The sequence below is a fragment of the Mycobacterium sp. WMMD1722 genome (assembly GCF_049315205.1).
GTDB lineage: Bacteria > Actinomycetota > Actinomycetes > Mycobacteriales > Mycobacteriaceae > Mycobacterium.
Genome location: NZ_CP186056.1, coordinates 631,818 through 689,488, shown reverse-complemented (window position 1 = coordinate 689,488; position 57,671 = coordinate 631,818). Strand labels below are relative to the sequence as shown.

The 57,671-nt window shown below is 69.4% G+C and carries 52 protein-coding genes (2 of these 52 cut by a window edge); 21 read left to right on the top strand and 31 right to left on the bottom strand.

The window, feature by feature from the left end; genetic code table 11:
* Positions 1–268 carry the beginning of a DNA-3-methyladenine glycosylase gene (locus ACN27E_RS03190; RefSeq protein ID WP_422746566.1) on the bottom strand. The gene continues 344 nt to the left of window position 1, outside the view, so only the first 268 of its 612 coding nucleotides appear in the window; its start codon is at positions 266–268; its stop codon lies beyond the left edge, outside the window.
* Positions 268–1,320 (bottom strand): alpha/beta hydrolase, encoded by a 1,053-nt coding sequence (locus tag ACN27E_RS03185; protein ID WP_422746565.1) that lies wholly within the window; start codon positions 1,318–1,320, stop codon positions 268–270. The genes ACN27E_RS03190 and ACN27E_RS03185 overlap by 1 nt, the downstream gene beginning before the upstream one ends.
* A gap of 56 nt (positions 1,321–1,376) precedes the next feature.
* Here ACN27E_RS03185 and ACN27E_RS03180 point away from each other — a divergent pair, with 56 nt between their 5' ends.
* The 3 genes from ACN27E_RS03180 to ACN27E_RS03170 are packed head-to-tail and all read left to right on the top strand — an operon-like array spanning position 1,377 to position 3,529.
* Complete coding sequence (locus ACN27E_RS03180) at positions 1,377–2,123, top strand: ABC transporter ATP-binding protein (RefSeq protein WP_422746564.1); 747 nt, start codon at positions 1,377–1,379, stop codon at positions 2,121–2,123.
* Positions 2,066–2,890, top strand: coding sequence for an ABC transporter permease (locus ACN27E_RS03175; protein ID WP_422746563.1), 825 nt, complete (start codon positions 2,066–2,068; stop codon positions 2,888–2,890). Before ACN27E_RS03180 ends, ACN27E_RS03175 begins: the two co-directional genes overlap by 58 nt.
* Positions 2,891–2,914: 24 nt before the next feature.
* On the top strand, positions 2,915–3,529 hold the full coding sequence (locus ACN27E_RS03170; protein ID WP_422746562.1) for a TetR family transcriptional regulator: 615 nt from the start codon (positions 2,915–2,917) through the stop codon (positions 3,527–3,529).
* On the opposite strand, the gene ACN27E_RS03165 is transcribed toward ACN27E_RS03170, so the two are convergent.
* The 3 genes from ACN27E_RS03165 to ACN27E_RS03155 form a co-directional block, all read right to left on the bottom strand.
* Positions 3,526–3,732, bottom strand: coding sequence for a Trm112 family protein (locus ACN27E_RS03165; protein WP_422746561.1), 207 nt, complete (start codon positions 3,730–3,732; stop codon positions 3,526–3,528). The genes ACN27E_RS03170 and ACN27E_RS03165 overlap by 4 nt on opposite strands.
* 4 nt (positions 3,733–3,736) lie before the next feature.
* Positions 3,737–4,180 carry a hypothetical protein gene (locus tag ACN27E_RS03160; protein WP_422746560.1) on the bottom strand — a complete coding sequence of 148 codons (444 nt, stop codon included), beginning with the start codon at positions 4,178–4,180 and terminating at the stop codon, positions 3,737–3,739.
* A gap of 64 nt (positions 4,181–4,244) precedes the next feature.
* Positions 4,245–7,274: an acyl-CoA synthetase gene (locus ACN27E_RS03155; protein ID WP_422749571.1), complete on the bottom strand. Its 3,030-nt coding sequence runs from the start codon at positions 7,272–7,274 to the stop codon at positions 4,245–4,247.
* Positions 7,275–7,378: 104 nt separating this feature from the next.
* Between ACN27E_RS03155 and ACN27E_RS03150 the strand changes: the two genes are divergently transcribed.
* Both ACN27E_RS03150 and ACN27E_RS03145 read left to right on the top strand, forming a co-directional pair.
* Positions 7,379–9,166, top strand: a complete 1,788-nt coding sequence (locus tag ACN27E_RS03150; RefSeq protein ID WP_422746559.1) for an ABC-F family ATP-binding cassette domain-containing protein — start codon at positions 7,379–7,381, stop codon at positions 9,164–9,166.
* Between the two features lie 102 nt (positions 9,167–9,268).
* Positions 9,269–10,384 carry a transporter substrate-binding domain-containing protein gene (locus tag ACN27E_RS03145; protein ID WP_422746558.1) on the top strand — a complete coding sequence of 372 codons (1,116 nt, stop codon included), beginning with the start codon at positions 9,269–9,271 and terminating at the stop codon, positions 10,382–10,384.
* A gap of 3 nt (positions 10,385–10,387) precedes the next feature.
* On the opposite strand, the gene argH is transcribed toward ACN27E_RS03145, so the two are convergent.
* From argH to ACN27E_RS03090, 11 genes are all read right to left on the bottom strand, one after another.
* On the bottom strand, positions 10,388–11,818 hold the full coding sequence (gene argH, locus ACN27E_RS03140) for an argininosuccinate lyase (RefSeq protein ID WP_422746557.1): 1,431 nt from the start codon (positions 11,816–11,818) through the stop codon (positions 10,388–10,390).
* Positions 11,815–13,032, bottom strand: coding sequence for an argininosuccinate synthase (locus ACN27E_RS03135; protein ID WP_422746556.1), 1,218 nt, complete (start codon positions 13,030–13,032; stop codon positions 11,815–11,817). The genes argH and ACN27E_RS03135 overlap by 4 nt, the downstream gene beginning before the upstream one ends.
* A 14-nt stretch (positions 13,033–13,046) precedes the next feature.
* Positions 13,047–13,556, bottom strand: coding sequence for an arginine repressor (locus tag ACN27E_RS03130; RefSeq protein WP_422746555.1), 510 nt, complete (start codon positions 13,554–13,556; stop codon positions 13,047–13,049).
* Entirely contained in the window at positions 13,523–14,455 is a 933-nt protein-coding gene (argF, locus tag ACN27E_RS03125) for an ornithine carbamoyltransferase (RefSeq protein WP_422746554.1), read from the bottom strand. Before argF ends, ACN27E_RS03130 begins: the two co-directional genes overlap by 34 nt.
* Positions 14,452–15,636 carry an acetylornithine transaminase gene (locus ACN27E_RS03120; RefSeq protein WP_422746553.1) on the bottom strand — a complete coding sequence of 395 codons (1,185 nt, stop codon included), beginning with the start codon at positions 15,634–15,636 and terminating at the stop codon, positions 14,452–14,454. The genes argF and ACN27E_RS03120 overlap by 4 nt, the downstream gene beginning before the upstream one ends.
* Positions 15,633–16,505, bottom strand: coding sequence for an acetylglutamate kinase (argB, locus tag ACN27E_RS03115; protein WP_422746552.1), 873 nt, complete (start codon positions 16,503–16,505; stop codon positions 15,633–15,635). Before argB ends, ACN27E_RS03120 begins: the two co-directional genes overlap by 4 nt.
* Positions 16,502–17,707: a bifunctional glutamate N-acetyltransferase/amino-acid acetyltransferase ArgJ gene (gene argJ / locus ACN27E_RS03110; RefSeq protein WP_422746551.1), complete on the bottom strand. Its 1,206-nt coding sequence runs from the start codon at positions 17,705–17,707 to the stop codon at positions 16,502–16,504. The genes argB and argJ overlap by 4 nt, the downstream gene beginning before the upstream one ends.
* Entirely contained in the window at positions 17,704–18,738 is a 1,035-nt protein-coding gene (argC, locus tag ACN27E_RS03105; RefSeq protein WP_422746550.1) for an N-acetyl-gamma-glutamyl-phosphate reductase, read from the bottom strand. The genes argJ and argC overlap by 4 nt, the downstream gene beginning before the upstream one ends.
* A gap of 66 nt (positions 18,739–18,804) precedes the next feature.
* Complete coding sequence (pheT, locus tag ACN27E_RS03100; RefSeq protein ID WP_422746549.1) at positions 18,805–21,303, bottom strand: phenylalanine--tRNA ligase subunit beta; 2,499 nt, start codon at positions 21,301–21,303, stop codon at positions 18,805–18,807.
* Positions 21,303–22,346 (bottom strand): phenylalanine--tRNA ligase subunit alpha, encoded by a 1,044-nt coding sequence (pheS, locus tag ACN27E_RS03095; protein WP_422746548.1) that lies wholly within the window; start codon positions 22,344–22,346, stop codon positions 21,303–21,305. The genes pheT and pheS overlap by 1 nt, the downstream gene beginning before the upstream one ends.
* A gap of 52 nt (positions 22,347–22,398) precedes the next feature.
* Positions 22,399–23,292 (bottom strand): adenylate/guanylate cyclase domain-containing protein, encoded by an 894-nt coding sequence (locus tag ACN27E_RS03090; protein WP_422746547.1) that lies wholly within the window; start codon positions 23,290–23,292, stop codon positions 22,399–22,401.
* 147 nt (positions 23,293–23,439) lie between these two features.
* On the opposite strand from ACN27E_RS03090, the gene ACN27E_RS03085 reads away from it, so the two are divergent.
* Positions 23,440–24,504: an oxygenase MpaB family protein gene (locus ACN27E_RS03085; protein WP_422746546.1), complete on the top strand. Its 1,065-nt coding sequence runs from the start codon at positions 23,440–23,442 to the stop codon at positions 24,502–24,504.
* Positions 24,505–24,509: 5 nt separating this feature from the next.
* Positions 24,510–25,757: an acyl-CoA dehydrogenase family protein gene (locus tag ACN27E_RS03080; protein ID WP_422746545.1), complete on the top strand. Its 1,248-nt coding sequence runs from the start codon at positions 24,510–24,512 to the stop codon at positions 25,755–25,757.
* Positions 25,758–25,760: 3 nt separating this feature from the next.
* Here ACN27E_RS03080 and ACN27E_RS03075 read toward each other — a convergent pair whose 3' ends face one another.
* From ACN27E_RS03075 to infC, 4 genes are read right to left on the bottom strand one after another with little or no spacing between them, the layout of a single operon-like run.
* Positions 25,761–26,507: a TrmH family RNA methyltransferase gene (locus ACN27E_RS03075; RefSeq protein ID WP_422746544.1), complete on the bottom strand. Its 747-nt coding sequence runs from the start codon at positions 26,505–26,507 to the stop codon at positions 25,761–25,763.
* Between the two features lie 25 nt (positions 26,508–26,532).
* Positions 26,533–26,922 (bottom strand): 50S ribosomal protein L20, encoded by a 390-nt coding sequence (gene rplT, locus ACN27E_RS03070; RefSeq protein WP_422746543.1) that lies wholly within the window; start codon positions 26,920–26,922, stop codon positions 26,533–26,535.
* Between the two features lie 44 nt (positions 26,923–26,966).
* Positions 26,967–27,161, bottom strand: coding sequence for a 50S ribosomal protein L35 (gene rpmI / locus ACN27E_RS03065; protein ID WP_422746542.1), 195 nt, complete (start codon positions 27,159–27,161; stop codon positions 26,967–26,969).
* Between the two features lie 35 nt (positions 27,162–27,196).
* Positions 27,197–27,778: a translation initiation factor IF-3 gene (gene infC / locus ACN27E_RS03060; protein WP_422749570.1), complete on the bottom strand. Its 582-nt coding sequence runs from the start codon at positions 27,776–27,778 to the stop codon at positions 27,197–27,199.
* A gap of 248 nt (positions 27,779–28,026) precedes the next feature.
* Here infC and ACN27E_RS03055 point away from each other — a divergent pair, with 248 nt between their 5' ends.
* The 6 genes from ACN27E_RS03055 (at position 28,027) to ACN27E_RS03030 (ending at position 36,349) form a co-directional block, all read left to right on the top strand.
* Positions 28,027–28,470, top strand: a complete 444-nt coding sequence (locus ACN27E_RS03055; protein WP_422746541.1) for a DUF1844 domain-containing protein — start codon at positions 28,027–28,029, stop codon at positions 28,468–28,470.
* A 45-nt stretch (positions 28,471–28,515) separates the two neighbouring features.
* A complete protein-coding gene (gene lysX / locus ACN27E_RS03050) occupies positions 28,516–31,830 on the top strand; it encodes a bifunctional lysylphosphatidylglycerol synthetase/lysine--tRNA ligase LysX (RefSeq protein WP_422746540.1) in 3,315 nt (1,104 codons plus the stop codon).
* Between the two features lie 88 nt (positions 31,831–31,918).
* Positions 31,919–33,259 carry an alpha/beta hydrolase-fold protein gene (locus ACN27E_RS03045; protein WP_422746539.1) on the top strand — a complete coding sequence of 447 codons (1,341 nt, stop codon included), beginning with the start codon at positions 31,919–31,921 and terminating at the stop codon, positions 33,257–33,259.
* 114 nt (positions 33,260–33,373) lie between these two features.
* Positions 33,374–33,673 carry a hypothetical protein gene (locus tag ACN27E_RS03040; RefSeq protein ID WP_422746538.1) on the top strand — a complete coding sequence of 100 codons (300 nt, stop codon included), beginning with the start codon at positions 33,374–33,376 and terminating at the stop codon, positions 33,671–33,673.
* A 3-nt stretch (positions 33,674–33,676) separates the two neighbouring features.
* Complete coding sequence (locus tag ACN27E_RS03035) at positions 33,677–34,852, top strand: winged helix DNA-binding domain-containing protein (protein WP_422746537.1); 1,176 nt, start codon at positions 33,677–33,679, stop codon at positions 34,850–34,852.
* Between the two features lie 39 nt (positions 34,853–34,891).
* Entirely contained in the window at positions 34,892–36,349 is a 1,458-nt protein-coding gene (locus ACN27E_RS03030; RefSeq protein ID WP_422746536.1) for a flavin-containing monooxygenase, read from the top strand.
* Here the strand turns inward: ACN27E_RS03030 and uvrA are convergent, their stop codons facing one another.
* The gene (gene uvrA / locus ACN27E_RS03025; RefSeq protein WP_422746535.1) at positions 36,350–39,244 is read right to left on the bottom strand and encodes an excinuclease ABC subunit UvrA; all 2,895 of its coding nucleotides are present in this window, start codon (positions 39,242–39,244) and stop codon (positions 36,350–36,352) included.
* Positions 39,245–39,343: 99 nt separating this feature from the next.
* On the opposite strand from uvrA, the gene ACN27E_RS03020 reads away from it, so the two are divergent.
* Positions 39,344–40,021, top strand: a complete 678-nt coding sequence (locus tag ACN27E_RS03020) for an MBL fold metallo-hydrolase (protein WP_422746534.1) — start codon at positions 39,344–39,346, stop codon at positions 40,019–40,021.
* A complete protein-coding gene (locus tag ACN27E_RS03015) occupies positions 40,011–40,526 on the top strand; it encodes a DUF427 domain-containing protein (protein WP_422746533.1) in 516 nt (171 codons plus the stop codon). Before ACN27E_RS03020 ends, ACN27E_RS03015 begins: the two co-directional genes overlap by 11 nt.
* A gap of 4 nt (positions 40,527–40,530) precedes the next feature.
* On the opposite strand, the gene ACN27E_RS03010 is transcribed toward ACN27E_RS03015, so the two are convergent.
* Both ACN27E_RS03010 and ACN27E_RS03005 read right to left on the bottom strand, forming a co-directional pair.
* Complete coding sequence (locus ACN27E_RS03010; RefSeq protein WP_422746532.1) at positions 40,531–41,832, bottom strand: cytochrome P450; 1,302 nt, start codon at positions 41,830–41,832, stop codon at positions 40,531–40,533.
* An 81-nt stretch (positions 41,833–41,913) separates the two neighbouring features.
* Complete coding sequence (locus ACN27E_RS03005; protein ID WP_422746531.1) at positions 41,914–42,360, bottom strand: universal stress protein; 447 nt, start codon at positions 42,358–42,360, stop codon at positions 41,914–41,916.
* Positions 42,361–42,618: 258 nt separating this feature from the next.
* On the opposite strand from ACN27E_RS03005, the gene ACN27E_RS03000 reads away from it, so the two are divergent.
* Together ACN27E_RS03000 and ACN27E_RS02995 are read left to right on the top strand one after the other, a co-directional pair.
* The gene (locus tag ACN27E_RS03000; RefSeq protein ID WP_422746530.1) at positions 42,619–44,208 is read left to right on the top strand and encodes a glycosyltransferase family 39 protein; all 1,590 of its coding nucleotides are present in this window, start codon (positions 42,619–42,621) and stop codon (positions 44,206–44,208) included.
* Positions 44,209–44,248: 40 nt separating this feature from the next.
* On the top strand, positions 44,249–44,914 hold the full coding sequence (locus ACN27E_RS02995) for a UdgX family uracil-DNA binding protein (protein WP_422746529.1): 666 nt from the start codon (positions 44,249–44,251) through the stop codon (positions 44,912–44,914).
* Between the two features lie 2 nt (positions 44,915–44,916).
* Here the strand turns inward: ACN27E_RS02995 and ACN27E_RS02990 are convergent, their stop codons facing one another.
* Positions 44,917–45,774, bottom strand: coding sequence for an acyl-CoA thioesterase (locus ACN27E_RS02990; RefSeq protein WP_422746528.1), 858 nt, complete (start codon positions 45,772–45,774; stop codon positions 44,917–44,919).
* 157 nt (positions 45,775–45,931) lie between these two features.
* Between ACN27E_RS02990 and ACN27E_RS02985 the strand changes: the two genes are divergently transcribed.
* Complete coding sequence (locus ACN27E_RS02985) at positions 45,932–47,248, top strand: sensor histidine kinase (RefSeq protein WP_422749568.1); 1,317 nt, start codon at positions 45,932–45,934, stop codon at positions 47,246–47,248.
* Positions 47,249–47,307: 59 nt separating this feature from the next.
* Here ACN27E_RS02985 and ACN27E_RS02980 read toward each other — a convergent pair whose 3' ends face one another.
* From ACN27E_RS02980 to ACN27E_RS02970, 3 genes are all read right to left on the bottom strand, one after another.
* Entirely contained in the window at positions 47,308–47,670 is a 363-nt protein-coding gene (locus ACN27E_RS02980; protein WP_422746527.1) for a hypothetical protein, read from the bottom strand.
* 53 nt (positions 47,671–47,723) lie between these two features.
* Positions 47,724–48,362: a hypothetical protein gene (locus ACN27E_RS02975; RefSeq protein ID WP_422746526.1), complete on the bottom strand. Its 639-nt coding sequence runs from the start codon at positions 48,360–48,362 to the stop codon at positions 47,724–47,726.
* A 675-nt stretch (positions 48,363–49,037) separates the two neighbouring features.
* A complete protein-coding gene (locus ACN27E_RS02970; RefSeq protein WP_422746525.1) occupies positions 49,038–49,580 on the bottom strand; it encodes a hypothetical protein in 543 nt (180 codons plus the stop codon).
* A 1,086-nt stretch (positions 49,581–50,666) separates the two neighbouring features.
* Between ACN27E_RS02970 and ACN27E_RS02965 the strand changes: the two genes are divergently transcribed.
* Complete coding sequence (locus ACN27E_RS02965) at positions 50,667–51,404, top strand: MgtC/SapB family protein (protein WP_422746524.1); 738 nt, start codon at positions 50,667–50,669, stop codon at positions 51,402–51,404.
* Here the strand turns inward: ACN27E_RS02965 and ACN27E_RS02960 are convergent.
* On the bottom strand, positions 51,401–52,801 hold the full coding sequence (locus tag ACN27E_RS02960; RefSeq protein WP_422749566.1) for an MFS transporter: 1,401 nt from the start codon (positions 52,799–52,801) through the stop codon (positions 51,401–51,403). The genes ACN27E_RS02965 and ACN27E_RS02960 overlap by 4 nt on opposite strands.
* A gap of 48 nt (positions 52,802–52,849) precedes the next feature.
* Positions 52,850–55,009: an excinuclease ABC subunit UvrB gene (gene uvrB, locus ACN27E_RS02955; protein WP_422746523.1), complete on the bottom strand. Its 2,160-nt coding sequence runs from the start codon at positions 55,007–55,009 to the stop codon at positions 52,850–52,852.
* Positions 55,010–55,136: 127 nt separating this feature from the next.
* On the opposite strand from uvrB, the gene ACN27E_RS02950 reads away from it, so the two are divergent.
* Positions 55,137–55,577, top strand: a complete 441-nt coding sequence (locus tag ACN27E_RS02950; RefSeq protein WP_422749564.1) for a DUF402 domain-containing protein — start codon at positions 55,137–55,139, stop codon at positions 55,575–55,577.
* A gap of 11 nt (positions 55,578–55,588) precedes the next feature.
* Positions 55,589–56,143, top strand: a complete 555-nt coding sequence (locus tag ACN27E_RS02945; protein WP_422746522.1) for a hypothetical protein — start codon at positions 55,589–55,591, stop codon at positions 56,141–56,143.
* Positions 56,144–56,151: 8 nt separating this feature from the next.
* On the opposite strand, the gene coaE is transcribed toward ACN27E_RS02945, so the two are convergent.
* Both coaE and rpsA read right to left on the bottom strand, forming a co-directional pair.
* On the bottom strand, positions 56,152–57,315 hold the full coding sequence (coaE, locus tag ACN27E_RS02940) for a dephospho-CoA kinase (protein ID WP_422746521.1): 1,164 nt from the start codon (positions 57,313–57,315) through the stop codon (positions 56,152–56,154).
* Between the two features lie 77 nt (positions 57,316–57,392).
* Positions 57,393–57,671 carry the final stretch of a 30S ribosomal protein S1 gene (rpsA, locus tag ACN27E_RS02935; protein ID WP_422746520.1) on the bottom strand. The gene runs 1,176 nt beyond the window's last position, so 279 of the gene's 1,455 nt are visible here — the last part of the coding sequence; its start codon lies beyond the right edge, outside the window; its stop codon occupies positions 57,393–57,395.

The window sequence follows — 57,671 nt, the reverse complement described above, 5'->3', positions numbered from 1 at the left end:
CGTCGTAGGCACACACCACGTTGGCACAGACGTGGATGCCGTGACTGCGGTAGGTGTAGAGCCGGCCGGCGGGGCCGAACATCACCGCGTTCCGGATTCCCGGCCCGCGATAGGAGTGGGCCGCGGCATCCGGCCACGGTCCGTATTCCGGTCCGCCGTAAGCCTCGGTTTCGACGATCACCGCACTCACTCCACGGCATACGATCACCGCACCGAGGAGCCGGCGGGCGGCGGTGAGGGGATCGACGGCGAGGCTGTCGGCGGTCATCAGCGGGATGCAAAGCGATCAGCGAGCGCTGCGGCCACCACCTCATAGGCCACCTGTTCCTCCGGGTGGACACCCGGGAAAAAGTAGAAGCCGTGCGGCATCCCCTCGGGGAAGTAGTCGACGGTCCGGCCGCCGGCCGCTCTGATCCGTTCGGCGAACGCCCGGGCCGAGTCGACGATCGGATCGTGCGTGCCGGCGATCACGACGGTCAACGGATAGCCGGTCAGGTCGCCTTCGATCGGACTGACCCAGGGATGGTCCCAGGGGGCGGTGGCCACGTACGCCCCGCGGATGAACCCGGCGAAGGCCATGTCGTACACGATGCCTCGCGGCGCGTGTCGCAGAAAGGACGGCCACCGCTCGAACTGGAAATCCGCGAACGCGCCCAGCATCACCACAGCGTCGGGCAGCCGGACACCCTCGTCGCGGGCCCGCAGCGGTAGGGCCGCCGCGAAGTTCGAGCCCGCCGAATCGCCCGCCACGGCCACTGTGCTGACATCCCCGCCGATCTCCCCCGCGTGGTCGACGATCCAGCGGTACACGTCGAAGGCGTCGTCGAGCGGGACCGGGAAGGCGAATTCGGGCGCCGAGCGGTAGTTGGCCGACACCACCAGCGCGGTGTTGGTCACCGCGAGCTTGCGGGCCAGGAAGTCGCAGTCCTCGGACGATCCGACGGTGAAGCCACCACCGTGGTAGTACACGATCACCGGCAGCGGACCGTCCGGAATCCGGGAAGGGCGGTAGAGCTGACAACGCGCGACCCCATCGCGCACCGGTAGGTAGACCGGCGTGACGTCGACGTCGGGGACCGCCTCAGCGCCGGTGGGCGGCACCAGCGCCGGATCCGGTTGGCTGCCGTCACCGATGTAGCCCGAACGCACCGGCGCGATCATCAGATCGCGGAGGGCGACCGGCCTGCGGTTGTTGGCGATCACCCGGTACATCGGCATCGCCGGATCGTCGGCCGCGATATAGCTCAGCCCGTCGATTGTCACCGGTGCGGTGACGTCGGACAGGCCGTCGGGTATCTCGCGCAGCGATTTTCTGACCACCGGCCGATCCTACGAAGGTCTTGACGCGACGCCGTCGACGGCGCATTATTCATCACATGATGACTTCATCATCCGATGAATTAGGCGCTGTTCCCGCCGTCGACATCGAAGACCTTCGGGTCGTGCGCGGCGGCCGCACGGCACTCGACGGTGTCACCGTCGGCATCCCCCGCGGCGCCATCACCGGGATCCTCGGACCGTCCGGGTGCGGCAAGACCACCCTGATCCGGTCGATCGTCGGTACCCAGATCGTGACGGCCGGCCGTGTCACCGTGCTCGGCCGTCCGGCCGGTTCGGCCGAACTGCGCCACCGCGTGGGATACGTCACTCAGGACGCCACCATCTACCCGGACCTGCGAGTCATCGACAACGTGCGCTACTTCGCCGCCCTCTACGGCTCGGACGCCCAGTCCGCGGACGACGCGGTCGAGGCGGTCGGACTCGGCGACCACCGCCGCGCACCGGCCGCCGATCTCTCCGGGGGCCAACGCACCCGGGCATCGCTGGCCTGCGCCCTGGTCGCCCAGCCCGACCTGCTGGTCCTCGACGAACCCACGGTCGGACTCGACCCGCTGTTGCGGGTCGACCTGTGGCGCCGGTTCGCCGACCTCACCCGCGGCGGAACCACCCTGCTCGTGTCGAGCCACGTGATGGACGAGGCCGACCACTGCAACGAGCTGCTGCTCATGCGCGAGGGGCGGCTGCTGACCCATTCCACACCCGACCAATTGAGGGAGGACACCGGATGCACGTCACTGGAGGACGCGTTTCTGTCCGTCATCCGGCACAGCACCGCAGCCTGAATCCGCGCCGGCCCGGCGCCCGGCCCTATGCCGCCACCACCGGCCGGATCCTGCGGCAGCTCGCCGCGGACCACCGCAGCGTGGCCATGATCCTCGTGGTGCCGAGCCTGATCATCACGCTGATGTACTTCCTGTTCGTCGACGTCCCACGCCCGCCCGGCGCGCCGTCGGGCTTCGACAACGCCTGCCTGATCATGCTGGGTGTCTTTCCGCTGGTGGTGATGTTTCTGATCACCTCGATCACCATGCAGCGTGAACGGGTGTCGGGAACTCTGGAGCGCATCCTGACCACCCCGCTACGCCGGATCGATCTGCTGGCTGCCTACGGAACCGCCTTCTCACTAGCCGCCGCCGCGCAGGCGACGCTTGCCTGCATCGTGTCGTTCTGGCTGCTGGGCCTGCAGACCGCGGGAAGCGCCCTCTGGGTGTTCGCGATCTCCATCGTCAACGCGGTGCTCGGCGTCGGACTCGGCCTGCTGTGCAGCGCATTCGCCCGGACAGAATTCCAGGCCGTGCAGTTCATGCCGGTGGTGATCGTGCCGCAGCTCCTGCTGTGCGGCATCATCGTTCCGCGGGAGTTGCTGCCGGTGTGGTTGCAGTGGGTCAGCAATGCGATGCCGGCCAGCTATGCGCTCGAGGCACTCCGGGAGGTGGCTGCGCATCCGGAGCTGACGAGCACCGCGATCCGCGACATCGCTATCGTGATGACCTTCGCGGTCGCTGCTCTCGGTCTGGCGGCGGCGACCTTGCGACGAAGGACCCCCTGACGCCGAAGGACACCCCGTAGGACTGTGACGACCAGCGCCGACAAGAGACGACGCGGGCGGCCGCCCGGTACGTCGGACACCCGCGAACGCATTCTCCTCAGCGCGCGGGACCTGTTCGCCCGCAACGGTATCGACAAGACCTCGATCAGGTCGATCGCCGCTGACGCCGGTGTGGACGCGGCGCTGGTGCACCACTACTTCGGCAACAAACAGCAGCTGTTCGCCGCCGCGATCCGGGTGCCGATCAACCCGATGGACGTCATCGGACCGCTGCGCGAAGTGCCCGTCGAGCGGATCGGCCACGTGCTGCCCACTCTGCTGCTGCCGATCTGGGATTCGGAGATGGGCAAGGGGTTCATCGCCACACTGCGCTCGCTGCTGGCCGGCTCCGAGGTCAGCCTGATCCGCTCATTCCTCCAAGAGGTGATCGCCGCCGAGATCGGTCCGCGGGTGGACGATCCGGTCGGAACGGGCCGTATCCGCGTCCAGTACGTCGCGTCGCAATTGGTGGGGGTGGTGATGGCACGCTACATCCTCGAACTGGAACCCTTCGCCACGCTGCCCGTGGAGCAGATCGCGGCCACCATCGGTCCGAATCTGCAGCGCTACCTGACCGGCGAGATGCCGGGTTACCCCTAGGCGTCGGCGCGGTCGAGCAACCGCTGATGTTCGGCGTCGTCGGTGATCTCGACGGCCTCGTCGATCAGCAGCACGGGAATGCCGTCGTCGATGCGGTAACCCCGGCGCAACCGCGGGTTGTAGAGCATCTCGTCGTCGATGAGCAACAACGGGCCGCGATCCTGGGGACACACCAGGATCTCGCGCAATCTCGCGTCGAGCATGCGGCTAGTCGTACGGGTTGATGTTGTATTCCGGACCCAGGAACGGGTTGCCGTCCTCCGGCGGCACCCACGCCGGCGCCTTGGTGGACGGTCCGGTTCCCGGCGCCGTCATCTGACCCTGCGCCATGAGCTTGCGCTGGTAGGCGACCGTGTTCTGAAGTGCCGAGATGAGCTTGGACTGGTTGGGCAGGAAGTCCCAACCCTCCTGCAGGGCCGCCAGATTCGCCGGGGAGGGACGGGCTCCGAAGGAGCGCAGCCGCAGCGAGTCCTCGACGAAGACGGAGAGCTGGCCACCAGCGGCGCCGGTCATGTACTTCTCACCGATCTGATCGAGAATGTCGGCCTGCGACGTGGGGGCGGTGATGAGCATGCCGGCCGTGAGCGCGGCACCGGCAAGGGCGCCGGTGACGGCGCGACGCCAGCCGACGCGGTCGGTGTTCGAGTTCATCAATCCTCCAGTCGATGCAAACGCCAGCGGGAGCCTATCAAGGCCGACACGGTCCGGCAGGACGTCACTGCTGGGCACTCGGCGCGATCTGCACCTCGAGCTCAGCATGGTCGGGCGCCTCGTCAAGCTCCTGCCCTCCGATGAGTTCCGCACGCACGGCCACGGTCAGCCGCTTGTACCCCTTGGTATCGGTATCGAGGTACCAAGAGTTACGCCGCGACGGTTTCGGCAGGCCGGCGGCGCGCAGCGGACTGATCAGCGGACGATAGGACGCACTCAGTTTGATGTCCGGCACCACATGCACGAGGTCGGGCGGAGTGCCGGCCGGCAGGTCGGCCAGCGCCTCGGTGAGGTCCGCCGACGGGATGCTGCCGCCCGGGCGGAGCTTCACCGCCGTCACGGCCAGATCGCGGTCACCGGCCCGGACGCAATAGGTGACGGCGAGGTCCACGCCGCCCAGCCGGCCGAGGGCGTCGCCGACGGCGGTGGCGTACACGGGTCCCCGCGCGGTGTGGATGACCGCGCTGCGGTTGTCGACGAGCCAGAAGTCGCCGTCCTCGTCGCGCCGGAACAGGTATTCGGTCGACACCCAGGTGTCGGCCGGCGCGAACACACCACGCTTGATCGACGCCGTCGGATCCACCGGACCGCGTGGACGCGCGAGCAGCACCCCCACCTCGTTGACCTGCGCGCGGCGCACGAAGCCACGGTCGTCCTCGAGGATGAGGTCGTCGGCGGTGTCATAGGCCGCCAGTTCCACCTGTCCGCCGCCCGGCAGCGCGCGGCCCTTGCTGCCGATCTTGGCGCCGGACACGTTCGCGAGCACCGCCTGCCCGTCGGGGGTGGCGAAGAATTCGACGACCTGCGCCGGCTCGAAGACCTCCACGACGCGCTTCCACAGCCCGGTCGGCATACCCGATCCGATGAACAGCCGCACCGGGTGATTGCCGGTCAGTTTGAACGACGGATCGTCGATGATGTCGCCGAGCATGGCCCAGGTGTAGGACACCACGGTGACGCCGTACTGCCGGATCTCCTGCACGAAGCGATCCGGGTGCAGACCCCGCGACAGCGCGATCCGCGTCCCGCCGACGACCGCGCCGCCGAGGCTGACCAGCAGTCCGGACTGGTGGTGCAGTGGCGTCAGGCAGTACACGGTGTCGCCGCGGTCGAGGTTGGCCGCCGAGGCGGTGCCGAACGCCGACAGCGCCCACCGGTAGTTGGTGATCTGCCGGGCGACCAGTTCACCACCGATCGAACTGAACGCGATGAAGGCGAGGTCGCGGGCCAGCCCGGGGTTGGGCCGGTACCAGCCGGGCAGCGCGACCTGGTCGGGGTCGATCTGCTCCATGTCCACCACGTCGGCATCGTCGGGCAGATGCAGATCGCGGGATTCGCCGCCGCCGAGGACCAGCACCCGCATCGGCAGCTTGCGCGCGGCGTCGAGGTGACTGGGGTCGGCGATGATCTCCGACACCGCACCGAGGCGGGCGGCGGCCGCCAGGTCGACGTCGGGGGGCATGAGGACCGCGACGGCGCCGAGCCGGGACAGGGCGGCGATCGCCACCAACGCGCTGGGCCGGGTCTCCATCAGCACTCCGACCCGGGTGCCCTGGCGGACGCCGACGTCGATGAGCCCGCGCACCACGTTGTTGATGCGCCGGTCCACCGCCTCGTAGGTGTGCACCCTGCCGTCGAACAGCAGGAACTCCCCGCCCGGCGCCCCCCGTGCCTGCTCACTCATGATGCGGCCCAGCGAGATCCGGGTGTGGTCGTTGACCTGGCCGAGCCGGGCCAGTCGCGGCAGGGTCCGGGCGGTCTCGATGGCCAGCGTGCGCGCCGATTTGTTCGCCGTGACCAGAGCGCCGGCCGCCGAGCGGGCCGCACCGAGCGCCAGTTCCGTTGCGGCGGTGGCGCCGTGGGCGACCCGCGAGGTCAGCGACACCCCACTCTCGACGTGTTCGGCGGGTTGCAGGGCCATCGGCACGACCTGGTCGGGCATATCGCCGGAGCCGTCCAGCCAGTTGACCCACCCGGCGACGGTCGGCAGCGTCTGCTGCGACGCCTTCGACCCGACGACCAGCCCGAAATGTCCTGCCCGAATGAGGAACTCGTAGACATCGGCCTGCGGCGCAGCGCGCTTGATCCCCCGTACGGCAGCCGGCTGACCGATGTCGTCGACCTCGCCGACGACGGCGAGCACCGGGCAATCGATATCGGACAGGGTGACGAGCTGACCGTGGATGGAGAAGCCACCGGTCATCATCCGATTGTGGGCGATGAACTGCTTGAGCAGCTCGGAGATCGCCGGCCCCGACCAGGCGATCCAGCCCTCCGAGGCCAGGAAGCGCCGCTGCTGCTCCCGCGGCAGCAGCGCCTCACGGTCGTGCAGCTGCAGCAGGAAGTCCAGCCGCGCCTGCGCGGTCTTGATCGGGTCGAGCATCTGGAAACCGGTGCGCGCCAACCATCCCGGGATGTCGATGCGGCTGAACACGTGGTCGGCCATGAAATCGGCGGCCCCGACGGCCAGACCGGCGGGCAGGTTCATCGGCAACGCGGCCAACGTGTCGACGGGTGCGCCGAAGGTGATGATGCTGGCAAGGTCCGAAGACCGGCGGTAGGCGGCGGTCTGGTAGCAGAACATGCCGCCTTGGGAGTACCCGGCGAGGTGGACGTCGCGGCCGGTGACCTCCTTGACGGTGTCGATCGCCTTGGACAGAGCGACGACGTGGTCGGCGAGGTTGCGCTGCATCCCGCCCTCGATCTTGTCGGGTGAACCGAAGTCGATCACCCACGGGTCGATGCCTTCCCGGTGCAGGATCCCGACCGCCCCGTCAGCGCGGGTGACGTCCCACATGTCCGCCGACATCATCATCGGGTGGACCATCAACACCGGCGGGCCCGCCGGCTTCGCACCCGGCCGCGCATCCGGCGGAAAGTAGCGGCGTAACCGGTACATCGGCACGCTCTGGATGATCTGGAACGGCGACGGGACGGCGCCGGTCTCCAGACCGCCGTAGCGGAGGACCTCCAGGCCGTTCTGTGCCGTCGCCACCAGACGACCCACCGGTCTGGTGAAAGCCGAGAGGTCCACCACGCTGACTCCCCTTCGCGTCTAGTGCCTGGTCATCATGGCACAGCAGCCTCGATCGGCCGCCGTGTATCCGCAGCGCCGCGTCCGCATAGCCTGGAGGAGACATGGCGCATCTGCTCGGGGCTGAAACCCTTCATCTCGAATACCCCACCAAAGTCGTCTTCGACGCGGTGTCCCTCGGGGTCAACGAAGGCGACCGCATCGGAATCGTCGGCCGCAACGGCGACGGCAAATCCAGCCTGCTGGCCATGTTGGCCGGTCGTCGTCGCCCCGACTCGGGACGGGTGACGGTGCGGGGCGGGGTGCAGATCGGGGTGCTCGAACAGGGCGACCACCTCGACGACACCGACACCGTCGGGCATGCCGTGGTCGGTGACACCCCGGAGCACGTCTGGGCCGGGGATCCGCGCGGACGCGACGTCATCGGCGGGCTACTCGGAGACCTGTCCTGGGACGCGCCGGTGAGCACGTTGTCGGGAGGGCAGCGCCGCCGGGTGTCACTGGCCCGCCTGCTGGCCGGCGATCACGACGTGCTCGCCCTCGACGAGCCCACCAACCACCTCGATGTCGAGGCCATCACCTGGCTGGCCGAGCATCTCAAGCGACGCTGGTCCCCGTCGGCCGGCGGACTGCTGGTGGTCACGCACGACCGCTGGTTCCTCGACGAGGTGTGCACGGTGACCTGGGAGGTGCACGACCGCATCGTCGAACCGTTCGACGGCGGGTACGCGGCCTACATCCTGCAGCGGGTGGAACGAGACCGGCAGGCGGCCGCGGTCGAGGCCCGCCGCCAGAACCTCGCCCGCAAGGAGTTGGCGTGGCTGCGCCGCGGCGCGCCGGCTCGGACGTCGAAGCCGAAGTTCCGGATCGACGCGGCCAACGCTCTGATCGCCGATGTGCCCGAGATCCGCGACAGGGTCGCCCTGCAGTCGCTGGCGGTCACCCGGCTGGGCAAGCAGGTGGTCGATCTGCTCGACGTGTCGGTGTCCTACGGCGACCGCGAGGTCCTGCACGGGGTCGAGTGGCGCCTCGCTCCGGGTGAGCGCACCGGCATCCTGGGCGTCAACGGAGCCGGCAAGTCGACGCTGCTCGGTCTGATCAACGGTGCGGTGGCCCCGACCGCGGGCCGGGTCAAACACGGAAAGACCGTCAAGGTCGCCACCCTGACCCAGACCCTCGACGAACTGCAGCCCCATCTGGACGATCCGGTGCGGATCGTCTTGGACAGCCTGCGCACCACCTACACGTTCGGATCCGGCGCCAAGGCCCAGGAACTGACACCGGGTCAGCTGCTGGAACGGCTCGGATTCTCCAGTGCCCAGTTGTCCACGCCGGTCAAGGATCTCTCCGGCGGCCAGCAGCGCCGCCTGCAGCTGTTGCTCATCCTGCTGTCCCAGCCCAATGTGCTGATCCTCGACGAGCCGACCAACGACCTGGACACCGACATGCTCGCCGCCATGGAGGATCTGCTCGACTCCTGGCCGGGCACGCTCATCGTCGTCAGCCACGACCGGTATTTCCTCGAGCGGGTCACCGATCAGCAGTACGGCATCCTCGGCGGCAGACTGCGGCACCTGCCCGGTGGCGTCGACGAATACCTGCGACTGCGGGCCGCCCACGCCGATGAGACCGGCCCAGCCCCCGTCGCCGCCGACGAACCGGCCGGGCTGTCCGGCGCAGAGCTGCGGGCGGCACAGAAGGAGGTCGCCGCACTCGAGCGTCGGCTGGAGAAGTTGCAGGCCCAAATCGACGGCGCGCGTACCGCATTGGCCGACCACGACCAGTCCGACTTCCAGGGACTGGCCGTCGAGATGGCCGCCATCCGCGCCATGGAAGACGAAGTCACCGAGGTCGAGGGACGCTGGTTCGAGCTGACCGAGCAGATCGGTTAGCCCTGCAACCAGCCACCGGCTTGGCCCGCGTTGGCCGACCAACAGCGACTTGGTCTGCCTATTCTTGTCACCGTCTGATGGTCGAATGAGAGAGTAGGCGCCGTGGGTCTTCGGTGGCGCGCGCTGGTCGGGGTCGTCCTGCTGGTTGGCGTGATCGCGGGTGCACCGGCATTGGCGGCGCCGGCAGCGGCGGAGCCGCGCACCGTGACGGTGTCGATCGCGCCGATGCCACCGTTCGTGATGGCAGTGGGCGACGGATGGACCGGCTTCACCATCGACCTGTGGGCCGAGATCTCCAAGCGACAGGGTTGGACCACCCGTTGGATCGTGGACGACTCCCCCGACGAACAGTTGCAGACGATCGCTGCCGGGGAGGCGGACGTCGCGGCGAGCGCGTTGACCGTCACCTCCGAACGCACCGCACGCTTCGACTTCTCGCAGCCGTTCTTCGACGCCGGACTGCAGATCATGGTGCCTGCGCGGACACCGGCCGACACCTCCCCCGGGATAGTCGACTTTCTCAAACTGTTGTTCTCCAAGACGATGCTGACCTTCCTGATGGTCGCACTCGTCGTGACCATCGTTCCCGCACACCTGGTCTGGCTGGTCGAACGCCGACACGCCGACCCCTCGGTGTCGCGCTCCTACTTCCCCGGCATCTTCAACGCCTACGGCTGGGGTCTGGCGTCGCTTGCGGCGCAGGGAGATAGCTCCCCCCGGCACTGGATCGGACGGTCGATTGCGATCGTGTGGGCCTTCGTCGCCATCATCTTCGCCGCCTTCTACACCGCAAACCTGACCAGCGCCCTGACCGTCCAGCGCCTCGACACCCAGATCAAGGGGCCGGCGGATCTCTATGACAAGGCGGTGTGCACCGTCGCCGGAACGACCGCTGTGCAATATCTTCAGTCAATCGATGTCGCGGCGACCGAGGTGACCGCCATCGACGAGTGCTACGACGGTCTGCGGGAGGACAGGTTCGATGCGGTCGTGTTCGATTCGCCGGTGCTCCGCTATTACATCGCTCACACCGGCGCCGGCGTGGCCGCGACCACGGGCCCCGTTTTCGACGACGACGACTACGGATTCGCGATGAGCCGGGACAATCCGCTGCGGCAGCCGATCGATCAGACACTCCTGGAGATCCGTGAGGACGGGACCTATGACGCGATCGTGAAGAAATGGCTCGGCGACAGTGTCTCGGACACCGCCGGATAACCACTATCCGCGCAGGTGAGCCCGCAATCGGTCGGCGGATTCGCGGACCACCCCGAGCTGCTTGGCGACCTGCACCGGCGCGGTACCGCCGCGGGCGTCGCGGGAGTTGACCGAACCCTCGATGGTCAGCACGTCGCGCACCTCGCCGGTGAGTTCGGGGTGGATGCCGGTCAGCTCGGCGTCCTCGAGGTCCTCCAGGCCGACGCCGCGGGCTTCGGCGGCGCGCACGGCGGCACCGGCCGCCTCGTGCGCCACCCGGAACGGGACGCCGCGGCGCACCAGCCACTCCGCCACGTCGGTGGCCAGCGTGTAGCCCAGCGGTGCCAGGGCGGCCATCCGATCGACGTCGAACCGCAGCGTGGCGATCAGACCAGCCACCGCCGGCAACAGCAGTTCGAGCTGGGCCACCGAATCGAAGACCGGCTCCTTGTCCTCCTGCAGGTCCCGGTTGTAAGCCAATGGCTGCGCCTTGAGCGTCGCGAGCAGACCGGTCAGGTTGCCGATCAGGCGCCCGGATTTACCGCGAGCCAGTTCGGCGATGTCGGGATTCTTCTTCTGCGGCATGATCGAGCTGCCGGTCGACCAGGCGTCGTGCAGTTCGACGTAGCCGAATTCCGTGGTGCTCCACAGGATCACATCTTCGGCCAGCCGGGACAGGTCGACGCCGATCATGGCCAGGACGAACGCTGCCTCGGCCGCGAAATCCCTTGCCGCCGTGGCGTCGATGGAATTGTCCGCGGCGGTGTCGAAGCCGAGTTCGGCGGCGATCGCGTCGGGGTCGAGTCCCAGCGACGAACCGGCCAACGCCCCCGACCCGTACGGCGACACCGCGGCCCGGGCGTCGAAATCGGCCAGCCGGTCGACGTCGCGCAGCAGCGGATGGGCGTGTGCGAGCAGATGATGGGCGAGCAGCACCGGCTGCGCCGACTGCAGATGGGTCTTGCCGGGCATGATCGCCGTCGGTTGCGCAGCCGCCTGGGTCGCGAGGGCGTCCACCACGTCGAGCACCCCGCCGGCGACGCGACGCACGGCGTCGCGCAACCACGCCCGGAACAGGGTGGCCACCTGGTCGTTGCGTGACCGGCCGGCCCGCAGCCGGCCGCCCAGTTCGGGGCCGACCCGATCGATCAGCCCGCGCTCCAGCGCACCGTGGACGTCCTCGTCGGTGACCAGTGGGCCGAAGCTGCCGTCGGCGACGTCGGACCCGAGGTCGTCGAGACCGGCGAGGAGACCGTCACGCTGGTCCTCGGTGAGCAGACCGGCCGAGAACAGCACCCGGGCATGGGCTTTCGACGCCGCGATGTCGTACGGCGCCAGCACCCAGTCGAAGTGCGTGGACTTGCTCAGCGCGGCCAGCGGATCCGCGGGGCCGTCGGCGAACCGGCCGCCCCACAGCGAGCCCTCGTTGGTGCTGCCCCGCTGTTCGGAAGTCATCGGATGCCGAGGTCCCGACGGGCGGAGATGCTCGACGACAAGCCGTGCACGTGCACGAAGCCCTTGGCCGAGGACTGGTCGAACGTGTCACCCTCGTCGTAGGTGGCCAGGTTGAAGTCGTACAGCGATTCGGCACTGCGGCGACCGTTGACCGCGATGTGTCCACCGTGCAGCACCATCCGGATCTCGCCGGTCACATGCTCCTGGGTCTTGGCGACGAACGACTCGAGGGCGGTCTTCAGCGGCGAGAACCACAGGCCGTCGTAGACCAGCTCACCCCACTTCTGGTCGGTGGTGCGTTTGAATCGGCCGAGCTCGCGTTCCAGCGTGACGTGTTCGAGTTCGGTGTGGGCGGTGATCAACACCATCGCACCCGGCGCCTCGTAGATCTCGCGGCTCTTGATGCCCACCAGTCGATCCTCGACGACGTCGAGCCGTCCCACGCCCTGTGCGCCGGCGCGGCGGTTGAGTTCCTCGATCGCCTGCAACACCGTGACGTCGCGGCCGTCGATGGACACCGGCACACCCGCCTCGAACCCGACGACCACCTCGTCGGGGGTGTTCCAGTTGATCGTCGGATCCTCGGTGTAGTCGTAGACGTCCTTGGTCGGGGCGTTCCACAGATGCTCGAGGAAGCCGGTTTCGACGGCTCGGCCCCACACGTTCTGGTCGATCGAGAACGGCGAGCGTTTGGTGACGTTGATCGGGATCGCGTTCTCCTCGGCGAACGCGATCGCCTTCTCCCGAGTCCAGGCGTAGTCGCGAACCGGCGCAAGAACCTCGAGATCCGGTGCCAGCGAAGCGAAACCCACCTCGAACCGGACCTGGTCGTTGCCCTTACCGGTGCAACCGTGGGCGACGATGCCGCCGCCGTGTTCCCGCGCGGCATCGACGAGGTGTTTGACGATCAGCGGCCGGCTCAGCGCCGACACCAGCGGATAGCGATCCATGTAGAGGGCGTTGGACTGGATGGCGGGTAGGCAGTACTGCTCGGCGAACTCGTCGCGGGCGTCGACGACGACGGCTTCGACGGCGCCACAGTCCATGGCGCGCTGCCGCACCACGTCCATGTCCTCGCCGCCCTGACCGAGATCGATCGCGACGGCCACCACCTCGCGGCCGGTCTCCTTGCCGATCCAGCTGATCGCCACGGAGGTGTCCAGACCTCCGGAGTACGCCAGGATGACGCGCTCGGACGTCGAATGGGCAGACACGACTAGCTCTCCTCTTATCTCAGGTTCTCGATGGTGGCGGCCAGCTCCGCACCCGTCATGGGTTCGCGGGCCACCACCAGGATGGTGTCGTCGCCGGCGATGGTGCCGACCACGTAGGGCAGCGCGGCGCGGTCCATCGCGCTGGCCAGGTAGTGCGCCGCACCGGGCGGCGTGCGTAGCACGGCGAGGTTGCCGCTGGCATCGGTCGACACCAGCAGATCGCCGAGCAGACGGGTGACGCGTTCGGTTCCCCCGGTGACCCCGCGGACCGGACTGCCGTCTTCCGGCACCACGTACACCCCGACCCCGCCGTCGGCGCCACGCAACTTGACCGCCCCGAGTTCCTCGAGGTCGCGCGACAGCGTCGCCTGGGTGACGTCGATGCCCTCGTCGGCGAGCATCGCGGCCAGCTCACTCTGGCTGCGTACCGAATGGGCCGACAGCAGCGCCACGATGCGCGCCTGCCGTCCCGCCCGGGTCGCCGCGGAAGTCACGGCTCGACTGCGCTGCGTTCGAGCAACCACACCAGCAGCGCCTTCTGTGCGTGCAGCCGGTTCTCGGCCTCGTCCCACACGGCGCTGTTCGGCCCGTCCAGGACGTCGTCGGTGATCTCGTGGCCGCGGTGCGCGGGAAGGCAGTGCAGGACAACGGCATCCGGGTCGGCTCGGTCGAGCAGTCCGGCGTTGACCTGGAACGGGCGGAACGGGCGGACGCGGTCGAGGCCGTCGTTCTCCTGGCCCATCGAGGTCCAGGTGTCGGTCACCAGGACATCGGCGCCGTCGGCAGCCTGGTGCGGATCGGTCGTCAGCGAAACCGACGCCCCGGTCAGCGCGGCCCGTTCCTCGGCGGCCGCGACGAACATCGGATGCGGTTCGAATCCGCGTGGCGCGGCGATGGTGACGTGCATACCGGCGGTCACGCCGCCGAGCATCAGCGAGTGGGCCATGTTGTTCGCGCCGTCGCCGAAGTAACTCATCCGCAGGCCCGGAAGCGCACCGCGCCGCTCGGCGAGGGTCTGGAGATCGGCGAGCACCTGGCACGGGTGGAATTCGTCGGACAGTGCGTTGACCACCGGAACCGTGGCACCGGCGGCCATCGCGGTCAACCGCTCCTGGGCGAATGTGCGCCACACGATCGCATCGACGTAGCGGGACAACACCTTTCCGGTGTCCTCCAGTGTCTCCTCACGGCCGAGCTGGGTGCTGCGTCCGTCCACCACGATGGCGTGTCCGCCGAGCTGGGCGACCCCCACCTCGAAGGAGAACCGGGTACGGGTGGAGTTCTTGTCGAAGATCACCGCGACCGCCCTCGGCCCGGCCAGCGGGCGGTGCAGCAGCGGATCCTTCTTCATCTCGGCCGCCAGGGCCAGCACCTCGGCCTGTTCGTCGGGGGTCAGGTCGTCGTCGCGCAGGAAGTGTCTCATCGGCCGACCTCCTCGGCGGCACGGTCGAGTACGCCAGGTAGCGCACCGAGGAATTCGTCGATCTGCGATTCGGTGATGACCAGCGGGGGCGCCAGCCGAACGACGTCGGGTGCGGCCGCGTTGACGAGGAACCCGGCCTCGCGCGCCGCGGCCTCGGCCTGTTTGGCCGCGGGTGCGTTCAACGCGACACCGCATAGCAGGCCCCGGCCGCGGACGTGGTCCACCAGCGGGTGCCCGATCGACTCGATGCCGTGGTGCAGCGTCTTGCCGAGCACCTCGGCCCGCCCGATGAGGTCATCGTCGGCCAGCACGCGCAGCACCGCCAGGGCGGCGGCGGCGCACACCGGATTGCCACCGAAGGTGCTGCCGTGCAGTCCGGGGGTGAGCAGATCACCGGTCGCGCCGACGGCCAGGCAGGCGCCGATCGGCAGACCACCACCGAGCCCCTTGGCCAGCGTGATCACGTCGGGGACCACGCCGTCGTGCTGATGGGCGAAGAACGCGCCGGTGCGGCCCATTCCGGTCTGCACCTCGTCGAGCACGAGCAGGGCGCCGTGCGCGCTGGTGATCTCCCGGGCGGCGGCCAGATAGCCGGCCGGCGGAACGACGACGCCGCCCTCCCCCATGATCGGCTCGAGGAACACCGCGGCGGTCTGGTCGTCTACGGCGTCGGTCAGTGCCGATGCGTCTCCGTAGGGCACGTGCACGACATGGCCCGGCAGCGGTTCGAACGGCGCCTGCTTGGCGGGTTGCCCCGTCAGCGCGAGCGATCCCATGGTGCGGCCGTGGAACGCGTTCTGTGCGGCGACGATCTTCGTGCGCCCGGTCAGCCGGGTGATCTTGAAGGCGACCTCGTTGGCCTCGGTTCCGGAGTTGCAGAAGAACAGCCGGGCCGGAGCACCGAGATGCCCGACCAGCGCCTCGGCCAGTGCGATCGCCGGCTCGGTGGCGTACAGATTCGAGGTGTGCCCGAGTGTCTGGAGTTGCCGGGTCACCGCGTCGATGACCGCCGGGTGACCGTGCCCCAGCACGTTGACCGCGATACCGCCCAGCAGATCGACATAGGTCTTGCCGTCGGTGTCGGTGACCATGGCGCCGGCACCGCTGGCCAAGGCCAGCGGCGGGGTGCCGTAGTTGTTCATCATCACCGCGTCCCAGCGGTCCTGCAGGGTGTGAGTCATGCGCTGACCACCTTCGTGCCGGTCCCTTCGTCGGTGAACAGTTCGACCAGCACGCAGTGCTCGACGCGGCCGTCGATGACATGCGCGCTGGGAACACCGTCGTTCACCGCGCGCAGACAGGCCTCGATCTTGGGCACCATGCCGGATTCCAGGCGGGGCAACAACTCCGCGAGTGTGGTGGTATCGATCTGGCTGACCAGCGAATCGCGGTTGGGCCAGTCGGTGTAGAGGCCCTCGATGTCGGTGAGCATCACCAGCTTCTCGGCACCGAGTGCGGAGGCCAGGGCGGCCGCAGCCGTGTCGGCGTTGATGTTGTGCACAACGCCGTCGACGTCCGGGGCGATCGTGGACACCACCGGGATGCGGCCTGCCGCAATGAGATCGAGCAGCGAGCCGGCGTTGACCTTCTCGACATCGCCGACCAGCCCGATGTCGGTGGCGACGCCCTCGACCGTGACGCTGCGGCGGACCGCGGTGAACAGATGGGCATCCTCACCGGTGATGCCGACGGCGTACGGGCCGTGCGCGTTGATCAGGCCGACCAGCTCCCGGCCGACCTGGCCGAACAGCACCATCCGCGCGATGTCGAGCACCTCGGGGGTGGTGACCCGGAAGCCGCCCTTGAATTCGCCGGGGATGCCGAGCCGTTTGAGCATCGCGCTGATCTGCGGACCGCCGCCGTGGACGACGACGGGTTTGATGCCGCAATTGCGCAGGAACACCATGTCGGCGGCGAACGCGGCCTTGAGGGTGTCGTCGGTCATCGCGTTGCCGCCGTATTTGACGACCACGATCTTGCCGTTGAGCTGCTTGAGCCAGGGCAGTGCCGCGGCGAGCACCTGCGCTCTGGTCTGGGTGGGTGCGCTCATGAGCTGTAGGCCGAGTTCTCTTCGACGTAGGCGTGGGACAGGTCGGTGGTGCGCACGGTGGCCTCCCCCGCGCCCAGACCGAGGTCGACGGCGATGTCGATGTCCGGACCCGACAGGTCGACCTCGCGCGCGGCGGGCGTACCGGCGCCGTCGGCGTACGTGGGGAATCCGTTGAAGGACACCACGATCCGTTGCGGATCGATGGTGAACGGCACCATGCCGACAGCCGCGAGCACCCGTCCCCAGTTGGGGTCGGAGCCGAACATCGCCGTCTTGACCAGGCTGTCGCGGGCCAGCATCCGCGCCGCGGTCAGTGCGTCGTCCTCCGACGGGGCGCCTGTGACGGTGATGGCGATCCGCTTGGTCACGCCTTCGGCGTCACCCTGCATCTGCGCGCAGAGGTCGTGACAGACCCGCAGCACCGCCTCGTCTAGGTCTTCCTGGCTGGGTGCGATCTCGCTGGCACCGGACGCGAGCATCAGCACCGTGTCGTTGGTCGAGCAGCTGCCGTCGATGTCGAGGCGGTCGAAGGTGCGTGCCGACGCGCGGCGCAAAGCGGTGTCGAGCGCTGCCGCGTCGACCGCCGCGTCGGTGGTCAGCACGCAGAGCATGGTGGCCAGCGAGGGCGCGATCATGCCCGCCCCTTTGGCCATTCCGCCGACCGTCCAGCCGCCGGGATGGTGCAGCGCGACCTGTTTGGGCACCGTGTCGGTGGTCATGATGGCGCGCGCGGCCTCGTCGCCGCCGGTGAGCCCGCCCGCCATCTCGTGGACGATCTCGGTGACGCCGGCAAGCACCTTGTCCATCGGCAACCGGTCACCGATCAGACCGGTGGAGCAGACGGCCACCTCGATGGCGCCGGTCTCGGTGCCCCAGTCCGACAGGGCCGCGGCCACGGCTTCGGCGGTGGCGTGCGCGTCCTGGAAGCCCAGGGGGCCGGTGCAGGCGTTGGCGCCGCCGGAATTGAGGATCACCGCCCGCAACCGGCCGGTAGTCAGCACCTGCCGGCTCCACAGCACCGGCGCCGCCTGCACCTGGTTGCGGGTGAACACGCCCGCGGCAGCGTGGTCGGGCCCCTCGTTGACCACCAGGGCGAGGTCCGGCGCGCCGGAGGCCTTGATCCCCGCGGCGATCCCCGCGGCACGGAATCCGGCGGGTGCGGTGACGCCCTGGGTGCGCACCAGCGCAGCGGATCCCGTCACGGCGCGACTCCCACGATCGACAGGCCCTCGGTCTCGGGCCAGCCCAGGGCGAGGTTCATCGACTGCACGGCAGCGCCGCCGGTCCCCTTGACCAGGTTGTCGATCGCCGCGATCGCCACGAAGGTGCTGGCGTCCTCGTCCACCGCGACCGCGATCTGGGCAGCGTTGCTACCGATCACCGCGCCCGTCTTGGGCAGCTGCCCTTCGGGCAGGAGATGAATGAACGGCTCTGAGTCGTATGCCTTTTCGTAAGCGGCTCGCAGCTGGGACAGCGGCGCGTCGGTCCGCGCGGTGCAGGTGGCCAGGATGCCGCGCGAGGTGGGGATGAGCACCGGGGTGAAAGACACGGTGACCTCGCGGTCGGTGACACCGCGCAACCCCTGGGCGATCTCCGGGGTGTGCCGGTGCTTGCCGCCGACGTTGTAGGCGCGGGCGGAGCCGATGACCTCCGAGCCGAGCAGGTCGGTCTTGGCGGCACGGCCGGCACCCGACGTGCCACTGACCGCCACCACGGTGACCGCGGGTTCGATCAGATCCTCGGCGACGGCGGGCAGCAGGGCCAGCAGTGCGGCGGTGGGATAGCAGCCGGGCACCGCGATGCGGGTGGCGCCGGTCAGCCGCTCCCGCGCCCCGGGCAATTCGGGCAGACCGTAGGGCCAGCTGCCGGCGTGGGCGGACCCGTAGAACCGTTCCCAGGCTGCGGCGTCGGTCAGGCGGAAGTCGGCGCCACAGTCGACGATGAGCACCTCGTCACCGAGCTGGGCGGCCAGTTCCGCGGAATGTCCGTGCGGGAGGGCCAGGAACACGACGTCGTGGCCGGCCAGCACGTCCACGTCGGTCGGCTCCAGGACGCGCCCGGCCAGCGGGAGCAGGTGGGGATGGTGATCGGCGAGCGGGGTGCCCGCACTGCCGGCCGCGGTCAGCGCTCCGAGGGTCAGCCGCCCGTCGGCATAGGCGGGGTGGCCGAGTAACAGCCGCAGGATCTCACCACCGGCGTATCCGCTCGCTCCGGCCACGGCGACACGTGTCATACCGACGATTCTGCATGGTTATGCATCTATCTGCAAACTCATTATGCGTCGTCCGGAACAGCGCCATCAGCGCCGTTGGACGGCGCCGACGCGGTCGGCCGCGGACTGTACGGCCGCGTCCCGGGCTGCACTCGCCTCGTCCTCGGTGAGCGTCCGGTCCGCGGCCCGGAACCGCAGCGCCAGCGTCAGCGACTTACGGCCCTCTCCGACCTGCGGACCGGTGTAGACGTCGAACAACCGGACGTCTTCGAGCAGCTCGCCCGCACCGGCGCGCACCGCGTCGACGACGCGCTGGGCCGCCACTTCGTCGGCGACGATCAGGCTCACGTCTTGGAACACCGCCGGGAACGGCGACACCCGCGGGGCGGGCAGTCGCTCGGTCAACGGCACCGCGTCGAGGTCGATCTCCACCGCGCACGTACCCTTCGGCAGACCCGACCGCTCGATCACCGCCGGATGCAGCTGGCCGGCGTGTCCGACGACGATTCCGCGGTCGGCGTCACCCACGACCACCTCGGCGCAGCGGCCCGGATGCCACGGCAGGTACTGGGCGGCGCGCAGGGTCAGCTCGACCCCGGCGGCGCGCGCCACGATCTGCACCGCCTCGAATGCGTCGCGGGCCTCGACCGGGCGCCCCGGCCCCCACGGTCCGGCCGGTTCGCGCATTCCGGTCAGGACCATGCCGACGTGCTGGGGCTGGCGGGGCAGCGACGCATCGAGGGTGGCGATCTCCTCGTCGGTCGGTCTGCGGTCGTTGGGGATGCGCTCGACGGGCCGGGTCCGGTCGGTCGGCTCGACCACCTGGGCGACAGCGAACAGCGCGGTGTCGACGGCGCCGCGGGAGACGTTGCGGCTCAATGCCTCCAGCAATCCGGGCAGCAGCGTGGTGGCCAGCTCCGGACGGTCGGCCTCCAGCGGGTTGAGCACCCGGGCGGCCGAGCGCCGGGGGTCCTCGGCGGGCAGGGCCCACAGATCGAAGATGCCCGCCGGCAGGAACGGCGTGGGCAGGATCTCGACGTATCCGCCGAGGGCCAGCGATTTGCCGATCGCCCGGCGGCGCTTCTGCGAGGGGGTCAGGCCCCGGCCGGCAGGTGCGGGCGGCAGCACCGAGGGAACCTTCTCGAGGCCTTCGAGGCGCAGCACCTCCTCGACCAGGTCGGCCGGCTGGCGCAGATCGGGCCGCCAGCTCGGCGGTACGGCGGTCACCCGGTCACCGTCCACGGTCACGCGGGCGCCGATCTGGGTGAGGCGCCGCTCGGTGGTACCCGCCGGATAGTCCACACCGGCCGTCCGGTCGGGCCGATCGATCGCCATGGCGACCGGCACCGGCGACCAGTCGTCGCGGGGCGGATCCCCGCGCCAATCGGTGAGCTTGGGTTCGACAGTGCCGCCGGCGATTTCGGCGAGCAGCGCGGCGCAGCGGTCGAGCGCGGCCACCGAGATCGCCGGATCGACGGTGCGCTCGTAGCGGCGGCCGGCCTCGCTGGCCAGATGCAGGCGCCGCTGGGTCCGCGACACCGCCGCGGGATCCCAGACCGCGGCCTCGAGCAGGACGTCGGTGGTGGTGTCGCGGACCTCGGTGGTCCCGGCCCCCATGACGCCGCCGATGGCCGCGGTCGCGACGTCGTCGACGATCAGCACGTCGGCCGGGTCCAGGCGCCGCGTCACATCGTCGAGCGTCACCACCGTCTCGCCGGGCTCGGCGAAGCGCACGCGGAATCCACCGCTGATCAGGCTGCGGTCGTGCGCGTGCATCGGGTGACCGATCTCGAGCATGACGTAGTTCGTGACGTCCACGGCCGGCGAGATCGCCCGGATACCCGACAGCAGCAGGCGCCGCTGCAGCCACCAGGGCGACACCGCGGCCGGATCGATGCCGGTGACCGGGCGGAGCCCGAAGCGCTGGACGCCGGTGCCCGGTTCGATGGTCACGGGCAGCGCCTCGCCGTCGGCGGGCAGGGCCGGGACGGCGGCGGGGTCGACGAAGTCCAGGTCGTAGGCGCAGGCGATCTCGCGGGCCATGCCGCGGATCGACAGGCAGTAGCCGCGGTCCGGCGTGATGGCCAGATCGAAGACGACGTCGTCGAGTCCGAGCACGTCGGCCGCGGGCGCACCGGGCTCGGCGGTGTCCGGCGGCAGTACCAGGATGCCGGAATGGTCGGCGCCCAGCCGCATCTCAGCCACCGAGCAGATCATCCCGTCGGAGGTGCGCCCATAGGTCTTGCGCGTGGCGATCGTGAAGTCACCCGGCAGCACTGTGCCGGGCAACGCCACGACCACCAGATCTCCGACCGCGAAGTTCGTTGCGCCGCAGACGATATCGCGTGGCGCAGGCTCACCGACGTCCACCTTGACCGCGCGGATCGGCTTCTTGAACTCGGTCAGTTCCTCGATCTCGCTGACCCGGCCGACGGTGAGCGGACCACGCACCGGTCCGACCGGGATGATGTCCTCGACCTCGTGTCCGATCCGGATCAGGGCCTGCTCGAGATCCTCGACCGATGGATCCCAGCCGGGAGCGCCGGCAGTCACGACGTCGCGCAACCAGCTGTACGGCAACCGCATCAGGCGCCCACCCCGAACGGCAGTGAGAAGCGCACGTCACCCTCCACCATGTCGCGCATGTCCGGAATTCCGTTGCGGAACTGCAGCGTCCTCTCCAGACCCATCCCGAAGGCGAAGCCGGAGTACACCTCTGGATCGATACCGCAGGCCCGCAGCACATTCGGGTTCACCATGCCGCAGCCGCCCCACTCGACCCAGCCCGGTCCCCCCTTCTTGTTGGGGAACCAGACGTCCACCTCCGCCGACGGTTCGGTGAACGGGAAGAAGTGCGGACGCAACCGGGTGCCGCCCTGGGGTCCGAACTGGGCACGGGCGAACGCGTCGAGCGTGCCCCGCAGATTCGCCATGGTCAGCCCCTTGTCCACCGCGAGTCCTTCGACCTGATGGAACACCGGAGTGTGGGTCGCGTCGAGTTCGTCGGTGCGGAACGTGCGCCCGATCGAGATGATGTACACCGGCAGCTCGCGCTCGAGGAGGGCGCGGATCTGCACCGGCGAGGTGTGCGTGCGCAGCACTTGCCGCGACCCGTCGGGCGCCACGTGGAAGGTGTCTTGTTCGCTGCGTGCGGGATGGTCGGGCGGGAAGTTCAGCGCGTCGAAGTTGAACTGCTCGGTCTCGACCTCGGGCCCCTCGGCCAGCTCCCACCCCATCGCAACGAACGTATCGGCGATGTTCTCGGCCAGGATGGTGATGGGATGGCGCGCACCGACGGGTTGACGGGTCGACGGCAGCGTGACGTCGATGCGTTCGGCGACCAGAACGGCCGCGTCGCGTTCGGCGCGCAGAGCCCCTAATCGGTCGTCGTAGCTGCGCTGGACCTCGGTGCGCGCGACGTTGACGCGCTTTCCGGCGTCGGCGCGCTCGGCCTTGGGCAGCGCGCCGAGCGCCTGGCGGGCCAGCGCGATCGGCGCCCGGTCGCCGAGGTGCTCGGTCTTCGCGCGGGCCAGCGCGTCCAGATCACCTGCCTGGTCGAACGCGCGACGAGCCGCGTCGACGGCTTCGGTCAGCGCGTCATCCGACAAATCCACAGGCTGCTCAGCCACCCGGCGATCATAGGCGATGGCCGGCACCCGCTCCGACGCCGTTTCCGGGGCGTCAGTTCTCGTCGAGGTGTTCGGCGGACCGGCGTCGGCGCAGCCGGTACATCGCCAGGTCGGTGGGTACGCCGTCGAGCTTGGTGGTGAACACCTGCCGGCGCTGGCGCTTGGCGTCGACGTCGAGTGCCGCGAAGTCCTCCGGCGAGATCCGGTCGAGTGTGGTCTGTGACACGACGAGTCCGCCGCGGGTCGCACGCTCCATCACCCGGGCGGCGACGTTGACGTCGATGCCCAGCCAGTCCGACCCGATGTGGTGCGGCCGCCCGGTGTGCACACCGACCCGCATCCGCGGGGTGTAGCCGTCGACCTCGACAGCCCGCACGGCCGCCATCGCCGTCAGGACAGCCGTGACCGCCGTGCCGGCATCGGTGAACACGGCCATGCTGCCGTCGCCCATCCGTTTGACGATCCGGCCACCCGCCGCGAGCAGCGGCGGCTCGAAGACCTGTGCGACGCGGCGCAGCAAGCGGAGGGTCGCGTCGTCGCCGGCGCCCAATGACCACGACGAGAAGCCGACCAGATCGCTGAACACCAGGGTCACCTCGGGATTGGCCGGCTTCCCCGACACCCGCTCGGTGACCGCCTGCCAGATCTGCAGCGCGCCCAGACTCACCTCGCGGGTTGCGGCTTCGCGGTCGAGCAGCCGGTCGGCCACCCGCGCCGCGGCCCGCGGGCCGCCGACCCCGTCCACCGAGAGCGGATCCCCGAAATCCGGATCACCGGGCAGCGATTTGCGCGCCCGCCGCAGCAGGGCGATGAGGTCGGGGCGGTGATTGGTCTTGTGCAGCCAACCGAACGGGCCGGGGGACCCCGGTAGCGGCGCCGCACGATCGGCGCGTGCATCGGCAGGTGCGTCGTCGCCGGATCGCTCGTCGAACGATTCGACCTCCACGTCCGCCAGCCTAGGGCGCCGTTTTCTGCGGCGGCAAATACCCGCCGGGGTGGCGCCGGACACGACATAGGGCCGAAGGTGATCGACAACACCCGTTGTCAACACTATCCTTCAGTCAATCGGCACGGCGAAGTGTGAGGACCCCCGATGACCGTCAGATCGCGCGAGACCTCGTCCGACGAACCGCCGACCGATCTGCGGTCGCGTCCGACGCCGCGTCATCCCCTCGGGCCGGAATCGCTGACCTGGAAGTACTTCGGCGATCTGCGCACCGGGATTCTCGGTGTCTGGATCGGCGCCATCCAGAACATGTATCCGGAACTGGGCGCCGGTGTCGAGGACCACTCCATCCTCAAACGCGAACCACTGCAGCGGGTGGCCCGGTCGGTGTACCCGATCATGGGCGTGGTGTACGACGGCGAGCGCGCGGCGTCGACCGGGGAGCAGATCAAGAGCTACCACGCCACGATCAAGGGCACCGACGGTGCGGGCCGGCGCTATCACGCGCTCAATCCGGACACCTTCTACTGGGCACACGCCACGTTCTTCATGCTCATCATCAAGACCGCCGAGTACTTCTGCGGTGGCCTGACCGAGGCCGAGAAGCGCCAGCTGTTCGACGAGCACGTCCAGTGGTACCGGATGTACGGGATGAGCATGCGGCCGGTCCCGTCGTCGTGGGAGGACTTCTGCGACTACTGGGACCGCAAGTGCCGCGAAGAACTCGAGATCAACCAGGCGACCCTGGACATCTTCTCGCTGCGCATCCCGAAGCCGTGGTTCGTCCTGATGCCGACGCCGGTGTGGGATCAGCTGTTCCGGCCGATGCTGGCCGGTCAGCGCTGGGTGGCCGCGGGACTGTTCGACCCCGCCGTGCGCGAACGCGCCGGGATGCGCTGGACACCCGGTGACGAAGTGCTGCTGCGCGTGGCCGGCAAGCTCGTCGAGCTCGCGTTCGTCGCCGTGCCCGACGAGATCCGGCTGCACCCCCGCGCGTTGGCCGCCTACCGTCGGGCCGAGGGGAAGGTGCCGGCGGACGCTCCGCTGGTCGAGGCCCCGGCCTTCATGGGCCCACCGCGGGAACGACGCGGACTGCCCATGCACTATGTCCCGAATCGCCGGACGCTGCTCGACAGAGCCGGTTCCCTGGTGCACACGACGTTCTCTCTGGCGGGGCTGCGTCCGGCCCGCGGACGCGATAAGGCAGCCTGAAAGACATGCTGGAGTGGTCTGACACCGATATCGCCGTCCGTGATGCCGTCCGTGAGTTCGTCGACAAGGAGATCCGTCCGCACGTCGACGCGCTGGAGAGCGGCGAGATGGAGCCCTACCCCGTCATCCGGAAGTTGTTCTCGACCTTCGGGATCGACGCCATGGCCAAGGAGTCGCTGGACAAGCGGCTGACCCGGCTGCGCGAGGGCGGCGAGGCGAAGCCCGGTGGTGGTGGCGGCATGTTCGGCGGCGGCCAGGGCGGCATGGGTTTCGTGGTGATCAGCGAACTGTGCCGCGTCTCGATGGGTCTGGTGACCGGCATGGGGGTCAGCCTCGGGCTGACGGTGCCGACCATCCAGAGTCGCGGGACGCTGGCCCAGCAGGAGCGCTGGCTGCCGGAGCTGGTCACCTACGAGAAGGTCGGCGCCTGGGCGATCACCGAACCCGACTCCGGCTCCGATGCGTTCGGCGGCATGAAGTCCTACGTGGTGCGCGACGGCGACGACTACATCCTCAACGGTCAGAAGACCTTCATCACCAACGGACCCGACGCCGACGTGGTCGTGGTGTACGCCAAGCTCAACGAGGACGAGGGCGACGGGGTGGACAAGCGGGACCGCAAGGTGCTGACGTTCGTCCTCGACCGCGGCATGGAGGGCTTCGTGCAGTCCAAGCCATTCCGCAAGATGGGCATCCACTCCTCTCGCACCGGTGAGCTGTTCTTCAACAACGTCCGCCTGGGCCGTGACCGCCTGCTCGGCGAAACCGAGGACAACAAGGCCGGGGACGGCCGCGACAGCGCCCGGTCGAGCTTCTCCGCCGAGCGCATCGGCGTGGCCGCGATGGCGTTGGGGGTGATCGAAGAGTGCCTGCGGCTGTGTGTCGACTACGCGAAGAACCGCAAGCTGTGGGGCCAGGAGATCACCCAGTTCCAGTTGATCCAGCTGAAGTTGGCGCAGATGGAGCTGGCCCGGATCAACGTGCGCAACATGCTGTTCCGCGTCATCGAGGCGTCGGAGAACGGAGTGTCGATCTCCCTGCCGGAAGCCTCGGCGATCAAGTGGTACTGCTCGCAGGCGGCCACCGACGTCGCGATGGACGCGGTGCAGCTCTTCGGCGGCAACGGCTACATGACCGAGTACCGGGTGGAGCAGCTGGCCCGCGACGCCAAGTCGCTGATGATCTACGCCGGCAGTAACGAGGTGCAGATCACCCACGTCGCGAAGGGCCTGCTGCGCGACGCCCAGGGGTAGCCGTCAACCTGCGCGCAGCGCGCGGGCGCTCTGATAGAGGCAGATGGCCGCCGCGGCGGCGACGTTGAGGCTCTCGGCGCTGCCTGACATCGGGATGGTCACCCGGGCGTCGGCGAGCGCGGCGACCTCCGGGGCGAGGCCGTGTGCCTCCGCGCCGAACAGCCACGCCGCCGGGGCGGCCAGATCCGCGTCGTCGAGACTCAGTTCGCCGTCCAGGGTGGTGGCCAGCACGCTCAACCCGGCCCCCCGCAGCGCGGCGATCAATCCGGGGGTGTCGGGCACCTCGACGACCGACACCCCGAAGATGCTGCCCGCTGAGGCGCGCAGACATTTCGCGTTGTACGGATCAACGCTGTCCCCGGCGAGGATCACCGCGTCGGCGCCCATGGCGTCGGCCAGCCGGATCAGTGTGCCGGCGTTTCCGGGGTCCGAGGTTTCCACGCCCACGGCGACCAGCCGCGGCGAGCGACCCAGCACCTCCTCGAGGGAGATCTGGGGCATCCGGCACACCGCGACCAGTCCGACCGGGGTGACCGTGTCGGACAGCACTTTCGCCGCGCGCTCGGTGACCAGGTGCACCTCGGTGTCAGCCAGGACCGCCGAAAAGCGTTGCGCCGCGGCCTCGGTCGCGAACACCTCGGACACGACACCGCGCCGCAACGCGGCCTCGACGAGGTTGGGCCCCTCGGCGAGAAAACGTGCGGCGCGGCGGCGTCCGACGTGTCGGTGGAGTTTGACCGCTGCCGCCACCCGGGCGGAGCGTTCAGTGAGCAGGCTAGGCAGCCTCTCCGGAGGGTGCGTTCACGTCCTCGGGCAGCGCGGCCTTGGCGACCTCGACCAGCGCGGTGAACGCCGCCGCATCGCTGACGGCGATCTCGGCGAGGTTCTTGCGGTCGACCTCGACACCGGCGGCCTTGAGCCCCTGGATCAGCCGGTTGTAGGTGATGTCGTTGGCGCGGGCCGCGGCGTTGATGCGCGAGATCCACAGCTTGCGGAACTCACCCTTGCGGGCCCGCCGGTCGCGGTAGGCGTAGGTGAGGGAGTGCAGCTGCTGCTCTTTGGCCTTGCGGTACAGGCGCGACCGCTGTCCGCGGTAGCCCTTCGAGGCCTCCAGCACACTGCGGCGCTTCTTCTGGGCGTTGACTGCGCGCTTAACGCGTGCCATGGGTGGTTCCTATCTCGTACGGGGAAAAGGTCGGGTGCTGCGCGTCAGCCGTTGAGCAGCTTCTTGACACGCCGGGTGTCGTTGGCCGCCACTTCGGTGCGGCCGGTGAGCCGGCGGGTGCGCTTGGTGGCCTTGTGCTCGAGCAGGTGGCGCTTGCCGGCCTTCTCCCGCACGATCTTGCCGGAGCCGGTGGTGCGGAAGCGCTTGGAGGCTCCGCTGTGGGTCTTGGCCTTGGGCATGGGTGTCCTCTTGTTCGTATGTGTTGGGTCGGGTCTCAGGCGTCCGAGCCGGCGGCCGACTCACGGGGACGTTCTGCTTGCTCCGCCGCTTTGGCGCGAGTCTTCGCGCCGCGGTGCGGGGCCAGCACCATCGTCATGTTGCGGCCGTCCTGCTTGGCCGACGTCTCGACGAAGCCGTAGTCGGCCACGTCGGCGCCGAGCCGCTGCAGGAGTCGGAAGCCGAGTTCGGGCCGCGACTGCTCGCGGCCGCGGAACATGATCGTCACCTTGACCTTGGATCCGGCTTCGAGGAAGCGGATGACGTGACCCTTCTTGGTCTCGTAATCGTGCGGATCGATCTTGGGACGCAGCTTCTGTTCCTTGACGACGGTCTGCTGCTGGTTCTTGCGAGACTCGCGCGCCTTCTGTGCCGTCTCGTACTTGAACTTGCCGTAGTCCATGATCTTGCACACGGGCGGCTTGGCGTCCGGGGCAACTTCGACAAGGTCGAGATCGGCATCCGCGGCGACGCGGAGTGCATCTTCGATGCGCACGATTCCGACCTGTTCACCACCGGGTCCGATGAGACGGACCTCGGGAACCCGGATGCGCTCGTTGATGCGGGTCTCAGTGCTGATGGGGCCTCCTATGTCGTGGTCCAGGAGCCATCCACCACCACCGCCGCCCGTAATGAGCGAAGGCCCTGCATCAGCAGGGCCCGGTGCCGACCGATCACGGCGTTAGCCGCCCGCACCGAACGGTGCGGAACCGGCATACTCGATGCCGGTGACCGGACCGCTGTGCCGAAGTGGCCAGCGGTGGGAGTGGGACTCCACTTGCTGTCCTGGCGTCGGCCAGGACGGTCGCGCATGCCAGTCTAGCAGGCATGACCGATGATCCCACACCACCCGATTCGGCGGCTCCGCCACCGGCGCCCGATTCGGCGGCTCCGCCACCGGCGCCCGATTCGGCGGCTCCGCCACCGGCACCCGATTCGGCGGCTCCGCCGCCGGCGCGCGACCTCGCCGATATTCCCGCCGTGGAGGTGATCACCCGGTCGGCCGTCATGCTCATGAGCGCCGCGGCCGAGAAACTCGGGCTGTCCGACCCGGATCCCGACGACAGTCCGCACCGTGATCTCGACGAGGCGCGCCGGCTGATCACGGCGCTGGCCGGTCTGGTCACCGCGTCGGTGGAATACCTGGGTCCGCACGCCGGCCCCGTGCGCGACGGTCTCAAATCGCTGCAGCTGGCCTTCCGAGAGGCCAGCGCGGCACCCGAGGAACCCGGTAAGGGCCCCGGCGAGAAGTACACCGGGCCCGTCTGGTGATCACGTCCCCACATTAGGGCCGCCGAGCGAATATCCTCCCGCCCTATGACCCTCACCAGCCCGCCGAGGACGCGGCCCTCCCCCCGATACTCCTGGGTGCCCGCGGCCGCCGGGTGGGCGGTCGGTGTCATCGCCACCCTGTCGCTGTTGGCGAGTGTGTCACCGCTGGTGCGCGGGCTGATCCGGACCCCGCGGGAATTCGTCAACGACTACATCTTCAACTTCCCCGACACCAGCTTCGCGTGGGCGTTCGTGCTGGCGCTGCTGGCGGCAGCCCTGGCTGCCCGCAAACGCATCGCCTGGTGGGTGCTGCTGCTGTACATGGTGGCCGCGATCCTGGTCAACGTCATCGACCTGCTCAGCGGCGACGAATCGGTGGTCGAGGACATCGGCGAGGTCATCGGCCTGGGCGTGCACCTCGCAGCGATCGCGTTCCTGCTGCTGGCCCGACGACAATTCTGGGCCCGGGTGCGGCGGGGGGCCCTGTTCAAGGCCGCCGGTGTGCTGGCCGCGGGGATGGCCATCGGCATCCTGGTCGGCTGGGGGCTGGTCGAGCTGTTCCCCGGCACGCTCGAGAGCGACTACCGGCTCGGCTACGCCGCCAACCGGGTGCTCGCCTTCGCCGGAGTGGATTCGGACGCCTTCAACGGCCAGCACCCCCATGTGCTCATCAACGCGCTGCTCGGTCTGTTCGGGGCGCTGGCGTTGATGGTCGCCGCGATCGTGCTGTTCCAGTCGCAGCGCTCCGAGAACGCCCTGACCGGACAGGACGAGTCGGCCATCCGCGGGTTGCTCGAACTGTTCGGCAAGAACGATTCGCTGGGCTACTTCGCCACCCGGCGCGACAAGTCGGTGGTGTTCGCCCCCAACGGCCGGGCCGCCATCACCTACCGCGTCGAGGTCGGAGTCTGTCTGGCCAGCGGAGATCCGGTCGGCGACCCCAAGGCGTGGCCGCAGGCCATCGAGGCGTGGCTGCAGCTGTGCGAGACCTACGGCTGGGCACCGGGCGTGATGGGCGCCAGCACGATGGGTGCCGAGAGCTTCCGCGCCGCCGGGCTCAACGCGATCCAGCTCGGCGACGAGGCGATTCTGCACCCCGACAGCTTCCGCCTGTCCGGGCCCGACATGCGGGCAGTGCGCCAAGCCGTCACCCGCGCGCGCCGCGCCGGTGCGACGGTGCGGATCCGCCGCCACCGCGAGATCAGCCCAGAGGAGATGGCGCAGGTGATCTCCCGGGCCGACGCCTGGCGGGACACCGAGACCGAACGCGGCTTCTCGATGGCGCTGGGCCGGCTGGGTGATCCGGCCGACGGCGACTGCCTCCTGGTCGAAGCCATCCAGGGCGATGTCACCGACGGAACCGTGGTGGCGATGCTGTCGCTGGTGCCGTGGGGCGGTAACGGCGCGTCGCTGGATCTGATGCGCCGGTCCCCGCAGTCCCCCAACGGCACCATCGAGTTGATGGTCAGCGAGCTGTGCCTGCAGGCCGAGAGCGTCGGCGTCACCCGCATCTCGCTCAACTTCGCGATGTTCCGCTCGGCGTTCGAACAGGGCGCCCAGCTGGGCGCAGGCCCGGTGGCCCGGCTGTGGCGCTGGCTGCTGGTGTTCTTCTCCCGATGGTGGCAGTTGGAGACGCTGTACCGCTCCAACATGAAGTACCAGCCCGAGTGGGTGCCGCGGTACGCCTGCTACGAGGACGCGCGCCTGGTACCGCGGGTGGGTGTCGCTTCGGTCATCGCCGAAGGGTTCCTGGTGCTGCCGTTCTCCCGCCGCAACGAGCAGCACACCGGCCACCACACCGCCGCACCGGAGAACCTCGTCGCCAGCGGTCTCCTGCACGACGACGGCAGTGCCCCGGACGTCTCGACCCTGCAGTCCGAGGCCGACGGTGACGACCGCCACCGGCTCCCCGAACAGGTCCGGGTGCGGATGGCGAAGCTCAAATCGCTGCAGGCCAAGGGCGTGGACGCGTATCCGGTGGGGCAACCGCCGACCCACACCGTGGCCGCGGCGCTGGAGGCTGCCGACGACGTCGAACTGTCGGTCGCGGGCCGGGTGCTGCGCCTGCGCGACTACGGCGGGGTGATGTTCGCCCAGCTCCGTGACTGGTCCGGGGAAGTGCAGCTGCTGCTCGACAACTCCGCCCTCGAGGAGGGGACCACCGCCGAATTCACCGCGGCCATCGACCTCGGAGACCTCATCGAGGCCACCGGCCACATGGGCTACAGCAAGAAGGGCACCCGCTCGCTGCTGGTGCGGCGATGGCGGCTGACCGGCAAGTGCCTGCGCCCGCTGCCCGACAAATGGAAGGGCCTGTCCGACCAGGAAGCCAGGGTGCGGGCCCGGTACGTCGACCTGGCCGTCAACACCGAGGCACGCGATCTGGTGCGGGCCCGCAGCGGAGTCCTGCACGCGATCCGGGACACGTTGTACACCAAAGGTTTTCTCGAGGTCGAGACGCCGATCCTGCAGCAGATCCACGGCGGCGCGAACGCCCGGCCATTTCTCACCCACATCAACGCCTACGACCTCGACCTCTATCTGCGCATCGCCCCCGAGCTCTACCTCAAGCGGTTGTGCGTGGGCGGCGTCGAGCGGGTCTTCGAACTCGGCCGCGCCTTCCGAAACGAGGGTGTCGACTTCTCCCACAACCCCGAATTCACCCTGCTGGAGGCGTATCAGGCGCACGCCGACTACAACGTATGGATCGACGGGTGCCGGGAGCTGATCCAGAATGCGGCGCTGGCCGCCAACGGTGAGCACGTCTTTCTGCGACCGGGCGACCGCGGCGTTCTCGAACCGGTCGACATCTCCGGCGAATGGACGGTCAAGACCGTGCACGGCGCGGTGTCCGAAGCACTCGGTGAGCACATCGACGCCGACACCGAATTGCCGGTCCTGCGCAAGCTGGCCGACGCTGCGGGCATCCCCTACCTGACGCACTGGGACGCCGGCGCCGTGGTGCTGGAGATGTACGAGCATCTGGTGGAGGACCGCACCGAGAAGCCGACGTTCTACAAGGACTTCCCGACCTCGGTGTCGCCGCTGACCCGTCCGCACCGCAGTATCCCCGGCGTGGCCGAGCGGTGGGATCTGGTGGCCTGGGGGGTCGAACTGGGCACCGCCTACAGCGAACTCACCGATCCGGTCGAGCAGCGCAAGCGCCTCGAGGAGCAGTCTCTGCTGGCCTCGGGCGGCGATCCGGAAGCGATGGAACTCGACGAGGACTTCCTGCAGGCGATGGAGTACGCGATGCCGCCCACCGGTGGTCTCGGGATGGGCGTCGACCGCGTGGTCATGCTGATCACCGGCCGCAGTATCCGCGAGACGCTGCCCTTCCCCCTGGCCAAGCCGCGGTAGCCGATCCCTACCGCGACGGAAGCACCTGCGGTGGGCCCCGAGGGGCTGACAGCGGGCACACAGCCGACCCCAAGACTGGTCGGCCACGATGGCGAGCGTGAGTCTGACCGAGTCACTGCGACACCCGCTGTCCCTGCTTCACGGGTGGATCCCGGTGACCCTGCAGATCATGGCCGCGATCGTCCTGCTGGCGGCGCTGGGATGGCGTAACCGGCGCTGGCGGCTGCTGTGGTTACCGTGGGCCGCGGTGATCGGCGCGGCCCTGGCCGTGGTCGCCTACTGCTACATCACCTCCGAGGGCCTGGCCGGTCAGCCCGCGCCCCGATCCTTATGGGTGTGGGTCGCGCTTTCCGGAACTGCCGCAGGGGTTCTCGTCGCGGGCTGGCGCAGCGCGGCGTGGTGGCGGCGCGCGGCCTCCCTGCTCTCGGTCCCGCTGTGCGTCCTGTGTGCCGCGCTGGCGCTGAATCTGTGGACCGGCTATTTCCCCACGGTGCAGACGGCGTGGAACCAGATGACCGCCGGCCCGCTACCGGATGAGACCGACCCGGCGAACGTGGTGGCCATGCAGAAGGAGCACCGGATGCCGGCCAAAGGCACGGTGGTGCCTGTCGACACCGGAGACAGCGCCTCGGGCTTCCGCCATCGCGGTGAATTCGTCTACCTTCCACCGGCGTGGTACGCGACGAATCCGCCGCCCAAGCTGCCGGTGGTCATGATGATCGGTGGCGAGTTCAACACCCCGGCGGACTGGATGCGGGCCGGCAACGCGGTCGCCACCGCGGACGCCTTCGCTGCGGCGCACCACGGCAACGCGCCGGTGATGGTCTTCGTCGACGCCGGTGGGGCGTTCAACAACGACACCGAATGCGTCGACGGCAACCGCGGCAACAGCGCCGACCATCTCACCAAAGATGTTCGGCCCTACCTTGTCTCGCACTTCGGCGTGAGCGACGACCGGTCAGACTGGGGTGTGGTCGGCTGGTCCATGGGCGGCACCTGTGCCGTCGATCTGACGGTCATGCACCCCGACCTGTTCAGCGCCTTCGAGGACATCGCCGGCGACATCAGCCCCAACTCCGGCACCAAAGACCAGACCGTCGAGCGGCTGTTCGGCGGCAACACCGCACAGTGGGCGGCCTACGATCCGACCACCGTGATGACCCGACACGGCCGCTACACCGACATCGCGGGCTGGTACGACGTCAACACCGCGGGCAAGGACCAGGCGGGCGCCGCGGAGGCGCTGTGCGCGCTGGGTTCGGCCAACGGCATCGACTGCACGGTCGCGACCCAACCGGGGGAACACGACTGGCCGTTCGCGGGCAACGCATTCGCCGCTGCGCTGCCGTGGCTGGCCGGCCGCCTCGGCACTCCCGACGTGCCCGCGGTGGCGCTCCCGCCGACCGGGGCACCGGCCCGGTCTCAGTAGTCGGCTTCCGCGGCCAGCGCCTCGGCCAGGGGCCCGGTACGGCCGTCGTAGGACAAGTGAAGATCCGCCGCTGGGCTACCGATCCCAACAATCTGCGCGGGTACCGTGACCGGCATGGCCGACGACACCAACGCCGAACCGGAGCCCGGCCCCGCTCCGACCCCGGCGCCCCCTCCGACTCCCTCGGAAGCACTCGACACCGGCTACACCCCCGGCGGCGTCCCGACCTTCGAATCGGTGCGCGAGAAGATCGAGAACCGCTACGGAACCTCCATCGGCGCCGCCGAACTGGCCGCCGAGACCCCGGAGGGGCGCGCAGCCGACGAGGAGTACGAGCAGCGGCAACGCGCCGCCGCCGAGCGGCTCGCCCAGATCCGTGAATCCATGCGCACCGAGCCGAACGAGAACCGTTGAGTGGTGCGCTCGTTCACCCGTGAAGAGCGCAGGGCTCGGCTGGGCCGCCGCCACTTCCTGAGCACCGAAGCCACCTCGGTCACCCACGCGGTCTCGGCTTTGATGGGCCTGCATGCCACCGACCCGGCCACTCCCTATCTGTCGCTGTGGGCGCGGGTGCCCGGGTTCACCGTCGCCGATCTCGACGCGCAGCTCTACGAGCGGCGGGAGGTGCTCAAACATCTGGCGATGCGGCGGACGCTGTGGGTGATCGGCCGCGACGACCTGCCGTCGATTCAGGTGGCGGCCAGTGACCGGGTCGCGGCCAACGAACGCAAGCGGCTGATCACCGATGCCGAGAAGGGCGGCGTCACCACCGACGGTGACGCCTGGCTGAACGCGGCGCACCGCGCCGTGCTGACCTTCCTCGATGCGCACGGACCCACCGGGGCGCGGGAGCTGCGCGCGGCACTGCCAGAGCTGGCCGGCGTGTTCGACCCCGCCCCGGGGAAGCCGTGGGGTGGCCAGACACCGCTCAGCCCAAGGGTTCTGACCGTTCTCGGCGTACAGGGCGACATCGTCCGAGGCCCCAACGACGGCGGGTGGACCGTCAGCCGGCCACGCTGGAGCGCCATCGGCGACTGGCTAGGCCCGATCGGCGACCGGCCCTCACCCGAGGAGGCGTCGGGCACCGCGGTGCAGCGGTGGCTGCGGGCTTTCGGACCCGCCACGGTGACCGACGTCAAGTGGTGGTTCGGCGCGACGCTGACCTGGGCGCGCCGGGCCCTCGAGGCGATCGGCGCGGTCGAGGTGGACCTGCACGGCACACCGGGGGTCGCGCTGGCAGAGGACCTCGAGCCCGAACCGCCGACCGAGCCGTGGGCCGCCCTGCTGCCGGGCCTCGACGTCACCACCATGGGCTGGTTCGACCGCGACTGGTATCTGGGCGAGCACCGCCCGCACGTGTTCGACCGCAACGGCAACGGCGGGCCGACGGCATGGTGGAACGGCCGGATCGTCGGCGCGTGGGGACAGGATCCCGACGGCCGGGTGCGCCTGCACCTCGTCGAGGACGTCGGTCATGACGGGGTCCGGGCGCTGACCGCGCACGCCGAACACCTCACCGAGTGGCTGGACGGCACCCGGGTCAGTCCGCGCTTTCCGTCGCCTCTGAGCAAACGCACGGTTCGAACGCAGTGACGGCGGCTAACCTACGGCCACCGACGGAAAGGGGCTGACGTGGAGCACGTCCGGATAGCGATCATCGGCAGCGGCTTTTCCGGACTCGGGGCCGCCATCCGCCTTCAGGAGGCCGGGCACCGTGACTTCATCGTCTTCGAGCGCGGGAACGATGTCGGCGGCACCTGGCGCGACAACACGTATCCCGGTGCGGCGTGCGATGTCCCGTCCCACCTGTACTCCTACTCGTTCGCGCTGAACCCGGACTGGACGCGTTCGTTCTCCCGGCAACCCGAGATCGAGCACTATCTGCGCCGCCTCGCCGAGCGCTACGGAGTCCTGGACCGACATCGGTTCGGGTGCGCCGTCAAGCGGACCGCGTGGAATCCCGACCGCAAGCAGTGGCACATCAGCACCGACCAGGGGGATCTGACCGCCGACATTGTCATCGCCGCCTTCGGGTCGCTGGCCGAACCGTCGCTACCGCCGATCCCCGGCATCGAGTCCTTCGACGGAGAGATGTTCCATTCGGCCCGCTGGAACCACGACGCCGACCTCATCGGTAAGCGCGTCGCGGTGATCGGCACCGGGGCGTCGGCCATCCAGATCGTGCCGGCCATCGTCGACCAGGTCACCCACCTCGACGTCTACCAGCGGACCGCACCGTGGCTGCTGCCCCGCTTCGACCGGCCGTTCACCAGGCTGGAGCGGTGGGCGTTCCGCAACGTGCCCGGATTCCTGCGGCTGGCCCGCGCCGGGATCTACGCCGGCCGGGAGGTCCAGGTCGTCGGCCTGGCGAAGAATCCGAACCTGATGAAGATCTTCGAGTTCCTGTCGCGGGCCAAGATCCGGTCAGAGATCCGCGACCCCGCGCTGCGGCGCAGGGTGACCCCGAACTTCCGGATCGGCTGCAAGCGCATGCTCATCTCGAACGACTGGTATCCGGCGCTCGACCGGGACCACGTCGACCTCATCACCGACGGCATCGAACGGATCGACGGCCGGCGCATCGTCACCACCGACGGCACGAGCCGCGAGGTCGACGCCCTGATCGTGGCGACCGGCTTCCACGTGACCGATTCGCCGATGTTCGAGACGGTCTGCGGCGCCGACGGCGCGAGCCTCACCGACAAATTCGCCGACAAGGGGATGCGGGCTTACAAGGGCACCACGATCACCGGTTATCCCAACATGTTCGTCCTGGTGGGCCCCAACACCGGGCTGGGCCACAGCTCGATGGTGTACATGATCGAGTCGCAGCTCAACTACGTCGTCGACGCCATCACCACCATGGAGAAGCAGGGGTTGGGCACCGTGGAGGTCAAGCAGGAGGCGCTCGACGCCTACAACGACCGGCTGCAGCAGGCACTCGCCGGATCGGTGTGGATGACCGGGCGGTGCGCCAGCTGGTACCTCGACGCGCATGGCAACAACACCACGCTCTGGCCAGACTTCACCTTCCGGTTCCGCAACCAGACCCGCCGCTTCGACCTCGACGCCTACGAGGTCAGCGCCTGATCAGGCGCTGACCTTGCGGCGTTTACGCGCCGGGGCGGGGACCTCGACGAGTTCGGCCAGGAAGTGTCCGGTGTAGCTGTCGGGGCTGGCGGCGACGTCCTCGGGGGTTCCCTCGGCCACGACGGTGCCGCCGCCCGCGCCCCCTTCGGGGCCCATGTCGACGATCCAGTCCGAGGTCTTGATCACGTCGAGGTTGTGCTCGATGACGATCACGGTGTTGCCCTTGTCGACCAGACCGTTGATGACCTTGAGCAGCTTGCGGATGTCCTCGAAGTGCAGTCCGGTGGTGGGCTCGTCGAGGATGTACACCGTCCGCCCCGTCGAGCGCTTCTGCAGTTCGGCAGCCAGTTTGACGCGCTGCGCCTCGCCGCCGGACAGCGTCGGCGCCGGCTGGCCCAGCCGGACGTAGCCGAGACCGACGTCGACCAGCGTCCTGAGGTACCGGTGGATCGAGCTGATCGGTTCGAAGAAGTCGGCGGCCTCCTCGATCGGCATGTCGAGGACCTCGGCGATGGTCTTGCCCTTGTAGTGCACCTCGAGGGTCTCGCGGTTGTACCGGGCGCCGTGGCACACCTCGCACGGGACGTACACGTCGGGCAGGAAGTTCATCTCGATCTTGATGGTGCCGTCACCGGAACACGCCTCACACCGGCCGCCCTTGACGTTGAACGAGAACCGGCCGGGCTGATAGCCGCGGACTTTGGCCTCGGTGGTCGCGGCGAACAGCGACCGGATCTTGTCGAAGACACCGGTGTAGGTCGCGGGGTTCGACCGCGGGGTGCGACCGATCGGTGACTGGTCGACCCGCACCAGCTTGTCGAGCTGGTCGAGCCCGTTGATCCGGGTGTGGCGCCCCGGCACCTGACGTGCCCCGTTGAGCTTGTTGGCCAGCACCGAGGCCAGGATGTCGTTGACCAGCGTCGACTTACCCGACCCGGAGACGCCGGTCACCGAGGTGAGCACGCCGAGCGGGAACGCGACGTCGATGCCCTTGAGGTTGTGTTCGCGGGCGCCGATCACCGTCAGCTGACGCTTGCGGTCGGTGGGCCGCCGGATCGCCGGCACCTCGATGCTCTCCCGGCCGGACAGATACGCGCCGGTGAGCGACTCCTTGTTGCGCAGCAGGTCCTTGTAGGTGCCGCTGTGGACGATGCGCCCACCGTGCTCACCGGCCGCCGGACCGATGTCGACCACCCAGTCGGCGTGGGCGATGGTGTCGAGGTCGTGCTCGACCACGATCAGCGTGTTGCCGAGCTCACGCAACCGCACCAGCGTGTCGATGAGCCGCCGGTTGTCGCGCTGGTGCAGCCCGATCGACGGTTCGTCGAGGACGTAGAGGACGCCGACCAGACCGGATCCGATCTGGGTGGCCAATCGGATGCGCTGCGCCTCGCCGCCGGACAGCGTGGCCGCCGCCCGGGACAGCGACAGATAGTCCAGGCCGACGTCGAGCAGGAACCCCAGCCGGGACTGGATCTCCTTGAGCACCTGACCGGCGATCGCCTGTTCGCGTGGGCCGAGGGTCAGTGCGTTGAGGAAGGCGGCGCAGTCGGCGATCGACAGTTCGGCCACCTCGGCGATCGACTTGTTGCCATAGTCGCCGGCGGCCATCGTCACCGCGAGGATCTCGGGCTTGAGGCGGGTGCCGTCGCACTCCGGGCACGGCACGTCCCGCATGAAGCCCTCGTAGCGCTCCTTCATCTGTTCGGAGTCGGTCTGCTCCATGCGACGCTGCAGGAACGCCATCACGCCCTCGAAGTCGGCGTAGTACGACCGGGTGCGCCCGTAGCGGTTGCGGTACCGGACGTGAACCTGCTCGTCACAGCCCTCGAGGATGGCCTTGCGCGCCTTGGCCGGCAGCTTCTTCCACGGGGTGTCGGTGTCGAAGCCCATCGCCTCGCCCAACCCGGAGAGCATCCGGGTGAAGTACTCCGCGGTCTGACCCATCGACCACGGCGCGATCGCGCCCTCGGCCAGCGTCAGATCCGGATCGGGCACCACCAGATCCGGGTCGACCTCCTTGCGGATGCCCAGCCCCAGACATTCCGGGCAGGCGCCGTAGGGCGAGTTGAACGAGAACGAGCGGGGCTCGAGGTCGTCGACGGCCAAGGGGTGGCCGTTGGGGCATGCGAGCTTCTCGGAGAACCGCTGCTCCCGGTGCGGGTGGTCGTCCTCTCGGTCGACGAACTCGAGCACCACGATGCCTTCGGCCAGGCCGAGCGCTGTCTCGATGGAGTCGGTGAGCCGCTGCTTGGCCGTCGCCTTGACCGTGAGCCGGTCCACCACGACCTCGATATCGTGCTTTTCCTGCTTCTTCAGCTTGGGCGGATCGGTCAGCGGATACACCACGCCGTCAACCCGGACCCGGCTGTAGCCCTGGGTGTTGAGCTTGTCGAACAGGTCCACGAATTCACCCTTGCGGGTGCGAACCACCGGGGCGAGCACCTGGAAGCGCAGTCCCTCGTCCATCGCCAGCACCTGGTCGACGATCTGCTGCGGGGTCTGGCGGGCGATGCGTTCACCGCAGACCGGGCAGTGCGGAGTGCCGGCGCGGGCGTAGAGCAGGCGCAGGTAGTCGTAGACCTCGGTGATGGTGCCGACGGTGGACCGGGGGTTGCGGTTGGTCGATTTCTGGTCGATGGATACCGCCGGTGACAGGCCCTCGATGAAGTCGACGTCGGGTTTGTCCATCTGTCCGAGGAACTGCCGCGCGTAGGCCGACAGCGACTCCACGTAGCGGCGCTGGCCCTCGGCGAAGATCGTGTCGAAGGCCAGTGACGACTTGCCGGAGCCGGACAACCCGGTGAACACGATCAGCGCGTCGCGCGGCAGGTCGAGATCGACGCTGCGCAGATTGTGTTCACGCGCGCCCTTGACGATCAGACGATCAGCCAACTCGGTCCTCTCGATCTCGATGCGCCGCGCGTCACTCCGCGCGCACGCGCCCGACTCATGCTAGGTGTCGTGTCCGACAAGCCCGATACGGTGGCCTCTATGACCGTCATCGACGACAACTACACCGGCCACGTCGAACCCGGCACCGCCGCTCGGCGCACCCTTCCCGGCGCGACGATCATCAAGGTGTCGGTGGGCCCCATGGACAACAACGCATACCTGATCAGGTGTTCCCGAACCGGTCAGAGCCTACTCATCGATGCCGCCAACGACGCCGACGTCCTGCTCGACGTCATCAAGACCCAGGCGCCGCAGCTCGCCCTGATCCTCACCACCCATCAACACTTCGATCACTGGCAGGCGCTGTCGGCGGTGGCCGAGGCGACGGGCGCGCCCACCGCGGCCCACCAACTGGACTCCGAACCGCTGCCGGTGCCCCCGGAGCGGCAGCTGGCCGGCGGGGACACGCTGCAGATCGGCGACCTGACGTTCGACGTCATACACCTGCGCGGGCACACGCCCGGCTCGGTGGCGCTGGCCCTGCACGGCCCGGCCGCCGGCGATGCGGTGCATCTTTTCACCGGGGACTGCCTGTTCCCGGGCGGGGTCGGTAAGACCTGGGAACCCGGCCACTTCGAGCAGCTGCTCGATGACGTGAGCACGCGGGTGTTCGACGTCTACCCGGACTCGACGGTCGTCTACCCGGGACACGGCGACGACACGGTGCTCGGCACCGAACGCCCCCATCTGGCGGAATGGCGTGAGCGTGGCTGGTAGACCGGTCCCCGACATCCCCGGGCCGGGCCAGGAGTCGGTGTGGGACTATCCGCGGCCACCGCGGCTGGAGGAGATCCGCGCGACGATCACCGTGGAGTTCGCCGGCCGCACCGTCGCCTCGACCGCCCGCGCGTGGCGGGTGTTGGAGACCAGTCATCCGCCGACCTACTACCTGCCGATGGACAGCTTCGCCCCGGGCGCCCTGCGCCGGGCCGAGGGCCGGTCGTGGTGTGAGTGGAAGGGCCAGGCCGCGTACTTCGATGTCGTTGTCCCCGACGACGTCGCCGGTGACCGCGTCGCGCCACGCGCGGCGTGGACCTATCCGCATCCGACGCCGGGGTTCGAACCGCTCGCCGATGCGGTCGCCGTGATGGCCGCCCACATGGACCGGTGCACCGTCGACGGCGAAGTGGTGACGCCCCAGCCGGGCGGCTTCTACGGTGGGTGGATCACCAGCCGGGTCGCCGGGCCGTTCAAAGGGGTACCCGGCTCGATGGGTTGGTGAGGGCTCACCCGCCCCAGCCCACCGGCAGCCGCTTGATGCCGTGGATGAACGCCGATCGCAGGATCGCCGGCTCCCCGGTGGCGACGATGTCCGGCACCTGGCGGTGCAGTTCTTCGTAGAGCACGCGGATCTCGCGACGGGCCAGGTTCGCACCAAGGCAGAAGTGCGCACCACCGGCGCCAAATCCGATGTGGGGGTTGGGGTCTCGCCTCACATCGAACATCCACGGATTGTCGAAGACCCGTTCGTCGCGGTTGGCGGAGTTGTACCACATGCTGACCTTCGCCCCGGACTTCATCCGGACACCGCGCATCTCCACGTCCTCGGTCAGGTTGCGGCGCATGAAGATCACCGGCGAGCCCCACCGGACGATCTCCTCCACGGCCGTCGGCGCGACGGCATCGAAATCGTTCCACCACAGGTCCCGCTGTTCGGGGTAACGCGTCAGTGCCACCATGCCGTGGCTGATGGCATTGCGGGTGGTTTCGTTGCCCGCCGCCGAGAGCAGGATGAAGAACGACCCGATCTCGGCCGAGGTGAGGCGTTCACCGTCGACCTCGGCGTGCACCAGATTCGTGGTGAGATCGTCGGTCGGATGGGCCCGGCGGGCTTCGGCCAATTCGACTCCGTACTGCCCCAGCGCCAGCACCGCGCCGACGATGGTGTCGAAGTCGGCGGCCACCTCTTCGTCACCGGCGCCGAGGATGATCGACGTCCAGTCGAAGACCTTCGCCTCGTCCTGTTCCGGGATGCCCATCATGTCGCAGATGATCTGTAGCGGAAACGGTCCGGCGATGGACTCGACGAAATCGGCGCGGCCGTCGGGATGCTCGCGCCGCATCTCGCTGACCAGTCGTCGGGCGCGCTCGCGGACGCTATCCTCGATGCGCGTCAGTACCTTCGGGGTGAAGGCCCGGTTGACGATGCCGCGCAACCGGAGGTGGCGGGGATCGTCCAGCGAGATCATCGACCCCACGTATTCGGAGATCTCGACGGCCACGTCGTTAAGTGCGGTGCTGGTCGGGACCGAGCTGAACACCTCCGGATGCCGGCTCGCATATCGCACGTCGTCGTGGGTGGTCAGCGCCCAGTGGCCGGCCCCGGCGGTGAATCCGGCGAACTCGGGGACCTCGAAGAACGCGATCGGCGCCTCGCGACGCAATGTCGCGAAGGCGCCGTCACGAAGATCGTCGTTCCAGTCCCAGAAGTCGAGCCGGCCCAGGTTGATGTCGTCCAGCGGGACATGCGGTGGGGGCGCGCCGTTCTCGCGCGGCGCGATGCCCCTCGGGTGCAATGTCGTCGTCATCGGATCACCTCCCGGTTCGCCCCGAGTGTGACACCCGGCACGACGCTGCGGTCAGGAATCGACGACGCGCACCCGCGCCGGTCAGGGCGTCGTATGGACGATCAACACGTCGGTCTTGGACCGGCGCGCGACGTTGGCGGGTACCGAGCCCAGCAGCCGGCCGGCGATGGTGCTCAGGCCGACGTTGCCGACCACCAGGAGATCGGCCTTGACCTGCTCGGCCAGTTCGACCAGGGCGTCGACCGGAGCGCCGACGATCGCCTTCTCCTCGATGTCCTTGGCGCCGGCGGCGTGCGCGCGGTCCCGGGCCTCCCGAAGGATGGCGTAGATGGGTGCGTTGCCCGACATCTTGTAGCCCTCGTCCTTGAGGACGTCGGCGGCCCGCTGATCCTCGCTCTGCGGAAAGTACGCCGTGCTGACGATCAGCTTCGCGCCGGATCCGGCCGCGATCTGTCCGGCGCGGTCCACCGCTCGAAGCGACGAATCCGATCCGTCCGTGCCGACGACCACGGTGCGATAGGCGCTCATCCAGTTCCTCCAAGTGTCATTTACTTCGCCATTCGTGACATTAACGCCTCGGCAGAGGCACCCGTGCGCTATTCACGACACCCGGCGAGCCCGCCGCGCGCCGGATTTCCTGCGGTCTACCGGCAGTGATGTTAACTTCCGACGACGTCGGGCAGGCGTTTGCAGTGACCGATGCGACGTCGCGGTACCGCAGTGGCGCACCGGTGCTCACCGGCGGTGAGTGACTCAGCTCAACGCCGGAACGGCGTACCACGACCGATGGCGTTACGGTTCGCTCATCAGCAGGAAGGTCGACGGGACGGTCGAGTGGCCCAACCAGTGGAGACCGCGCTCAGGCTCGGGGACGCGCCGGCCGTCCGGATGCGCAGCGGGCGTTTCGATCCCGCGCTGATGGCGCTGTTCGCCGCAGTGGTCAGTGCGGCCGGTGCCGCGCGGCCGTCACTGTGGTTCGACGAAGCCGCGACCATCTCGGCGTCGACCCGGACCCTTCCCGAACTGTGGCGGCTGCTACACAACATCGACGCGGTGCACGGCCTGTACTACCTGGTGATGCACGGGTGGTTCACCGTGTTCCCCCAGACCGAGTTCTGGTCGCGGCTGTCGAGCTCGCTGGCGATTGCCGGCGCCGCGGCCGGTGTGGTGGTGCTGGCGCGGCAGTTCAGCGGCCGCTCGGTGGCGGTGTGCTCGGGCGTGGTGTTCGCCATCCTGCCCCGCATCACCTGGGCCGGGATCGAGGCGAGATCGTATGCGCTGTCGACGATGGCCGTCGTCTGGCTGACGGTGCTGCTCGTCGCGGCGGTGCGGCGGCGGCGATGGGGCTGGTGGCCGGTGTACGCGGTGGGTGTGGCCGCATCGTCGGTACTCAATGTGTTCGTGGTGCTGATGGTCCTCGTCCACGCCCTCGTCGTGGCCCGGCTCGGCCGTCGTACCGAAATCATTCGTTGGTCGGTAGCCACCGCCGCGGCCGTGATCGCCGTCGCACCGTTCCTGCTCTACTGCCGGACGCAGATCGCGCAGGTCCGGTGGATCTCCCCGCTCAGCGCGGACACGGTGGTGGAGATCGTCGCGCGGCAGTACTTCGACCACTCGCTGGGCTTCTCCCTGCTCGCCGGGCTGCTGCTGGTGGTGTCTCTGGTGTGCCGGCGCACGCTGCGCTTCGGCGAGGGGGACCGAGCCCTGGCGCTGTTGGCTCTCGCCTGGATGACCCTTCCCACGGCGGGACTGCTGGTGTACTCGGCGCTGCTGGAGCCCGTCTACTATCCGCGCTACCTCTGCTACACCGCACCGGCGATGGCGCTGCTGCTGGGGGTCTGCATCGTGGCGCTGGCGCGCACCCGCGAGAGGGTGGCCGCCGTGGTGGCGGTCCTGGCGATTGCGGCGACACCGAATTACCTGATGGTCCAACGCAGCGCGTACGCCAAGGAGGGCATGGACTACAGCCAGGTCGCCGATGTCATCACCGCCTACGCCGCGCCGGGTGACTGCCTGATCATGGACAACACGGCCAACTGGTTGCCCGGGCCCATCCGGCCGATGACCGCCGCACGGCCCGGCGCCTACGCCAAGCTCGCCGATCCCGGCCGCGGCCGCACCGGGCCGCAACGAAACCGCTTGTGGGACGCACACATCGCGATCTGGGCGGTGGCCGACCAGGTGCGTCGCTGCACGGTGCTGTGGACGGTGTCCGAACGCGACACCTCGGTTCCCGATCGGCAGAGCGGCGAAGCCCTGGACCCGGGGCCACGGCTGGGCGGCGCACCGGCCTACCGGGTGCCCGAACGGCTGGGCTTCCACGTCGTCGAGCGCTGGCAGTTCAACTTCGCCCAGGTCACCAAATCGACGCGGTGAGCGGCGCGTGAGGCGCCCACCCGGCGGGTAGTCCGCGGCCATGGCCAGCGCAGCTCCCGGCGCCGCGGATTTCGTGCCCGCCGACACCCGCGACCTGAGCGTGCTCGCCGATGCCGCTCAGGCCTGCACGGGGTGCGATCTGTATATCGACGCCACTCGGGCGGTGCTCGGCGAGGGCCGCCGGCAGGCCAGGGTGGTGATGATCGGCGAACAACCCGGGGATCAGGAGGACAGAGCCGGCCGGCCATTCGTCGGTCCGGCGGGCAAGCTGCTCGACCGGGCGCTCGCGGCGGCGGACATCGACCGCGACCTGGTCTACGTCACCAACGCCGTCAAACACTTCAAGTTCACCCGGCCCGAACGCGGCACCCGTCGCATCCACAAGACACCCAGCCGCACCGAGGTGGTCGCCTGCCGCCCCTGGCTGTTCGCCGAGCTGGACGCCGTCCGGCCCGATATCGTGGTGCTGCTCGGCGCGACCGCCGCCAAAGCGTTGATGGGCAACGACTTCCGGCTGACCGCTCACCGCGGTGAGGTGCTGCGCCTTCCATCGCCCTTAGCGGGGACCGACCTGGACATCGACCCCGAGGTGGTCGCCACGGTGCATCCGTCGTCGGTGTTGCGCGGACCGCCGGAGGACCGGGAACGCGCGTTCGATGCGCTGGCCGACGATCTGCGGGTGGTCGCCCGGTTGATGGCGGCCTAGCGTCAGCGCGAACCTCCACGGCCGAAGTAGATCTCCTGCGTCGCCGTACACACCAGCCCGCCGGCGCGGTTGTACATCGTGGCGGTGGCCAGCCCGCGGCCGCTGACACCGCTCGGTGAGACGGCGTCGGAGAGCACCCAATCGTCCAGGTCGGCGGGTCGGTGGAACCACAACGCGTGGTCGACGAGTGCGGAGAAGCTGTCCACCGGGGTGGTGCGGCGCGCCACCATCGCGGTCTCCAGCAGCGTGGTGCCGGCCACGTAGGTGAGCAGACAGCTGTTCAGCATCGGGTTCTCCGGCACCGGATCGACCGGGCGCCACCACATCCGGATACGCGGATCGGCCTGCGGGTGGTCGACGGCGAGCCGGGGTGGGGCGTCGACGTAGCGCAGATCGAGCGGCTGTCGGCGCACCCAGTGGCCGCCGTGCTCGCCGGCGTAGGCGCTCAACTGGTCCTGCACCGGTGCGAGGGATTCGGGGTCGGGTACGTCCGGGCGGGGCTGCTGGTAGTCGAGGCTGTCCAGCGGCGTGCTGAACGACGCCAGCGCTTCGAGCAGCACCTGACCGTCCTGTACGGCCAGCACCCGGCGCGAAGACAGCACGCCGCCGTCGCGCAACCGGGTCACCTCGAAATCCACCGGGTAGCGCGCGTCGCCGGCACGCAGGAGATACACGTGAACGCTGTGCGCCCGCCGGTCGGCGGCCACGGTGCGTCCCGCCGACATCAGCGCCTGGGCGGCGATGTGGCCGCCGACGATGTGATGGGCCGGGTTGTCCATCTGGGTGCCGACGAATCGGTCGTTGCCGACGTCGTCGACGTCGAGAGTCGCCACGATCTCCGCCAGGTACGCCGATGTCACCGGGGCATCATGCCGGATGCGCCGCCGGGCGGCAGAACCGGTCAGGCAAGATGTGGGGCGTGGACAGTGCTGCGCTCCCGCGACTCTCGCGTGGCGCCGCGGCGTCGGTCAGCTAGTGCCCGACGACGAACGGCTCCGTCGATTCATGCCGATGCCGATGCCGATCCTGTCGCTGCGCACGATCGTCATCGTGGCGGCATTGTCGGTCGTCGTCCTGGTGCTCACGCTGGGCACCTGGGTCTGGATCGGCGTGACCAACGACCAGTACAGCCAGCTCGACCGGCAACTGGACTCGGTGACCAGCCTCGGTGACCTCAGTTCGCTGCTGAGCGCATCCGAGCCCGACGACACCGCCACTCCCCTGCCCGACGGCAGCCTGGTGCGCACCGCCCGGATCGGCGGTATCACGGTGTCGGCGCCCAAGGACATCGTGCTGCCACCGCTGGACATCGGATATGCCAACACCACGATCGACGGCGTCGAATACCGGGTACGCACATTCGCCGCCGGACCGGCGACGATTGCGCTGGGCGCGCCGTTGGCCGACACCCAGCGTCGAATCGACATGCTGCATCTGCGGGTCGTGCTCATCTGTGGCGGGGTCATCGCCGGCACCGTCGTCGTCGGCTGGGTGATGTGGTCGATCATGATCAACCCGTTCCGGCTGCTGGCGCAGCAGGCCCGTGCCATCAACGCACAGTCGAAGCCCGAAGAGGTCAACGTCGGCGGGGTGTGGGAGGCCGCGGAGATCGCCGAGGCGGTGGAGGGCATGCTTGCCCGCATCGGTGAGGAGCAGCAGCGCACCAAGGCGGCCCTCGAGTCCGCGCGCGACTTCGCCGCCGTCGCCTCCCACGAGCTGCGCACCCCGCTGACGGCGATGCGCACCAACCTCGAGGTGTTGTCCACCCTCGACATGACCGACGACCAGCGCGAGGAAGTCATCGGCGACATCGTGCGCACCCAGAGCAGGATCGAGGCCACGCTGACCGCCTTGGAACGTCTCGCCCAGGGTGAGCTCACCACCGCCGAGGATCACGTGCCGGTCGACGTCACCGAACTGCTCGACCGGGCAGCCCACGACGCGCTGCGCAGCTATCCGAATCTCGATGTCTCCCTTGTGCCGTCGGCTCAGGTGCGGATCATCGGGCTGCCCGCGGGTCTGCGGCTGGTGATCGACAACGCGATCGCCAATGCGGTCAAACACGGCGAGGCCACCCAGATCCGGTTGAGCGCGATCCGTTCCGGCGACCAGGTGGAGATCGCCGTGGACGACAACGGCAGCGGTGTGCCCGAGGGGGAACGCACCCTCGTCTTCGAACGCTTCTCACGAGGATCGACCGCGTCGCGCTCAGGTTCGGGGCTCGGTCTGGCGCTGGTGGCGCAGCAGGCCGAATTGCACGGCGGCACAGCAGCGTTGGAGACCAGCCCACTCGGCGGAGCCCGACTGCTCCTGCGGCTACCGGCCAGCAGATGACACGAAGCGGGCCCGGCAGCAGTGCTGCCGGGCCCGCATCGTCCTCAGGGGAATGGTGATCACCAGTCGTCGCGACGGTCCCCCGCCGGGGTGGCGGCCGCCGCGGGGGCGGGGGCACCGGGATTGGCGTTCGCCGACCACAGTCCACCGGTTCCGGCGCAGATGCCGTCGCTCGGCAACTTGATCTCCGTGGGCAGCGGAATCGGCATACCCGGGATCTGCGGCACCGGGATCGCCGGAATCATCTCCCACGGCGTCGCCGCCGCAGCTCCCGGCGCCCCTGCTGCCGGGATGCCCGGCAGCAGCCGATCGAACACCGCGGCCGCACCCTCGAGCGGCGTGCCGGCGCCCGGAGGAATCGCACCCCCACCGGTGACCGGCGCGCCCGGAGCCGGCGGGTAGGGCGGCGTCGCAATATTCACCGCGGTCGACCCGCCTGCCGGAGGAGCCGGCGGGTACGGCGGGGTCGGGATGTTCACCGCGGTGGATCCGCCGCCGGGGGGCGCGGGGGGAGCCGGCGGAGCGACGACCGGCACGTTGGCGGCTGCCGGCGCCGGCGGAGCCGGAGGAGCCGGCGGTGCGACAGCCGCGGCGGGCGTGACCACAGCGGCGGGCGGAGCCGGCGGCGCGGGGGGAACCGCACCGGCGGCAGGCACCACGACCGCGGCCGGCGGGACCGGCGGCGCCGGCGGAACCGCACCCGCAGCAGGCACCACCGCGGCAGCAGGCGGAGCAGGCGGCGCGGGCGGAACCGCACCCGCAGCAGGGGCGACCGCAGCAGCGGGCGGAGCAGGCGGGGCACCGAGCGGCGCCGCGGGGCCCGCACCTGCGCCCGGTCCCCCGGCACCGGCGCCGGCGGGCGGACCAGCCGGCGGAACCGCACCGGCAGCCGGCTCAACCACACCAGCAGGCGGACCAGCCGGAGCCGGCGGCACCGCACCCGCAGCCGGCTCAACCACACCAGCAGGCGGACCAGCCGGAGCCGGCGGCACCGCACCCGCAGCCGGCTCAACCACACCAGCAGGCGGACCAGCCGGAGCCGGCGGGAGCGCAGCTGCCGCGGGCTGGACCACTGCAGCGGGCGGCGCCGGAGGAGCCGGCGGCACCGCACCACCAGCAGGGGTCACCTCAGCAGCCGGCGGACCCGGAGGAGCCGGCGGCACCGCACCACCAGCAGGGGTCACCTCAGCAGCCGGCGGACCCGGAGGAGCCGGCGGCACCGCACCACCAGCAGGGGTCACCTCAGCAGCCGGCGGACCCGGAGGAGCCGGCGGCACCGCACCACCAGCAGGGGTCACCTCAGCAGCCGGCGGACCCGGAGGAGCCGGCGGAGTCACGTTCGTGACCGAGCTGCCGGCCGGGACCGACGGAGCCGGAGGCGCCGGCGGAGTCACGTTCGTGGCCGAGCTGCCGGCCGGGACCGACGGAGCCGGAGGCGCCGGCGGAGAGAAGCGCTCGACCGGGGTGACCGATCCGCCGCCGGGGGCTCCGGGCGAGGGCGGGGTGATGGCCGTCGACGAATCGATGGTGCCGGTGCCCGGGCTGGGCGGGGCGGGCGGGCTGAACCGCTCGACGGGGGTGACCGAGCCACCACCAGGAGCGGGCGGTGCCGGAGGCGTCACCGCCGACTGCGCGTCAACCGTCCCACCACCAGGAGCCGGCGGAGCCGGAGGCGTCACCGCCGACTGCGCGTCAACCGTCCCACCACCAGGAGCCGGCGGAGCCGGAGGCGTCACCGCCGACTGCGCGTCAACCGTCCCACCACCAGGAGCCGGCGGAGCCGGAGGCGTCACCGCCGACTGCGCGTCAACCGTCCCACCACCAGGAGCCGGCGGAGCCGGAGGCAGGGCACCGCCTCCGGAGCCACCCGCAGGCGCACCGGGAGCCGGCGGAGCCGGAGGCAGGGCACCGCCTCCGGAGCCACCCGCAGGCGCACCGGGAGCCGGCGGCGCGGGAGGCGTCGCTGCACCACCGGAGCCGCCGGAAGGTGCACCGGGCGCGGGCGGGGCGGGCGGAAGAGCACCGCCACCGGGGCCACCCGCAGGTGCGCCGGGTGCGGGCGGGGCGGGCGGAAGCGCGCCGCCACCGGCACCGCCGGCAGGGGCGCCGGGAAGGGGCGGGGCAGGCGGAAGCGCGCCGGCGGCAGGTTCGACCACACCAGCAGGCGGACCAGCCGGAGCCGGAGGAACCGCACCCGCAGCCGGCTCCACCACACCAGCAGGCGGACCAGCCGGAGCCGGAGGAACCGCGCCGGCGGCGGGTGAGACCGCCGCAGCCGGCGGGCCGGCCGGAGCCGGCGCAGGCGGAGCGGCGGGAGCGGGAGGAACCGCACCCGCGGCGGGCGAGACCGCCGCCGCCGGCGGACCGGCGGGACCGCCGGCCGGCGGAATCGCCGCCGCGGCCGGCTGGACGGCAGCCGCGGGCGGAGCGGCCGGCACGGGTGGCACCGCACCACCAGCGGGAGTCACGGCAGCCGCGGGCGGAGCGGCCGGCACCGGCGGCACCGCGCCGCCGGCCGGAGTCACCGCGGCTGCGGGCGGAGCCGGCGGAACAGGCGGGACGCCGCCCCCACCGGCGCCGGCCGTCGGCACACCGGGTGCGCCCGGGACCGGCGGCGTGGACAGCGCGGTGCCGTTCAGGGAGCCGGCCGGCGGGATACCGGGAGCCGGCGGGGTGACAGTGCCGGCCGTCGTGCTGAGCGGAGCGCCCGGCGCACCCGGAACCGGCGGCGTCGAGAGGGCCGTGCCGTTGAGCGAACCGGCGGGCGGGATGCCGGGAGCCGGCGGCACCACGCGAGCGGTTCCGTTCAGGGAGCCCGCCGGTGGAATGGCGGGCGCCGGCGGCGTCGAGAGCGCGGTGCCGTTCGCGGAGCCGGCCGGCGGGATGGGCCCGGTCGGTGGCGTGGCGGTGGTGAGTGCCTGGTTCGCGGCAGGCAGGGTCTCAGGCAGACGTCCCGGCACAGTGAGCAACTGCTGCATGATGTTCAAGCACGGAACGCCGGGGCTCGGTTGTGCCACTGCCGTCGTGGGGTTGAACAGCTGCACGACGCAGCAGGCCCCCGCGGTGGCAAGGGCGGTGACACCCAGTCGATTTGTCGTCCGCGACATGTTCCTCAGTTCCTTTGCGCCTCGTGACGTTTACGCGTCCGGGCGAACGTATCCGCGGGTCGGCCGTTTGCCCGGCGCGCCATTTCTGCGGTTTATCGAACTGTTGCAAAGGAGAGGTGGATCGGTGACCGAACGACGCCGGCCAGCCGGCCGCGAGCGGATGACGGGTTCCAACCCGAGTGAACGGCATTGCAGGCGCCGTCTCGCCACTCAGCCACACCCGCGTCAGGTCGTCACCGTGCCAGCCGGCCCGCCCCCGGTCGAGCGTTTCGATCACCGTGATCACGGCCTGACCGGGATACCTTGTCGGCATGGATCTCTGGCTGGCCGCAGACCCACCGTTCTTCGGTGGGCCGGGGCAGGGCATGCGGCAGATCGTCGAGCTACTCGTCGCGTTCGGACTCACGGCGCTGATCGGCCTCGAACGTGAGATCCAGGGTAAGAGTGCGGGATTGCGCACCCAGACCATCGTCGGCACGGCCGCGGCGCTCATCCTGTTGGTCAGCAAGTACGGATTCAACGACGTCCTCACCGCGGGAACCATCGAGGTCGACCCGTCTCGGGTTGCAGCACAGATCGTTACGGGCATCGGTTTCCTCGGCGCGGGAATCATCATCTTCCGCCGCGGCTCGGTCCACGGCCTCACCACCGCCGCCGCAGTCTGGGAGTCCGCAGCGATCGGGATGGCGGCGGGGGCGGGTCTGCTCCTGCTCGCCTGCACCGTGACGGTGCTGCACTTCGTGATCGTGGTCGGATTCATGCCCGTGGCGCGCCGGCTCAACGCCCGCCTGAGCGGATCCATCCGGTTGCACGTGACATATGACGGCGGGCGCGGCGTGCTGACCACCCTGCTGCAGGCGTGCGAGCGACGCAATTGGCAGCTCACCGAACTGTCCGCCGACCCCGACGGTGAGCCGTTGGGCGGCCGGACCGGTCAGGCGGGCGCCATGCTCACGCTGGCCGGCAGCAGAATCCTCACCGCGCCCGCCCTACTGGCAGGCATCGACGGGGTGACCTCGATCCGCCAACTCGACGAAGTTTCGGACTAACCGTCCGACCCCGCCCGGGACGCGCGGGTCGATGCGACCACGCCGACAGCGGCGAGGACGGCGAATACCCCGAACAACAGGCGCGCGGCCTGCGCGTCGCCTCCGCTGGACATGTTCACCAACACACCCGCCAGTCCGGCACCGAATGCACCGCAGATCAACTGCACCGTGCTGATCGCGGCCGCCGCGGCCGGCCCCTCGGCCGGGTCGCGCACGCGACTCATCGCCCATGCCGACAGGTGCGGCCACGCCATACCGATGCCGGCACCGGTGACGACCAGGCCGGCCACCCAGACGCCCACCCACAGCGGTGACATCGCCTCACGCACCGCCACCAGCCCGACGGCGAGCCCCACACCCATGACCAAGGGCGCGACCGCGACGGTGCGGGCGATGATCCGGGCACGTCGAGCCGACGCGCTGGTGATCTCCCCGGCCGTCCAGCCGACGGACAACACGGCCCCGAAGAATCCCGCCAGCACCGGGGCCAGCCCCGCGAGCCGCTGCCCGAACAGCGGCACGTACATGTCGACCATGGTCGCGGCCATCAGCAGACCCAGGGTGGCGTAGATCCACTTGAGGGGGCCCGGCTGAAATGTCGTGGGCGGCAACACCGCTGCCGAGGCACGCCGGTCGACCACGACGAACAGAACCACGATCGCCGCGGCGAGCACCAACAGGCCCGCCGTGAGCCGGGCGTCCCGGGGAATACCCGCCGTGCTGACCACCAGTGCCGCCGCGCCGAGGAGCAGCAGCGACGCCCACGGGATACGCAGCCGCGCCCGGGCAGCTCGCGACGCGTCACGGGCGGGCAAGACCAGCGGCACCAGCACCGCCATCGCAGCCGTGAAGATCGTCAACACCCCGAACGCCCACCGCCAATGCCCGAACTGTGCGAACAGCCCCCCAGCCGCCGGCCCGGCGAGCGTGCCGACGCCCCACATGGCCGACACCAGTGCCGATGCCCGGGTCCACAATCGCTGCGGCAGCGCGGTGTTGATCACGGCGTAGCCGAGCCCGGCGAGCAATCCGCCGGCGCCGCCCTGCACCGTCCGCCCGACGAGCAACAACTCCATGCTGGGCGCGAGCGCGCATCCGAGGCTGCCCACGCCGAATACGCTCAGCCCCAGCAGATACGCCAGCCGGGGCCCCCACCGCATCAACAGCGCATGCACGGTCGTCGCGGCGATCACCGACGCCACCAGATAGACCGTCGTCACCCAGGCGTAGAACCGCTCACCGCCGATGTCGGCGACCGCGTCGGGCATCAGACTGATGGTCAGGAATTCGTTGGTCGCGTACAGCGCGACACCGCCGGCCAGCACCGTCGACGCCCCGAGATGCCGGGGCCCGAGCAGATCACGCCAGGTGCCTTCGGACACCACCGTCGACTCCATCACGTCGGCCAGGCTAGAAGCTCAACCGCCGTTGAGGTCAACACCGAGTCACTTGAGGCCCGCGGCGTCCATACCGCGCAACTCCTTCTTGAGGTCCTGGATTTCGTCGCGGATGCGGGCGGCCAACTCGAACTGCAGGTCACGTGCGGCCGTCATCATCTGCTCGGTCAGATCCTTGATCAGATCGGCCAGCTCGGCGCGCGGCATGTTCGAGGTGTCCCGGCCTTCGACGATCCCTGCGCTGACGGCGCGGCCCGCCTCCCCTGTCGCACGACGGCCTCGGGAGGCGTTGCGGCCGGAACCGCCGACCTCGACGACCTCGCTGTCGTCGGCCTCTCGGTACACCTGGTCGAGGATGTCGGCGATCTTCTTGCGCAGCGGCTTGGGATCGATTCCGTGCTCCTTGTTGTAGGCGATCTGCTTGGCCCGACGGCGTTCGGTCTCGTCGATGGCCTGCTTCATCGAGTCGGTGATCGTATCGGCGTACATGTGCACCTCGCCGGAGACGTTGCGTGCGGCGCGACCGATGGTCTGGATGAGGCTGCGCGGGGACCGCAGGAACCCCTCCTTGTCGGCGTCGAGGATCGCCACCAGCGACACCTCGGGGAGGTCGAGACCCTCACGGAGCAGGTTGATGCCGACCAGGACGTCGTACTCGCCCAGGCGCAACTGCCGCAGCAGTTCGACGCGCCGCAACGTGTCGACCTCCGAGTGCAGATACCGGACCCGGATCCCCATCTCCAGGAGGTAGTCGGTGAGGTCCTCGGCCATCTTCTTGGTCAACGTGGTGACCAAGACCCGCTCGTCGCGCTCGGTGCGCTGGCGGATCTCACCGATCAGATCGTCGATCTGTCCCTTGGTCGGTTTGACGATGACCTGCGGATCGACCAGACCGGTCGGCCGGATGACCTGTTCGACGAACTCGCCGCCGGATTGGCTGAGTTCGTAGGGTCCAGGCGTCGCCGACAAATACACCGTCTGCCCGATGCGATCGGCGAACTCCTCCCACGTCAGTGGCCGGTTGTCGACCGCAGACGGCAACCGGAAGCCGAAGTCGACCAGGTTGCGCTTGCGGGACATGTCGCCTTCGTACATGCCGCCGATCTGCGGGACGGTCACATGGGACTCGTCGATGACGAGCAGGAAGTCCTCCGGGAAGTAGTCGATCAGCGTCGCGGGCGCGGTGCCCGGGCCACGGCCGTCGATGTGGCGCGAGTAGTTCTCGATCCCCGAGCAGAAGCCGACCTGACGCATCATCTCGACGTCGTAGTTGGTGCGCATCCGCAGCCGCTGCGCCTCGAGGAGCTTGCCCTGACCTTCGAGTTCGGCCAACCGATCCTCGAGTTCCTTCTCGATGCTCGAGATGGCCTGGGCCATCCGCTCGGGACCCGCCACGTAGTGCGTGGCAGGAAAGACGCGCAGCGAATCGACCTGACGGATGACGTCACCGGTCAGCGGATGCATGTAGTAGAGCGCCTCGACCTCGTCACCGAAGTACTCGATGCGCACCGCGAGTTCCTCGTAGGACGGGATAATCTCGACGGTGTCGCCGCGCACACGGAAGGTGCCGCGGGTGAACGACATGTCGTTGCGGGTGTACTGCACGTCGACCAGCAGCCGCAGCAGCGCATCGCGCGGCACCTCTTCGCCCACCTTGAGCTCGACCGAGCGGTCCAAATAGGACTGCGGGGTGCCCAGACCGTAGATGCAGGAGACCGACGCCACCACCACGACGTCGCGGCGGGACAGCAGACTCGAGGTCGCCGAGTGCCGCAGCCGCTCGACGTCGTCGTTGATCGAGCTGTCCTTCTCGATGTAGGTGTCGGTCTGCGCGATGTACGCCTCGGGTTGGTAGTAGTCGTAGTACGAGACGAAGTACTCGACCGAGTTGTTGGGCAACATGTCGCGCAGCTCGTTGGCGAGCTGCGCGGCCAGCGTCTTGTTCGGCGCCATCACCAGCGTCGGGCGTTGGAGCCGCTCGATGAGCCACGCCGTGGTCGCCGACTTGCCGGTACCGGTGGCGCCCAGCAGCACGATGTCGCGCTCCCCTGCCCTGACCCGCTTCTCCAGCTCGTCGATGGCGGCGGGCTGATCACCGGCCGGGTCGTACGGACTGACCACCTCGAACCGGTTGCCGGCACGCACCATCGCCTCGACCGGGCGGTACTCCGAGTGCGCGAGCACAGGATGTTCGGTAGCGAAAGCCATGATTACCAGGTTAGAACCCGGCACCGACATGGTCTTGTTCCCGCACTTCTATGCTGGGCACATCCACCCACCCAAGCACGAGACATTCGACCTGCAGGCGCGCACGAACACCGACCCGAAGGGCATCGTGCGGGCCGTCGACGTCTACACCGTCCAGCCGTGGGGTCTCTACATGGCCCGGCCCACGCCGGGCCGGGCGCAGTTCCACTACCTCGAGTCCTGGCTGCTGCCGTCGCTGAATCTGCGTGCCACGGTGTTCCACTTCAATCCCGGCCACCAGCGGGACCAGGACTTCTACCTCGACGTCGGGCGATACACCCGCGGCCCGGTGACCTGGACATCCGAGGACCACTATCTGGATCTGGTCGTGCGAACCGGCCGCGGGGTCGAGCTGTGTGACGTCGATGAGTTGCTGACCGCGATCCGCCACGGTCTGCTGAGCCCGGAGGACGGCGAAGAGGCGGTCCGGACCGCGGCCCGCGCGGTCGACGGGCTCGCCGGACACGGCTACGATCTGCACCGCTGGCTGGCAGCGGAGGAAATGACGCTGACCTGGCGGCCGTTGTAAGGTCGGTGATCATGAGCGTTGTGAAACGCGGATGTACCACCGGCGCCGTCCTGGTCGCCCTGGTCAGCGCCTCGCAGACCGTTCCTGCGGCGGCCTTCGCCGATCCCGAGGTGCAGCCCCAGCCGTCGGTCGATGCGCCCCCGCCGGCTCCCGAAGTGCTGCACAACGTCGTCTATCGCGCCCGCATCGACGGCGTCTCCCGGGGGGCCACGATCGTCTACGCGGCCGAGAACGATCAGACGCTCACGGCGAATCCGACGATGCTTCCCGGCCGGGTGTTCGAGGCGAACACCGTCCTGCCCCAGTCGGGGGTGGCGTCGATGAAGGTGTCCGTGCAGTGGCCGTACTCGGCGAACCTGCACTGCGAGGTGCTGGTCGACGATCAGCTCGTCGCCCAGGCCGATGATTTCGTCGCCCCACGCTTCCTGCCTCAAGACCCCGACTACGCGGTGCTGACCTGTGAAGCGCCGGTGACCGCACCGCCCGCGGTCGCCGACCCCGCGGCGCCGCCACCCGCTGAACCCGCGCCGGCTCCGGATCCCGCGGCGCCGCCTCCCCCGGCCTGACCGGTGCGCTACGCCTGCCAGCCGGTCGCGTCGGCCCATTCGCCGGCGCGGCGGTGGGCCGCGGCCAGCCACGGTTCTTTGGCCTCGGCGTAGTCGGCGGCGTCGGCCGCGGCGCGTTTGACCCCCAGGTACTCCGCGCGGATATCGGCGTCCGAGGCCAGCCACGCCGGAAACAGCAGCGCGAACCGCTGGTTGGGCCAGCCGGCGACCCGAAGGTGCACATTCGTCGGCCGTCCGGGGTCAGCCGATGCGTGAAATCGCTTCTGCCAGTTCGTTTCGTCGTCGGTGTGCGGGCTGTCCGCGGTGATCTCCTCCACCCGCGGATAACCGGCGCCGTACAGCGCGTCGGCGAGTTCGTCGGCGGTGGCCAATGAGTCGACCGTCACCTGGATGTCGATCACGTCCTTGGCGGCCAGGCCGGCGACGGCCGTGGAGCCGATGTGGTCGATGCGCTGCGCCCGGTGACCGCACGCGGTGGCCAACCGGGCGACGGCCCGCTTGCCCTCACTGACCCACTCGGGTTTGTAGTCAACGATTTTCGGGTTACCGACAGCCGGGCGGCGGTGCGCGAGGTTTTCCGCGAAGGGCAGGATGCGGTGCTGCCACAGATCGCGTGCCGCGGCGACGAGTTGATCGGCGTCGCCCGAATTGTCCAGCCACACATCGGCGACCGCCCGGCGCTGCTCCTCGGTGGCCTGTGCCCTGATCCGGGCGCGTGCGTCGTCCTCGGTGAAGCCTCGGTACTCGATGAGCCGCGCGACCCGTAGATCCTCATCGGCATGAACGATGATCACCAACGGAAACATCGGCGCCATCTGCGATTCCACCAGCAGTGGGATGTCCTCGACGATCACCGCGTCGTCGGCCGCCGCAGCGATCAACTCCTGCCGGCGCGCGCCGACCAGCGGATGCACGATCCCGTTGAGCGTGGCGCGCTTCTCGTCGTCACTGAAGGCGATCGCGGCCAGGGCGGGCCGGTCCAATGACCCGTCCGACTGCAGGATCCCGTCGCCGAATGCCGCCACCAGTTTCGCGAGGCCCTCCGTACCGGGCTCGACGACCTCGCGGGCGATCACGTCGCCGTCGACGACCACCCCACCGAGTTCACTGAACGTCCCGGACACCGTTGACTTGCCGGCACCGATACCGCCGGACAGACCGATTCGCAGCATCGCACCAGTCTGTCATCCGCACCGACGACGACGGCCCCGGCTCGTGATGAGCCGGGGCCGTCGAGCGTAGCGACGTGTTACGCGTTGCCCGCGAGCTTCTCCCGCAGCGCGGCGAGCTGGGCATCGCTGGCCAGCGTCCCGCCGGAGGACTCGCCCTCCGAACGCGACGACGACGACGACGAACCGTTCGACACCGGACGCGCGGCCTCCTCGGCCTCGGCAGCGGCGAACTTCTCCATCTGCGCGGTGTGCATCTTGTGGCGACGCTCGGCCTCGGCGTAGCGCGACTCCCACTCCTCACGCTGCTTCTCGAAACCTTCGAGCCATTCGTTGGTCTCGGAATCGAAGCCCTCGGG

Excerpts from the sequence above, each read along its gene's own strand:
- ACN27E_RS03180 (WP_422746564.1), top strand. The coding sequence starts at position 1,377 with ATGATGACTTCATCATCCGATGAATTAGGCGCTGTTCCCGCCGTCGAC.
- ACN27E_RS03175 (WP_422746563.1), top strand. The coding sequence starts at position 2,066 with ATGCACGTCACTGGAGGACGCGTTTCTGTCCGTCATCCGGCACAGCAC.
- ACN27E_RS03165 (WP_422746561.1), bottom strand. The coding sequence starts at position 3,732 with ATGCTCGACGCGAGATTGCGCGAGATCCTGGTGTGTCCCCAGGATCGC.
- ACN27E_RS03160 (WP_422746560.1), bottom strand. The coding sequence starts at position 4,180 with ATGAACTCGAACACCGACCGCGTCGGCTGGCGTCGCGCCGTCACCGGC.
- ACN27E_RS03150 (WP_422746559.1), top strand. The coding sequence starts at position 7,379 with ATGGCGCATCTGCTCGGGGCTGAAACCCTTCATCTCGAATACCCCACC.
- argH (WP_422746557.1), bottom strand. The coding sequence starts at position 11,818 with ATGACTTCCGAACAGCGGGGCAGCACCAACGAGGGCTCGCTGTGGGGC.
- argF (WP_422746554.1), bottom strand. The coding sequence starts at position 14,455 with ATGAGACACTTCCTGCGCGACGACGACCTGACCCCCGACGAACAGGCC.
- ACN27E_RS03120 (WP_422746553.1), bottom strand. The coding sequence starts at position 15,636 with ATGACTCACACCCTGCAGGACCGCTGGGACGCGGTGATGATGAACAAC.
- argB (WP_422746552.1), bottom strand. The coding sequence starts at position 16,505 with ATGAGCGCACCCACCCAGACCAGAGCGCAGGTGCTCGCCGCGGCACTG.
- argC (WP_422746550.1), bottom strand. The coding sequence starts at position 18,738 with ATGACACGTGTCGCCGTGGCCGGAGCGAGCGGATACGCCGGTGGTGAG.
- pheT (WP_422746549.1), bottom strand. The coding sequence starts at position 21,303 with ATGCGGTTGCCGTACAGCTGGTTGCGCGACGTCGTGACTGCCGGCGCT.
- ACN27E_RS03085 (WP_422746546.1), top strand. The coding sequence starts at position 23,440 with ATGACCGTCAGATCGCGCGAGACCTCGTCCGACGAACCGCCGACCGAT.
- ACN27E_RS03080 (WP_422746545.1), top strand. The coding sequence starts at position 24,510 with ATGCTGGAGTGGTCTGACACCGATATCGCCGTCCGTGATGCCGTCCGT.
- rplT (WP_422746543.1), bottom strand. The coding sequence starts at position 26,922 with ATGGCACGCGTTAAGCGCGCAGTCAACGCCCAGAAGAAGCGCCGCAGT.
- rpmI (WP_422746542.1), bottom strand. The coding sequence starts at position 27,161 with ATGCCCAAGGCCAAGACCCACAGCGGAGCCTCCAAGCGCTTCCGCACC.
- ACN27E_RS03055 (WP_422746541.1), top strand. The coding sequence starts at position 28,027 with ATGACCGATGATCCCACACCACCCGATTCGGCGGCTCCGCCACCGGCG.
- lysX (WP_422746540.1), top strand. The coding sequence starts at position 28,516 with ATGACCCTCACCAGCCCGCCGAGGACGCGGCCCTCCCCCCGATACTCC.
- ACN27E_RS03045 (WP_422746539.1), top strand. The coding sequence starts at position 31,919 with ATGGCGAGCGTGAGTCTGACCGAGTCACTGCGACACCCGCTGTCCCTG.
- ACN27E_RS03040 (WP_422746538.1), top strand. The coding sequence starts at position 33,374 with ATGGCCGACGACACCAACGCCGAACCGGAGCCCGGCCCCGCTCCGACC.
- ACN27E_RS03020 (WP_422746534.1), top strand. The coding sequence starts at position 39,344 with ATGACCGTCATCGACGACAACTACACCGGCCACGTCGAACCCGGCACC.
- ACN27E_RS03010 (WP_422746532.1), bottom strand. The coding sequence starts at position 41,832 with ATGACGACGACATTGCACCCGAGGGGCATCGCGCCGCGCGAGAACGGC.
- ACN27E_RS03005 (WP_422746531.1), bottom strand. The coding sequence starts at position 42,360 with ATGAGCGCCTATCGCACCGTGGTCGTCGGCACGGACGGATCGGATTCG.
- ACN27E_RS03000 (WP_422746530.1), top strand. The coding sequence starts at position 42,619 with ATGGCGTTACGGTTCGCTCATCAGCAGGAAGGTCGACGGGACGGTCGA.
- ACN27E_RS02995 (WP_422746529.1), top strand. The coding sequence starts at position 44,249 with ATGGCCAGCGCAGCTCCCGGCGCCGCGGATTTCGTGCCCGCCGACACC.
- ACN27E_RS02985 (WP_422749568.1), top strand. The coding sequence starts at position 45,932 with ATGCCGATCCTGTCGCTGCGCACGATCGTCATCGTGGCGGCATTGTCG.
- ACN27E_RS02965 (WP_422746524.1), top strand. The coding sequence starts at position 50,667 with ATGGATCTCTGGCTGGCCGCAGACCCACCGTTCTTCGGTGGGCCGGGG.
- ACN27E_RS02960 (WP_422749566.1), bottom strand. The coding sequence starts at position 52,801 with ATGGAGTCGACGGTGGTGTCCGAAGGCACCTGGCGTGATCTGCTCGGG.
- uvrB (WP_422746523.1), bottom strand. The coding sequence starts at position 55,009 with ATGGCTTTCGCTACCGAACATCCTGTGCTCGCGCACTCGGAGTACCGC.
- ACN27E_RS02945 (WP_422746522.1), top strand. The coding sequence starts at position 55,589 with ATGAGCGTTGTGAAACGCGGATGTACCACCGGCGCCGTCCTGGTCGCC.
- coaE (WP_422746521.1), bottom strand. The coding sequence starts at position 57,315 with ATGCTGCGAATCGGTCTGTCCGGCGGTATCGGTGCCGGCAAGTCAACG.